General features: G+C 59.7%; 53 protein-coding genes and 5 pseudogenes. 28 read left to right on the plus strand and 30 right to left on the minus strand.

What is annotated here, in order from left to right; genetic code table 11:
- Window positions 1-145 precede the first annotated feature (145 nt).
- Window positions 146-1,297 carry an MFS transporter gene (locus ASC74_RS06095; protein ID WP_056740119.1) on the minus strand — a complete coding sequence of 384 codons (1,152 nt, stop codon included), beginning with the start codon at window positions 1,295-1,297 and terminating at the stop codon, window positions 146-148.
- Window positions 1,298-1,464: 167 nt separating this feature from the next.
- On the opposite strand from ASC74_RS06095, the gene ASC74_RS06100 reads away from it, so the two are divergent.
- Complete coding sequence (locus tag ASC74_RS06100; protein ID WP_056740122.1) at window positions 1,465-2,457, plus strand: diaminopimelate epimerase; 993 nt, start codon at window positions 1,465-1,467, stop codon at window positions 2,455-2,457.
- A gap of 112 nt (window positions 2,458-2,569) precedes the next feature.
- On the opposite strand, the gene codA is transcribed toward ASC74_RS06100, so the two are convergent.
- The 5 genes from codA to ASC74_RS06125 all read right to left on the minus strand — a co-directional run bounded on the left by codA (window position 2,570) and on the right by ASC74_RS06125 (window position 7,935).
- Window positions 2,570-3,817, minus strand: coding sequence for a cytosine deaminase (gene codA, locus ASC74_RS06105; protein ID WP_056740124.1), 1,248 nt, complete (start codon window positions 3,815-3,817; stop codon window positions 2,570-2,572).
- Window positions 3,818-3,830: 13 nt separating this feature from the next.
- Window positions 3,831-5,102, minus strand: a complete 1,272-nt coding sequence (codB, locus tag ASC74_RS06110; protein ID WP_056740126.1) for a cytosine permease — start codon at window positions 5,100-5,102, stop codon at window positions 3,831-3,833.
- Window positions 5,103-5,354: 252 nt separating this feature from the next.
- Window positions 5,355-6,185 (minus strand): alpha/beta fold hydrolase, encoded by an 831-nt coding sequence (locus ASC74_RS06115; protein ID WP_056740128.1) that lies wholly within the window; start codon window positions 6,183-6,185, stop codon window positions 5,355-5,357.
- Window positions 6,186-6,404: 219 nt separating this feature from the next.
- Window positions 6,405-6,761, minus strand: a complete 357-nt coding sequence (gene queD / locus ASC74_RS06120; RefSeq protein ID WP_008152165.1) for a 6-carboxytetrahydropterin synthase QueD — start codon at window positions 6,759-6,761, stop codon at window positions 6,405-6,407.
- Between the two features lie 94 nt (window positions 6,762-6,855).
- Complete coding sequence (locus tag ASC74_RS06125) at window positions 6,856-7,935, minus strand: hypothetical protein (RefSeq protein ID WP_056740130.1); 1,080 nt, start codon at window positions 7,933-7,935, stop codon at window positions 6,856-6,858.
- A 246-nt stretch (window positions 7,936-8,181) separates the two neighbouring features.
- On the opposite strand from ASC74_RS06125, the gene ASC74_RS06130 reads away from it, so the two are divergent.
- The 4 genes from ASC74_RS06130 to ASC74_RS06145 are packed head-to-tail and all read left to right on the plus strand — an operon-like array spanning window position 8,182 to window position 10,795.
- Window positions 8,182-8,490: a PepSY domain-containing protein gene (locus ASC74_RS06130; RefSeq protein WP_056740132.1), complete on the plus strand. Its 309-nt coding sequence runs from the start codon at window positions 8,182-8,184 to the stop codon at window positions 8,488-8,490.
- A complete protein-coding gene (locus tag ASC74_RS06135) occupies window positions 8,490-8,813 on the plus strand; it encodes a PepSY domain-containing protein (protein WP_056740134.1) in 324 nt (107 codons plus the stop codon). Before ASC74_RS06130 ends, ASC74_RS06135 begins: the two co-directional genes overlap by 1 nt.
- A 3-nt stretch (window positions 8,814-8,816) precedes the next feature.
- Window positions 8,817-9,485, plus strand: a complete 669-nt coding sequence (locus tag ASC74_RS06140; RefSeq protein ID WP_056740136.1) for a response regulator transcription factor — start codon at window positions 8,817-8,819, stop codon at window positions 9,483-9,485.
- Window positions 9,482-10,795, plus strand: a complete 1,314-nt coding sequence (locus ASC74_RS06145; RefSeq protein ID WP_056740138.1) for a sensor histidine kinase — start codon at window positions 9,482-9,484, stop codon at window positions 10,793-10,795. Before ASC74_RS06140 ends, ASC74_RS06145 begins: the two co-directional genes overlap by 4 nt.
- Before the next feature lie 125 nt (window positions 10,796-10,920).
- Here ASC74_RS06145 and ASC74_RS32555 read toward each other — a convergent pair whose 3' ends face one another.
- A complete protein-coding gene (locus tag ASC74_RS32555; protein ID WP_442965768.1) occupies window positions 10,921-11,676 on the minus strand; it encodes a methyl-accepting chemotaxis protein in 756 nt (251 codons plus the stop codon).
- Window positions 11,677-11,778: 102 nt separating this feature from the next.
- A pseudogene (locus tag ASC74_RS32560) lies at window positions 11,779-13,068 on the minus strand (HAMP domain-containing protein); the annotation flags it as partial.
- A 325-nt stretch (window positions 13,069-13,393) separates the two neighbouring features.
- On the opposite strand from ASC74_RS32560, the gene ASC74_RS06155 reads away from it, so the two are divergent.
- The 4 genes and pseudogenes from ASC74_RS06155 to ASC74_RS06165 all read left to right on the plus strand — a co-directional run bounded on the left by ASC74_RS06155 (window position 13,394) and on the right by ASC74_RS06165 (window position 16,904).
- Entirely contained in the window at window positions 13,394-14,710 is a 1,317-nt protein-coding gene (locus ASC74_RS06155) for a Na+/H+ antiporter family protein (protein ID WP_162247432.1), read from the plus strand.
- Window positions 14,711-14,926: 216 nt separating this feature from the next.
- Window positions 14,927-15,697: pseudogene (locus tag ASC74_RS32565) on the plus strand (cache domain-containing protein); the annotation flags it as partial.
- A 318-nt stretch (window positions 15,698-16,015) separates the two neighbouring features.
- Window positions 16,016-16,603: pseudogene (locus ASC74_RS32570) on the plus strand (methyl-accepting chemotaxis protein); the annotation flags it as partial.
- 136 nt (window positions 16,604-16,739) lie between these two features.
- Window positions 16,740-16,904 carry a metallothionein gene (locus tag ASC74_RS06165; RefSeq protein ID WP_056740143.1) on the plus strand — a complete coding sequence of 55 codons (165 nt, stop codon included), beginning with the start codon at window positions 16,740-16,742 and terminating at the stop codon, window positions 16,902-16,904.
- 47 nt (window positions 16,905-16,951) lie between these two features.
- Here the strand turns inward: ASC74_RS06165 and ASC74_RS06170 are convergent, their stop codons facing one another.
- Window positions 16,952-17,179, minus strand: a complete 228-nt coding sequence (locus tag ASC74_RS06170) for a DUF6555 family protein (protein WP_008152143.1) — start codon at window positions 17,177-17,179, stop codon at window positions 16,952-16,954.
- Between the two features lie 145 nt (window positions 17,180-17,324).
- On the opposite strand from ASC74_RS06170, the gene ASC74_RS06175 reads away from it, so the two are divergent.
- The 3 genes from ASC74_RS06175 (at window position 17,325) to ASC74_RS06180 (ending at window position 19,524) form a co-directional block, all read left to right on the plus strand.
- Window positions 17,325-18,110, plus strand: a complete 786-nt coding sequence (locus ASC74_RS06175) for an AraC family transcriptional regulator (protein ID WP_056740145.1) — start codon at window positions 17,325-17,327, stop codon at window positions 18,108-18,110.
- 255 nt (window positions 18,111-18,365) lie between these two features.
- A complete protein-coding gene (locus ASC74_RS30830) occupies window positions 18,366-18,539 on the plus strand; it encodes a DUF1427 family protein (protein ID WP_082555777.1) in 174 nt (57 codons plus the stop codon).
- Window positions 18,540-18,567: 28 nt separating this feature from the next.
- Complete coding sequence (locus tag ASC74_RS06180; protein ID WP_056740147.1) at window positions 18,568-19,524, plus strand: quinone oxidoreductase family protein; 957 nt, start codon at window positions 18,568-18,570, stop codon at window positions 19,522-19,524.
- Between the two features lie 96 nt (window positions 19,525-19,620).
- On the opposite strand, the gene ASC74_RS06185 is transcribed toward ASC74_RS06180, so the two are convergent.
- Complete coding sequence (locus tag ASC74_RS06185; RefSeq protein WP_056740150.1) at window positions 19,621-20,643, minus strand: purine-nucleoside phosphorylase; 1,023 nt, start codon at window positions 20,641-20,643, stop codon at window positions 19,621-19,623.
- A gap of 24 nt (window positions 20,644-20,667) precedes the next feature.
- Window positions 20,668-21,624: a nucleoside-specific channel-forming protein Tsx gene (locus ASC74_RS06190; RefSeq protein ID WP_056740152.1), complete on the minus strand. Its 957-nt coding sequence runs from the start codon at window positions 21,622-21,624 to the stop codon at window positions 20,668-20,670.
- 243 nt (window positions 21,625-21,867) lie between these two features.
- Between ASC74_RS06190 and selD the strand changes: the two genes are divergently transcribed.
- Complete coding sequence (gene selD / locus ASC74_RS06195) at window positions 21,868-22,902, plus strand: selenide, water dikinase SelD (RefSeq protein WP_056740154.1); 1,035 nt, start codon at window positions 21,868-21,870, stop codon at window positions 22,900-22,902.
- Window positions 22,902-23,999, plus strand: coding sequence for a tRNA 2-selenouridine(34) synthase MnmH (mnmH, locus tag ASC74_RS06200; protein WP_056740156.1), 1,098 nt, complete (start codon window positions 22,902-22,904; stop codon window positions 23,997-23,999). The genes selD and mnmH overlap by 1 nt, the downstream gene beginning before the upstream one ends.
- Window positions 24,000-24,160: 161 nt before the next feature.
- On the opposite strand, the gene ASC74_RS06205 is transcribed toward mnmH, so the two are convergent.
- On the minus strand, window positions 24,161-24,835 hold the full coding sequence (locus ASC74_RS06205; RefSeq protein ID WP_056740157.1) for a hypothetical protein: 675 nt from the start codon (window positions 24,833-24,835) through the stop codon (window positions 24,161-24,163).
- A 370-nt stretch (window positions 24,836-25,205) separates the two neighbouring features.
- On the opposite strand from ASC74_RS06205, the gene ASC74_RS06210 reads away from it, so the two are divergent.
- Window positions 25,206-25,904, plus strand: coding sequence for a glutathione binding-like protein (locus ASC74_RS06210; RefSeq protein ID WP_056740159.1), 699 nt, complete (start codon window positions 25,206-25,208; stop codon window positions 25,902-25,904).
- Window positions 25,905-25,964: 60 nt separating this feature from the next.
- Here the strand turns inward: ASC74_RS06210 and ASC74_RS06215 are convergent, their stop codons facing one another.
- Window positions 25,965-26,585 (minus strand): LysE family translocator, encoded by a 621-nt coding sequence (locus ASC74_RS06215; RefSeq protein ID WP_056740161.1) that lies wholly within the window; start codon window positions 26,583-26,585, stop codon window positions 25,965-25,967.
- Between the two features lie 189 nt (window positions 26,586-26,774).
- On the opposite strand from ASC74_RS06215, the gene hemB reads away from it, so the two are divergent.
- Window positions 26,775-27,749 carry a porphobilinogen synthase gene (gene hemB / locus ASC74_RS06220; protein ID WP_056740163.1) on the plus strand — a complete coding sequence of 325 codons (975 nt, stop codon included), beginning with the start codon at window positions 26,775-26,777 and terminating at the stop codon, window positions 27,747-27,749.
- A gap of 124 nt (window positions 27,750-27,873) precedes the next feature.
- Here hemB and ASC74_RS06225 read toward each other — a convergent pair whose 3' ends face one another.
- Entirely contained in the window at window positions 27,874-29,409 is a 1,536-nt protein-coding gene (locus ASC74_RS06225) for an FAD-dependent oxidoreductase (protein ID WP_056740166.1), read from the minus strand.
- A gap of 183 nt (window positions 29,410-29,592) precedes the next feature.
- Between ASC74_RS06225 and ASC74_RS06230 the strand changes: the two genes are divergently transcribed.
- Window positions 29,593-30,687, plus strand: coding sequence for a DUF1615 domain-containing protein (locus ASC74_RS06230; protein WP_056740168.1), 1,095 nt, complete (start codon window positions 29,593-29,595; stop codon window positions 30,685-30,687).
- 83 nt (window positions 30,688-30,770) lie between these two features.
- Here ASC74_RS06230 and ASC74_RS06235 read toward each other — a convergent pair.
- Window positions 30,771-31,052, minus strand: a pseudogene (locus ASC74_RS06235) (hypothetical protein); the annotation flags it as partial.
- Between the two features lie 153 nt (window positions 31,053-31,205).
- Window positions 31,206-32,000 carry a DUF4349 domain-containing protein gene (locus tag ASC74_RS06240; protein WP_056740172.1) on the minus strand — a complete coding sequence of 265 codons (795 nt, stop codon included), beginning with the start codon at window positions 31,998-32,000 and terminating at the stop codon, window positions 31,206-31,208.
- 150 nt (window positions 32,001-32,150) lie between these two features.
- On the opposite strand from ASC74_RS06240, the gene ASC74_RS06245 reads away from it, so the two are divergent.
- Complete coding sequence (locus ASC74_RS06245) at window positions 32,151-32,774, plus strand: glutathione S-transferase (protein ID WP_056740174.1); 624 nt, start codon at window positions 32,151-32,153, stop codon at window positions 32,772-32,774.
- Between the two features lies 1 nt (window position 32,775).
- Here the strand turns inward: ASC74_RS06245 and ASC74_RS06250 are convergent, their stop codons facing one another.
- Window positions 32,776-33,216, minus strand: coding sequence for a CBS domain-containing protein (locus ASC74_RS06250; protein ID WP_008148332.1), 441 nt, complete (start codon window positions 33,214-33,216; stop codon window positions 32,776-32,778).
- A gap of 342 nt (window positions 33,217-33,558) precedes the next feature.
- Between ASC74_RS06250 and ASC74_RS06255 the strand changes: the two genes are divergently transcribed.
- Window positions 33,559-35,919 (plus strand): DNA polymerase II, encoded by a 2,361-nt coding sequence (locus ASC74_RS06255; RefSeq protein ID WP_162247431.1) that lies wholly within the window; start codon window positions 33,559-33,561, stop codon window positions 35,917-35,919.
- On the opposite strand, the gene ASC74_RS06260 is transcribed toward ASC74_RS06255, so the two are convergent.
- The 3 genes from ASC74_RS06260 to ASC74_RS06270 form a co-directional block, all read right to left on the minus strand.
- Window positions 35,884-36,354, minus strand: coding sequence for a DUF1810 domain-containing protein (locus ASC74_RS06260; RefSeq protein WP_056740177.1), 471 nt, complete (start codon window positions 36,352-36,354; stop codon window positions 35,884-35,886). The genes ASC74_RS06255 and ASC74_RS06260 overlap by 36 nt on opposite strands.
- 29 nt (window positions 36,355-36,383) lie before the next feature.
- Window positions 36,384-37,205, minus strand: coding sequence for an aldo/keto reductase (locus ASC74_RS06265; RefSeq protein ID WP_056740179.1), 822 nt, complete (start codon window positions 37,203-37,205; stop codon window positions 36,384-36,386).
- A gap of 92 nt (window positions 37,206-37,297) precedes the next feature.
- Window positions 37,298-38,446 (minus strand): aldose epimerase family protein, encoded by a 1,149-nt coding sequence (locus ASC74_RS06270; protein WP_056740182.1) that lies wholly within the window; start codon window positions 38,444-38,446, stop codon window positions 37,298-37,300.
- A gap of 253 nt (window positions 38,447-38,699) precedes the next feature.
- On the opposite strand from ASC74_RS06270, the gene ASC74_RS06275 reads away from it, so the two are divergent.
- Together ASC74_RS06275 and ASC74_RS06280 are read left to right on the plus strand one after the other, a co-directional pair.
- Window positions 38,700-39,449, plus strand: a complete 750-nt coding sequence (locus ASC74_RS06275; protein ID WP_056740184.1) for a hypothetical protein — start codon at window positions 38,700-38,702, stop codon at window positions 39,447-39,449.
- Between the two features lie 222 nt (window positions 39,450-39,671).
- Window positions 39,672-40,457 carry a sulfite exporter TauE/SafE family protein gene (locus ASC74_RS06280; protein WP_046047606.1) on the plus strand — a complete coding sequence of 262 codons (786 nt, stop codon included), beginning with the start codon at window positions 39,672-39,674 and terminating at the stop codon, window positions 40,455-40,457.
- 41 nt (window positions 40,458-40,498) lie between these two features.
- Here ASC74_RS06280 and ASC74_RS06285 read toward each other — a convergent pair whose 3' ends face one another.
- Entirely contained in the window at window positions 40,499-40,867 is a 369-nt protein-coding gene (locus ASC74_RS06285) for a VOC family protein (protein ID WP_056740186.1), read from the minus strand.
- Window positions 40,868-41,046: 179 nt separating this feature from the next.
- Here ASC74_RS06285 and ASC74_RS06290 point away from each other — a divergent pair, with 179 nt between their 5' ends.
- On the plus strand, window positions 41,047-41,619 hold the full coding sequence (locus tag ASC74_RS06290) for a DUF4174 domain-containing protein (RefSeq protein ID WP_056740188.1): 573 nt from the start codon (window positions 41,047-41,049) through the stop codon (window positions 41,617-41,619).
- Window positions 41,620-41,696: 77 nt separating this feature from the next.
- Here the strand turns inward: ASC74_RS06290 and ASC74_RS06295 are convergent, their stop codons facing one another.
- The gene (locus ASC74_RS06295; RefSeq protein WP_056740190.1) at window positions 41,697-42,332 is read right to left on the minus strand and encodes a hypothetical protein; all 636 of its coding nucleotides are present in this window, start codon (window positions 42,330-42,332) and stop codon (window positions 41,697-41,699) included.
- A complete protein-coding gene (locus ASC74_RS06300; RefSeq protein ID WP_056740192.1) occupies window positions 42,325-43,692 on the minus strand; it encodes an AAA family ATPase in 1,368 nt (455 codons plus the stop codon). Before ASC74_RS06300 ends, ASC74_RS06295 begins: the two co-directional genes overlap by 8 nt.
- A gap of 254 nt (window positions 43,693-43,946) precedes the next feature.
- Between ASC74_RS06300 and ASC74_RS06305 the strand changes: the two are divergent.
- The 3 genes and pseudogenes from ASC74_RS06305 to ASC74_RS06315 form a co-directional block, all read left to right on the plus strand.
- A pseudogene (locus ASC74_RS06305) lies at window positions 43,947-44,090 on the plus strand (DUF6124 family protein); the annotation flags it as partial.
- A 17-nt stretch (window positions 44,091-44,107) separates the two neighbouring features.
- A complete protein-coding gene (locus tag ASC74_RS06310) occupies window positions 44,108-44,374 on the plus strand; it encodes a hypothetical protein (RefSeq protein ID WP_056740195.1) in 267 nt (88 codons plus the stop codon).
- Window positions 44,375-44,636: 262 nt separating this feature from the next.
- Entirely contained in the window at window positions 44,637-45,005 is a 369-nt protein-coding gene (locus ASC74_RS06315; RefSeq protein WP_056740197.1) for a DUF6124 family protein, read from the plus strand.
- Between the two features lie 80 nt (window positions 45,006-45,085).
- Here ASC74_RS06315 and ampC read toward each other — a convergent pair whose 3' ends face one another.
- The 3 genes from ampC to ASC74_RS06330 all read right to left on the minus strand — a co-directional run bounded on the left by ampC (window position 45,086) and on the right by ASC74_RS06330 (window position 49,087).
- Window positions 45,086-46,243, minus strand: a complete 1,158-nt coding sequence (gene ampC / locus ASC74_RS06320; RefSeq protein WP_442965767.1) for a class C beta-lactamase — start codon at window positions 46,241-46,243, stop codon at window positions 45,086-45,088.
- Between the two features lie 116 nt (window positions 46,244-46,359).
- Window positions 46,360-47,703, minus strand: a complete 1,344-nt coding sequence (gene gudD / locus ASC74_RS06325; protein ID WP_056740199.1) for a glucarate dehydratase — start codon at window positions 47,701-47,703, stop codon at window positions 46,360-46,362.
- A 37-nt stretch (window positions 47,704-47,740) separates the two neighbouring features.
- On the minus strand, window positions 47,741-49,087 hold the full coding sequence (locus ASC74_RS06330) for an MFS transporter (protein ID WP_056740201.1): 1,347 nt from the start codon (window positions 49,085-49,087) through the stop codon (window positions 47,741-47,743).
- 281 nt (window positions 49,088-49,368) lie between these two features.
- Here ASC74_RS06330 and ASC74_RS06335 point away from each other — a divergent pair, with 281 nt between their 5' ends.
- A complete protein-coding gene (locus tag ASC74_RS06335; RefSeq protein WP_046047599.1) occupies window positions 49,369-50,082 on the plus strand; it encodes a FadR/GntR family transcriptional regulator in 714 nt (237 codons plus the stop codon).
- 69 nt (window positions 50,083-50,151) lie between these two features.
- On the opposite strand, the gene ASC74_RS06340 is transcribed toward ASC74_RS06335, so the two are convergent.
- A complete protein-coding gene (locus tag ASC74_RS06340; protein WP_056740202.1) occupies window positions 50,152-51,063 on the minus strand; it encodes a DMT family transporter in 912 nt (303 codons plus the stop codon).
- A 96-nt stretch (window positions 51,064-51,159) separates the two neighbouring features.
- Between ASC74_RS06340 and ASC74_RS06345 the strand changes: the two genes are divergently transcribed.
- Entirely contained in the window at window positions 51,160-52,023 is an 864-nt protein-coding gene (locus ASC74_RS06345) for a LysR family transcriptional regulator (RefSeq protein WP_056740204.1), read from the plus strand.
- Between the two features lie 122 nt (window positions 52,024-52,145).
- On the opposite strand, the gene trhP is transcribed toward ASC74_RS06345, so the two are convergent.
- Entirely contained in the window at window positions 52,146-53,471 is a 1,326-nt protein-coding gene (trhP, locus tag ASC74_RS06350) for a prephenate-dependent tRNA uridine(34) hydroxylase TrhP (RefSeq protein ID WP_056740207.1), read from the minus strand.
- Between the two features lie 163 nt (window positions 53,472-53,634).
- Here trhP and ASC74_RS06355 point away from each other — a divergent pair, with 163 nt between their 5' ends.
- Window positions 53,635-54,696: an AI-2E family transporter gene (locus tag ASC74_RS06355; RefSeq protein ID WP_056740209.1), complete on the plus strand. Its 1,062-nt coding sequence runs from the start codon at window positions 53,635-53,637 to the stop codon at window positions 54,694-54,696.
- On the opposite strand, the gene ASC74_RS06360 is transcribed toward ASC74_RS06355, so the two are convergent.
- Together ASC74_RS06360 and ASC74_RS06365 are read right to left on the minus strand one after the other, a co-directional pair.
- The gene (locus ASC74_RS06360) at window positions 54,693-54,875 is read right to left on the minus strand and encodes a hypothetical protein (protein WP_056740211.1); all 183 of its coding nucleotides are present in this window, start codon (window positions 54,873-54,875) and stop codon (window positions 54,693-54,695) included. The two genes, ASC74_RS06355 and ASC74_RS06360, sit on opposite strands and share 4 nt — an antisense overlap.
- 100 nt (window positions 54,876-54,975) lie before the next feature.
- On the minus strand, window positions 54,976-55,170 hold the full coding sequence (locus ASC74_RS06365) for a hypothetical protein (RefSeq protein ID WP_003179723.1): 195 nt from the start codon (window positions 55,168-55,170) through the stop codon (window positions 54,976-54,978).
- Window positions 55,171-55,353: the final 183 nt, after the last annotated feature.

Consider the following 55,353-nt stretch of genomic DNA (forward strand, 5'->3'; position numbering starts at 1 on the left):
TTGTACGGAGATCGATTCATCAGGCCGACCTGGTGAAATGAAGGCCTGCCTGACGGCAGGCCATTACCGGCCCGCACACAAAAAATCTGACACTCTCGTGTTCACAGAAGATCCCCTGTGGGAGCGAGCTTGCTCGCGATGCTTTTCAGACTTTCAACACCTTCCCGCCAATGGCCACCGCCACCAGCAACACCGCCATCAACCCGAAGGCAAAACTCAAACTGCTGCCATGGGCGATAAACCCGATCAACGCAGGCCCCGCAAGAATGCCCGCGTAACCCAGCGTGGTAATGGCCGGCACGGCGACGCTTTCGGGCATCACCGTCTGTTTACCCACTGCGGTGTACAGCACCGGCACAATGTTCGAACAACCCGCCCCCAACAATGCATACCCCACCAGCGCCGCTTCCCAACTCGGGGCGAAGGTCGCCACAAACAGGCCCGCTGCGGCCGTCAACCCACCGAATACAATCACCCGCGTAGCGCCGAGACGACGCACGATCGAATCACCGGTCAAACGTCCGACGGTCATGGTCAACGCAAACGCCGCGTAACCCAGTCCCGCATAAGCGGTGTCGATCCCGCGTTCCTGTGCCAGGAATACCGCGCTCCAGTCGAGCGCCGCGCCTTCGGCGAGGAACACGATGAAACACATCCCGCCGATGAACAGCACGATGCCATGGGGAACGGCAAACGCCGGCCCCGAACTTTCGCTGCCGTAAGGCAAGAGGTGCGGCGCGGCCTTGGCCAGGGCGATCAGCAGCATCACGATCACCACCAGCGTCGCCCCCAGCGGTGAAACCCCGAAGCCGAGCAGGGCGCTGACGCCCGCCGCACCGACAATCCCGCCCAGGCTGAACAGCCCATGGAAACCCGACATCATGGTCTTGCCGCTGGCCCGTTCGACGATCACCGCTTGCAGGTTCACCGTCGAATCCACTGTGCCAAGGCCCGCGCCGAACATGAACAACGCAGCAATCAACGCCGGAATCGACGTCACCGTCGCCAACAGCGGCAGGGCTGCACAAATCAGCAACACCCCGGCGCTCACCACCCGGCGACAACCGAAACGCGTGGCCAGAAGCCCCGCCATCGGCATCGCCAGAATCGACCCCACCCCCAGGCACAACAGCAGCAAACCGAGCGTCCCTTCATCCAGCCCGGCCCGAGCCTTGGCGTAGGGCACCAGCGGCGCCCATGCTGCAATGCCGAAACCGGCAATGAAAAAAGCGATGCGCGTGGACATTTGTTCCAGGCGTCCGGGAACAAATGCGGTTTGAGTGTTGAGGTTGGTCATATCAATCCTTGGCAAAAAACGTCGCGTACAAGGGACAGTGACTCACCGGTGAGGGTTCGATCAGCGTCCGCCCAGGTTCGCGGTGAGGCAGGGTGACATCCTTGCACAGCCTGACGGTGTTTCGCGATATGTTGAGCCCGACCAATGATTTCTTAAGGGAGGGCGCCATGGCGCGGAGGTACGATGCACGAGGCAATATCTACATGGTTGTGGCGCCTGAGGACTTGCGCAGCAATGGTATTGACATACCTGATCAGGCCAGCGACGCCGCGCAAACCCGCAAGGTCTGGGCGTTGGCGGCCATCGAGGCATGCTGTGGCTGGGCCCCCGGCACACAACCACCGGGCAGCAAGGCCCATCGTAGCGATGGTTTGCTGGTGGGGCCGTTCCAGTCGTCGCATCCTTTTGATGTGTTGATCGTGAACACCGACGGCACCCTGGCCGAGCGTAGCGGCAACGGCCTGACGATTTTTTCCCAGGCGCTCAGCGACCTTGGGCTCTGGCCGAGGGACGAGGCGTGTCTGCTCAGGGTTCATCATGACAAGGCCGATATGCCTTCACCGGGAGAAACATCGGTGAAACTGGCGCAGGTCGAAGGTGTGCACGGTTTTTGGCTGGACTTGGGCAAGCCTGCCTTCGGGCCGGGGGCAGTCAGTGCCGAAGGGGTTGAAGGCGTGGCATTCAATGGTCACGAACTCAGCCATGTGCAGCCGTTGTCGGCGCTCGATCCCGCCTGGTCTCGAAGCCAGTTCGTGCGCATCGGTAATCCACATTGTGTGACGTTTTTAGAAAGCGCCGATGCCTTGCCGGGCAATGAGCAGATGCGTGAACCGCGGTTGTCCGAAGGGCTGACGCGTATCGCTTACGCCATGCCGACCGGGGCGGGGGAGCCGTGTGCTGCTGGCGTGAATCTGCAATGGGCGATGCTTGAGTCTGAAGGGCGAGTCGTCGCGCGGGTATTCGAGCGTGGAGAAGGGCCGACGGCGTCGTCGGGTACCAGCGCCAGTGCGGTGGCTTGCGCGGCGTGGCGGGTGGGTTGGGTCAGCGCCGGGGAGGTCAAAGTGGTTATGCCCGGCGGTACGGCGCCGATTCTTCTGGAGGAAGAGCTGGGTGAGTTGAGTCGGGTCAGGTTATTCGGGACGGCGCGGTTGATGGGGTGATTGTTAGATCGCCATCGCGAGCAGGCTCACTCCCACAGGGGATTTGTGAACGACACAGATCCAATGTGGGAGCGGGCTTGCTCGCGAAGGCGTCAGCCCGGTCAACCAAAATTCAGTGCTGATCGCCGAAGAACTCCACCACCGGCATCTGCCGCTTCATCAACACCTTGCCATCGCGCACCGAATACAGCGGCAAGCCCTGGCTGCGGATCACTTCGTAATCACTGTCCGCCGACAGAATCAGCAAATTCGCCGGCCGCCCGCGTTCCAGTCCATAACGATCACCCAGGTTCATGGCCTTGGCGCTGTTGTCGGTGACCAGGTCCAGTGCGCTTTGCAGGTTGCGGTAACCGAGCATGTGGCAGATGTGCAGGCCGGCTTCGAGCACCCGCAAGATATTGCCGTTGCCCAGCGGGTACCACGGGTCGACGATCGAGTCCTGACCGAAACACACGTTCATCCCGGCTTCGAGCAGTTCGTTGACACGGGTCACGCCACGGCGTTTCGGGAAGTTGTCGAAGCGCCCTTGCAGGTGAATGCTTTCGGTGGGGCAGGAGACAAAACTGATCCCCGAATGCCCGAGCAGGCGGAACAGTTTGGCGCAGTAAGCGTTGTCGTAAGAGCCCATGGCCGTGGTGTGGCTGGCGGTCACTCGCGAACCCATGTCGCGGCTGCGGGCTTCTTCGGCCAGCACCTCCAGAAAGCGTGAGTGCGGGTCGTCGGTTTCATCGCAATGCACGTCCACCAGGCAACCGGTGCGCTCGGCCAGGTCCATCAGGAACTTCACTGAGCTCACGCCTTGATCGCGGGTGTACTCGAAATGCGGAATGCCGCCGACCACATCGGCGCCCATGCGGATCGCTTCTTCCATCAGCTCGCGACCGTTGCGGTACGACTCGATGCCTTCCTGCGGGAACGCAACGATCTGCATGTCAATCAGGTGACGGCTTTCCTCGCGCACTTCGAGCATCGCCTTGAGCGCGGTGAGCTGCGGGTCGGTGACGTCGACGTGGGTGCGCACGTGCTGGATGCCGTGGGCGGCGAGGGTCTGGATGGTTTTTTTGGCGCGGGTCTTGGTGTCCTCTTCGGTGATGGTCGCCTTGCGCTCACCCCAGCATTCGATGCCTTCGAACAGGGTGCCGCTCATGTTCCAGCGCGGTTCGCCGGCGGTGAGCGTGGCGTCGAGGTGAATGTGTGGCTCGACGAAGGGTGGCACCACCAGATTGCCGCCGGCGTCCAGATCATCGGGGCCCAGGGTTGGCGCTTCGGTCTGTCGGGCGATGTTGCTGATCAGGCCGTTTTCAAGGTGCAACTCATGCAGGCCATCTTGGTTGCGCAGGCGGGCGTTGATGATGTGCATCAGGCGAATCCTTTTATAGATCTTGTAATGGTGCGTTGGCAGTACGGGCACCCAGCACGCCGGTCAGTAACACATACGTTAGCGCGGCAGCGGCAATCCCTACCAGCGGCGCGACCCACGGTGAGCTGAATGCAGTAACGGTGCCGACTGCGTAGGCGGCCAAACCGGCCCAGTTGAACGCTGGCAACCGGGCATCGGCCAGACGTGGGTATTGACCACGATAACGGTAGAAGAAGTCCGCCATGATCACGCCGCCAATCGGCGGAATCACGGTGCCCAGCAGAATCAGGTAGGGCACCAGCATGTCGTACATGCCCAGCAGTGCCAGCAACGTGCCGATCACCGCGCCCGCCAGGGTCACGGTCTTGCGCCGGCCGGTGCGCAGCAAGTTGCAACCGGCGACGGCGAAGTTGTAGATGGTGTTGTCCTGGGTACTCCAGATATTGAGCAGCAGCATCGCCATTGCCGCCATGGCGAAGCCTTGCAACAGCAACACTTCGACCACGTCCGGTTGCTGGTAAACGATGGCACCGTAGGCACCGATCAACACCATCAGGCCGTTGCCGATGAAGAAACCGATCAGGCTCGCCAGCACCGCGACGCGTGCTGAGCGGGAGAAACGCGTCCAGTTGGTCGCCTGGGTTGCGCCACTGACAAAGGTGCCGAACACCAGGGTAATGGCGGTCGACCAATCCAGTGTCCCCGTCGGGACTACCGCGAGCAAACCGTCGAGCCCGCCGACCTTCACCGTGGCCACCCACATCGACAGCATCAGCAGCAACATCATCGCCGGTACGGCGATGTACGACAGAATCTCCAAACCGCGATAACCGACATACGCGGTCGCGCAAAACACCAGGCCGAACAGCACCATCAGCCCGAGAACGGTGCCCTCGCTCAATTCGAAATACTTGCCCAGCACCACGGCGGCAGTGGCCGTGCCCCAGGCGTACCAGCCGATCTGGGTAAAACCGAGGATCAGGTCGCTGAGCTTGCTGCCCACCTCACCGAAGCAAAAGCGTCCCATCAGCACCGAGTTCAGGCCGCTCTTGAAGGCGATGTAACCCAGGCCTGCGGCGTAGATCCCCAGCAGCAGATTGCCGACGATAATCACCGCCATCATTTCGCCGAAGCTGAACGCCACACCGAGCTTGCCGCCGGCAAACATGGTCGCGGTAAAAAAGGTGAAACCCAGCAGCACCATGGCCGTTGAGGCCAGGCCTTTGCGGGCATGCATCGGGACTTCACTGAGGGGGTAGTCGTTGCCGGGATCGTTCTGCGTCATGGGGCGTTCCTTGCTGAATGAGTGACGCGGGGGCGTGTTGCAGTGGTCGTGCCAAGCGTGGGGTGGTGTAGTTATTTATAGCCGAGCGAGGGAGTTTGGCTTGGAGAAGGGCGCGAAAGAGGTGCACCTGAAGGAATAGATGTCCCCTGTGGGAGCGGGCTTGCTCGCGAAGGCGGTGTGTCAGTCACAACAGATGTCGACTGATACACCGCCTTCGCGAGCAAGCCCGCTCCCACAGTGGATTTGGTTTCTTCAGGGGGATTTGTGTTGCGGCAGAAACCGCAGCAACGCCGCGACGATCGCTTCCGGCGCATCTTCCTGAACCAGATGCCCGGCATTCGGAATCGCCTGAAACCGCGACCCCGGAATCATCTGATGCAACGCCTGCCCGCGTTCAATGGGAATCCACTGGTCATCTTCCCCCCACAGAATCTGCACCGGACAACGAACCGTCGGGTACAGCCCTTCGGCCTCACGGGTATAACGCTCATCCATCTGTGCGATCTGCCGATAGAACGCCGCTTGCCCCGGATCGCCGAGCCACGGCTGCACGTAAGGCGCGAGTTCGTCGTCCGGGATATCGCGCTTGATCGCACCGCGAATATAAGTCGGCACGATCGCTTGCTGAATGTAATCGGGCAGGCCACTGAAGGCCGCCTCATGCTGACGCACATGCTGCACAAACGGCGAACCCCAGGGCGTCAGCGCCACCGGGTCAATCAGCGTCAGGCTGCGGTAATCCTTGCCGTTCAGCAGGTGAGCACGCAGAGCGGTGGCGCCGCCGAAGTCGTGAGCAACCACGTCTGGCCGTTCCAGGCCCCAGTGATCCAGCAAGTGAGCCAACAGGTCGTTCTGCACACCCAGTGACACATCACCCTCGAATTTCTCCGATAGCCCATAACCCAACAGATCAAAGTAATGCACCCGATGGGTGGTGATGAAGTGCGGCGCAATCCGGTGCCACACGTAAGAAGAGAAGGGCGTGCCATGCACGAACACCAACGGCGGACCGTCGCCCCGTACGGCGTAGCGAACGGAGCGCCCGTTGAAGCGATAGGTCTGAGGCAGCGGCCAGTCAGTCATTGGGGGTGTCCTCTTGGCGTGGGGAAGCCAAAAAGCATAGGCATAAAAAAACAGCCATTGAAGGCTGTTTTTATATTCACTGACGAAACGCATTACCCCCTGTGGGAGCGGGCTTGCTCGCGAAGGCGGTGTGTCAGCAGGCATATGCATTGGCTGGCACACCGCCTTCGCGAGCAAGCCCGCTCCCACAGGGGGATTTTCATCGGCCTTTAGATCGGCTTACTCGCCGTGATAGATGCAACCGCTGGTGCACGTCTCGTGGATACGAATCGCGCTGAGTTCCGGCAGCAGAGGCTTCAATTCTTTCCAGATGAATTTGGCCAGGACTTCACTGGTCGGGTTTTCCAGACCGGGAATGTCGTTCAGGTAGTTATGGTCCAGGCGCTCATAGAGCGGCTTGAAGATCGCCTTGATTTCCGAGAAATCGCGGATCCAGCCGGTGTGCGGATCGAGGTCGCCGCTCAGGTGGATCGCCACTTTGAACGAGTGACCGTGCAGGCGGCCGCACTTGTGGCCTTCCGGCACGTGGGGCAAGCGGTGGGCGGATTCGAAGGTAAATTCTTTGAAGATTTCCACAGTGATTTCAGCTCTGTCAGGTGGCGATCGCCGCGGCGATGTGGGCAGGCGGCGAGTTTAACAGTTTGCGTTTGGCGTTGCGGGAAAACACTGACTAAAGGGTCAGCAAGCGCTCCCCGAGGCGACCGCTGGCAGCCAGTTCGAGGAACTCATCGCCCATACGACGGCTTTCATCCATCGTCGTGCGCCAGTATTTCTGCCGGCTCGGGGCATCGCTCATGAAGCGTTTGAAGTCGTTGCGGTCCGGAAGTTTGCCGTAGGGCAGGCGCGCCAGGTATTCCTTCGAAGGCGCCAACAACAGGACATCCTGCAAACGCGCAGGACACGCGCGGCGCCACGGCAGGGTCTTGTCGAACCAGCCGGGAATCACCCGGTCGGTGAAATGTGGGTAGAGCACGATGTCGTTGCCGCTGTAGGGCAGGTCGAGGTGATAGTCCAGCAGACCGCCATCGCGGAACGTCCCGGCACCGGCACCCGGCAGGTCACGCACGCCTTCCATCACCATCGGGATCGAGCCTGACGCGAGCAAGGCCTGGCGCAGGTTGCCGGCATTCAGCGCAACGAAGCGCGAGGGGAAATCGTTCAATGCATTGACCGGCGGTGCCAGACGCGGATCGTGAATGATCAGCCGCTCGAAATGCCGCGACAGCCGCGCCCGGCCGCGCAGGTTGTCGGCGATCACCGATGACAGGCCCAGCCCCAGTCGGCCGCGATGATCGTCCGCCAGCAGGCCGTGGCTTTTGACCACCATGATGTTCAGTCGGTAATGAACGTTGTCCAGAATCGAGGCATCGCGGCCGTCGAGCAGGTCATCGAGCATGCGCCGAGAGCTCAGACTGATCTGCGCCATGGTCACGCCTTTGGCGAAGTTCTGCTCGGTGTAGAGGTGACCGAGGCGGCGGATACCTTCGGCGGCATCCGGCAGACACGCGCTGGCGAAGCGCCAGGAACCCACCGACGCACCGATCAACGAACGCTCGCGCGGTGCCGCTGGCAGCCATTCGCCGAACAACGCCAGGTCCAGACCTTGAATCCCCAACGCCTTGGGACCACCGGCGGCACCCGGTAGCGTGCCGACATCGGCGGCGCTCAAACCGTTTTCACGGATGCGCGCCAAGGCGCGAGGGCCGGCCTTGAGCGTCAGCGAGGGGAACTTGATGTGGATAGCGGTCATACCGGTCTCGAATGCAGGCAAGCGGGGGATTATAGACATGCACGGTCATTGTGGGAGCGAGCCTGCTCGCGAAGAGGCCGTTACAGCCAGCATTGATGTTGCCTGACCCAGCGCTTTCGCGAGCAGGCTCGCTCCCACAGGTGATGTCGTGTTGCCATCCCCAATGATGGCAATTCAGTTTCAATTAAGTTCGCCCCGTTAAGGTGCACTCCGTAGGCAACACATAAAAAAATACGGAGACACCCCATGAAAACCTTCACTGCCCTGTTCACCGCGTCCATCATCGGCATGACCGCCAGCATCGTCCACGCTCGCGACCTCGGTCCCGACGAAGCCCTGAGACTGCGCGACGCTGGTACCATTGTGTCTTTCGAGAAGCTCAACGCCACCGCTCTGGCCAAACATCCCGGCGCCAAGATCACCGAAACCGAACTGGAAGAAGAGTACGGCAAGTACGTCTATCAGGTGGAGTTGCGCGACCCTCAGGGCATTGAGTGGGACTTGGAATTGGACGCTGTCAGCGGACAGATTCTCAAGGATCATCAGGATACGTAATGAAGGTGTTTTCTTTTTCACAGCGGTGCACGAGCGGTCGAATGGCGCTGGCGCTTCTGGCTTTTTGCTCGGTGGTCATGGCCCGCGACCTGGATCAGGACGAAGCCCTGCGCCTGCGTCAACGGGGCGTGATCCTGCCGCTGGAGCAGCTGTTGCAGCAAGCGCTGGACCGCTACCCCGGGGCCAAATTGCTGGAAGCCGAGCTTGAAGAGAAACACGACGTCTATGTTTATGAAGTCGAGTTGCTGACCGCCGACGGTGTGGTCCGCGAACTGGACCTCGACGCCAGCACCGGCCAGTTACTGAAAGACAGGGAAGATTGATCGATGCGTTTGCTTCTGGTGGAAGACCATGTGCCGCTGGCCGACGAACTGATGGCCGGCCTCAACCGTCAGGGTTACGCCGTGGACTGGCTGGCCGACGGTCGTGACGCGGTGTATCAGGGCAGCAGCGAGCCTTATGACCTGATCATCCTCGACCTTGGCCTGCCGGGTTTGCCAGGGCTCGAGGTGCTGACGCAATGGCGGACCGCTGGCCTGTCGACGCCAGTGCTGATCCTCACCGCCCGTGATTCCTGGGCCGAACGGATCGAAGGCCTCAAGGCCGGCGCCGACGATTACCTGACCAAACCCTTCCACCCCGAAGAGCTGCACTTGCGCGTCCAGGCGCTATTGCGCCGTTCCCATGGCCATGCCAACCAGCCGACGCTCAAGTCTGCCGGACTGCACCTGGACGAAGGCCGACAATGCGTGACCCGCGACGGTGCTGACATCCAGCTCACCGCCGCTGAATTCCGCCTGCTGCGTTATTTCATGCTGCACCCCGAGCAGATTCTTTCCAAAAGCCACCTCGCCGAACACCTCTATGACGGTGAAACCGAGCGCGACTCCAACGTGCTCGAAGTCCACGTCAACCACCTGCGGCGCAAACTCGGGCGCAGTGTCATCGAAACCCGTCGCGGCCAGGGTTACCTGTTCGGCGGGCAAGCCCAGTGAGGTCGATCCAGCGCCGCTTGAGTCTGGGGCTGATCAGCGTGATGGTGATCGTCGGCCTGGTGCTGGCGCAGACCAGCCTGTGGCTGTTCGAAATGGGTTTGCAGCGCTACCTCGAAGCCGGGCTGCGCGACGACAGCGAAAACCTGCTGGTGGCGCTGGTGCGTGGGCCGCAGGGTTTGCAGCTGGATGAGCGACACCTGTCGCCGGCTTATCAGCGACCGTTTTCCGGGCATTACTTTCGCATCGATTTTGCCGACAGCCATTGGCGCTCCCGTTCGCTATGGGATCAGGAACTGCCGCGCCTCGACCATGCCGGCCTGCACAGCAACCTGCAATTGGGGCCGGAAGGCCAGCAATTGCTGGTGCTGCGTTCGGACTATCGGCGCTTGGGCCAATCGATTTCCATCAGCGTGGCCCAGGATTACACGCCGGTGCGCGAGAGTTTCCAGCGCATGCGTCAAGTCGGTTTGGGCCTTGGGCTGGCGGGACTGCTGCTGATTCTGCTGCTGCAACGCATCACCGTGCGCCGCGCCTTGCGCCCGCTGGAAAAGGCGCGTGAGCAGATCGCCCAGTTGCAGCAGGGCCAGCGCTCGCAACTCGATGATCAGGTGCCGGTAGAGCTTGAGCCGCTGGTGGCGCAGATCAACCATTTGCTGGCGCACACCGAAGACAGCCTCAAGCGTTCGCGCAATGCGCTGGGTAACCTCGGCCACGCCTTGAAAACTCCGCTGGCGGTGTTGTTGAGCCTGGCCTCAAGCGAGAAGCTCGATGCGCAGCCGGAACTGCGCAAGGTCATCAAGGCGCAGCTGGAACAGGTCCAGCAGCGACTCAATCGCGAACTCAATCGCGCACGGTTATCCGGCGATGCGTTGCCGGGGGCGTTGTTTGATTGCGATGCTGAATTGCCTGGGTTGCTGGCGACGTTGAACATGATTCATGGTGAGCATCTGGACCTCAGCTATGTGGCACCGAAGGGGTTGCAACTGCCATGGGATCGCGAGGACTTGCTCGAACTGCTCGGTAACCTGCTGGACAACGCCTGCAAATGGGCGGACGCCGAGGTTCGGTTGAGCGTGATCGAGACGGTAGAAGGGTTTGAGTTCAGCGTGGAAGACGATGGGCCTGGGATTCCCGAAGACCAGCGCGATCAGGTGTTCAGCCGGGGGACCAGGCTTGATGAACAGACGGATGGGCATGGGTTGGGATTGGGGATTGTGCGGGACATCGTCGATACGTGGGGCGGGGTGTTGCGGCTGGAGGAGAGCGAGTGGGGCGGGTTGAAAGTGCTAATCAAACTGCCCAAACGCTGAATAACCTGTGGGAGCGAGCTTGCTCGCGATAGCGCCAGTACATTTAACATCTATGTCGACTGTCAGACTGCTATCGCGAGCAAGCTCGCTCCCACATTGGATCTTCAGTGGGCAATAAGTCCGGGTTAAACGCGAAACTGATCCATCAAACTCTGCTGCTGATTCGCCAGGCTATTGAGCGACTGACTCACCCGCGCCGACTCATTCGCCTGCCCTGACAACGACTCCGTCACATCCCGAATCGTCGCCACGTTGTTGTTGATCTCCTCGGCCACCGCACTTTGCTCTTCCGCGGCACTGGCGATCTGCAGGTTCATGTCGCTGATCACCGTCACCGCTTCACCAATCTCGCGCAGCGCCGTCACCGCCTGACCCACCTGTTCGACACTGCCCTGAGCCTGACGATGGCTGTTGTTCATCGAACCAACCACGTCCTGAGTGCCACTCTGCAATTGCTCGATCACCAGACGGGTTTCTTCGACAGACTCCTGGGTCCGGCGTGCCAGGTTGCGCACTTCATCGGCCACCACGGCAAAACCGCGTCCGGCTTCACCGGCACGAGCGGCCTCGATGGCGGCGTTAAGCGCCAGCAGGTTGGTCTGCTCAGCGATGGCCCGAATCACTTCCAGCACCGAACCGATCTTCTCGCTGTTGGCCGCCAGGCCTTCGACTTGAACCATTGCCGCGCTCATGTCGGCCGCGAGGTTGTCGATGCTGGCGGTGGTGCGGTCGATCACGGTCAAACCGCGACGGGTGGCCTGATCCGCATCCCGCGCCGCCTGTGCCGCTTGCGCTGCGCTGCGGGCAACGTCCTGGGCGGTGGCGCTCATTTCGTGGGAAGCGGTAGCGACCTGATCCACCTGACGGTATTGCTGCTCCATGCCGGCGCTGGTCTGGGTGGCGATGGCGGATGACTGATCCGCCGTGCTGCGCGCGTCCTGCACCGAGCGTTTGACCTCGGCGATGATCGGTTGCAGCTTGTCGAGGAAGCGGTTGAACCAGCCGGCCAATTGGCCGAGTTCGTCCTTTTTGTCATAGGCCAGGCGGCGGGTCAGATCGCCTTCGCCGCTGGCAATGTCTTCGAGCATGTGCGCCACACCGAGGATCGGCCGGGTCACGCTGCGGGCCATCAGCCACACCAGCAACAGGCCAATCAACGCGGCCAGCACACCCAGGCCGAGTTCGACCAGGGTGCCGGCGGTGTTGCTTTCATCGAGTTGTTTTTTCAGTGCTTCGGCGGGGCCGACCAGGACTTTCTCCGGCACATCGAGCAACACGCCCCAGGACTTGCCACCGGGAATCGGCTGGAACGGCGACAGCACTTTGAGCTGTTGATTGTTGTGCAGGCTTGCGGTCTTGCTGCTGGCGGCGAGCATGCGGATCAGCTCGGCGCCGTTGGTCTTGTCCACGGTGTCCAGGCGCTGGCTGAGCTTGCTGGCGTCCGGGCTGTAACCGGCCAGCAAACCGACCGGGCTGATGATGCTGACGTTGGTCTGGCCATCATAGAGCTTCTTGCTCGCACCCTGGCTGACGGCTTGCAGGCTGTTGAGGTTGATGTCCACCGACAGCGAAGCGATGACCTTGCCGTTGACCATCAGCGGGAAAACGATGCTGGTCATCAGCACGTTCTGGCCGTCGATCACATAGAAGTAGGGTTCGATCACGCAGGGCTTGAGGGTCGTGCGCGGGCAGGTGAACCAGGCGTTGGCCGGTTCACCGCTGGGGCCGGTGCTGGTGTCGGCCATGTCGCTTTCCGGTAGCGCCATCGACGTCACCTTGCCCGGAGTCGGTTGCGACCAGTACAGGGCAAAACGACCCTTGTCGTTGCTGCCCAACTCGGCCTGGCCGGCGAACAGATCGTCCTTGCCGTCCAGCGCATTGGCTTCGAACACCAGCGAGAGGCCGAGCAATTCCGGATTGGCTTGCAGGGCCGACTTGACCTGGCGTGTCAGGTCTTCACGCAAGTCAAAGGCATCGAGAAAGCGTTTCTCGGCCTGGTCGCGCAGGAACAGCACCTGACGCGAAAAGCCGTGGCCATATTGATAGGCGTCCATGAACTGCTGGCGAATCCCCAGCGCCTGGTTTTCACCCTGGGATTCGATCCGGGCCTGGGCCGCTTCGGTGAGCATCTCCATGCTGGATGCTTTCACCATCTCGGAGCTGTGCTCCATGCGATACAGCGAAAGACCCACCAGCAGGGTCACGATGCCGGCCAGGCACAGCCCGGCCAGCAGGGTGATTTTCCATTGAATGGAAAGTTGTCTGAGCGACATGGAGACGTCCTTTATTCGATAAATATCTGAGACTTTGCACTGTAACGGCCGCGATTCGGCTTTCTTTAAGCATCTCCAAACCCCTGTAGGAGCTGTCGAGTGAAACGAGGCTGCGATCTTTTGACTTTGATTTTTTAAAAACAAGATCAAAAGATCGCAGCCTCGTTTCACTCGACAGCTCCTACAGAGGACTGTGTGGGCTTTGACAAGGAGTGGATGCTGCGGCACAGTGCGCGCCCTCTAATAAAACCCTCTCATTTAATCCGCTGGCGGCTCTTTGCAGACTGCCGGCCGGACTCTTTCCGTTTGCCTTGAGGTACCGATGATTAATGCTGTAATTGCCGCGGTCGGCATCATGCTGATCCTCAGCCTGTCCCGCGTGCACGTAGTAATCGCGCTGATCGTGGGCGCCCTGGTGGGTGGTTTGACCGGTGGCCTGGGCATCGACGCAACACTCAAAGCCTTCAACAGCGGCCTCGGCGGTGGCGCGACAGTCGCGTTGTCCTACGCATTGCTCGGCGCTTTCGCCGTGGCCATTGCCAAGTCCGGCCTGGCGCATGCCCTGGCAGACAAAGCCTTGCTGATGGTCGACCGCCAGCACGCCAGCGGTGGCCGTCAGGTCAAATGGCTGTTGATCGGTTTACTGTGGGTGGTAGCCATCGCGTCCCAGAACATCTTGCCGATACATATCGCCTTCATTCCGCTGCTGGTGCCGCCGCTTTTATATGTGCTGACCAAGTTGCAGCTGGACCGCCGACTGATTGCCTGCGTCATGACCTTCGGCCTGATTACGCCGTACATGTTCCTGCCCGTGGGCTTCGGCAACATCTTCCTTAATGAAATCCTGCTGGCCAACGTCGCCCGTAGCGGTGTGGACATCAGCGGCATCAACGTCACCCATGCCATGGGGATTCCGGCATTGGGCATGGTCGTCGGGCTCGCGGCAGCGTTTGTCAGCTATCGCAAGAAGCGCGTCTACGATCTGGAAAAGATCGAGCAAGTCGAACAGGTCGCGGTGCAGTACAACCCGCTGAGCCTGATGGTCGCCGGTCTGGCCATCGCGGTGGCGTTCATCATTCAGCTGTTGCTGGATTCGATGATCATCGGTGCGCTGGCAGGCTTTCTGATTTTTTCGGTGTCGGGGATCGTGAAGTGGCGTGAAACCGACGATCTGTTCACCGAAGGCATGAAGATGATGGCGATGATCGGTTTCATCATGATCGCCGCGTCCGGGTTTGCCGAAGTGATGAAAGCCACCGGTGAGGTGCAGACACTGGTCGAAGCCTCGGCCTCGTGGATCGGCCACAGCAAAGGCATTGGCGCGTTGCTGATGTTGCTGGTCGGACTGTTGGTGACCATGGGCATCGGTTCGTCGTTTTCCACAGTGCCGATCCTGGCAGCGATTTTTGTGCCGTTGTGCGTGCAGTTGGGGTTCAGCCCGATCGCGATCGTTTGCATCGTCGGGACTGCCGGTGCGCTGGGCGATGCCGGCTCACCGGCGTCGGACTCGACCCTCGGCCCGACCTCGGGCCTGAACATCGACGGCCAGCATCACCACATCTGGGACACCGTGGTCCCGACCTTCCTGCACTACAACCTCCCGCTGCTGGCGTTCGGCTGGGTGGCGGCGATGGTCCTGTAACCCGTCTCTCACTGATCAACCTGGATCTAAAGTGTGGGAGCGAGCTTGCTCGCGATAGCGGTCTGTCAGCCACATTGATGCTGAATGTGCCACCGCCATCGCGAGCAAGCTCGCTCCCACAGGAGATCAGTGTGACCTTCACTCAACTTTTGTCCTGGCGTGCCGTTAAAGCCTTTAACCACGCCAATAAAATCAAAAGAGTGAACCGTCATGCGCATGAGCCTGAAGGCTAAAGTCCTGTCCCTTGCCGTCCTCCCGGTGTTGCTCTTTGCGCTGGTCATCAGCCTGACCACGTTGTTCATTCTGCAGGAGCAGGCCCGCAAGGAAGTCGAGGAAACTCGCCAGCGCCTGCTCAGCGATGCCAAGGCAACGCTGCAAAGCTACGTCGCCGTGGCCATGACCACGATCAAACCGCTCTACGACGCAGCCGCCCCGGGTGATGACGCGGCGCGGGCCCAGGTGGTCAAGTTGCTGTCGAGCATCACCTACGGCAAGGACGGCTACTTCTTCGGCTACGACTCCAACACCGTGCGCCTGTTCAAGGCCAACAGTCCCGAAGGCGTGGGCCAGAGCTTCAAGGACAACCGCGATCCGAACGGCGTCTACGTCAACCGCGACCTGGTGAAAGTCGCCAAGGACGGGACCCACTACCTGCAATACAGCTCGCCGCTGCCCGGTAACACCCAAGTGCTGGTGCCCAAGCTCGGCTATACCGAATACCTGCCGAAGTGGGACATGGCGGTCGGCACCTCGGTGAACCTCGACGGCATCGAAGCCCAAGTGGCACTGGTCGAAATCAAGGTCCAGGAGCGCATGCAAGGCGTGGTGCTGAGCATCGTCGGGATTGCCGCCGTGGTGCTGTTGGTGATCGCTGCCGCCGGGATGCTGCTGGCCAACACTATCTTGCGTCCGCTGAACCTGATGAAAGCCAACCTCGATGACATCGCGGCGGGCGAGGGCGACCTGACGCGTCGCCTGACCATCACCAGCCAGGACGAACTCGGCGAACTGGCCGGCTCGTTCAACCGCTTCGTCGACAAGATCCACGGCCTGGTGCGCCAGATCACCGAAATGACCTCGCAACTGACCGGGTTGGTGAATCAGGTCTCCGATCAGGCCCAGCGCTCGGATCAGGCCATGGAGCGTCAGCGTCACGAGACCGATCAGGTCGCCACGGCGATCAACCAAATGTCCGCCGCTGCTCAAGAAGTGGCGAAGAGTGCGCAAAACGCCGCAGTGGCTGCCCAGCAGACTGACGAAGAAGGCCAGGCTGCCAAGCGAGTGGTGGCCGGTAGCATCGTGAAGATTCATGCGTTGGTGGACGACATTCGCAGCAGCGGCGTGTCTCTCGACAGCCTGCAAAAAGACGTGTCCTCGATTGTCAGCGTGCTTGGGGTGATCCGTTCGATTGCCGAGCAAACCAACCTGCTGGCGCTCAATGCCGCCATCGAAGCCGCCCGTGCCGGTGAGGCCGGTCGTGGGTTTGCCGTGGTGGCCGACGAGGTTCGAGCGCTGGCCAGTCGCACGCAAATCAGCACCCAGGAAATCCAGGGCATGATCGATCGCTTGCAGGCCGGTACCCAATCGGCCGTGGAAGCGATGCGCCGTTCCAGCGAGGCCGGCGACGGCACGTCGGCTCAGGCCAACGAAGCGGGCGCATCGCTGGACACCATGGCCCAACTGATCGGCACCATCAATTCGATGAACGCGCAGATCGCCAGCGCCGCCGAAGAGCAGACCGCCGTGGCCGAAGAGATCAACCGCAGCGTGCATCAAATCGCCGTGGCCGTGGACAGCGTTGCCGACGAAACCCAACTCGGCGCCCAGACCTCCCGCAGCCTGGCCGACCTCGGTCATCGTCTGGGCAAACTGGTGGGCCAGTTCCGCATCTGACGTTACTCACCGAGTATTGGAGGCAAACACTGAACCTGTGGGATCAGTACCCGGCAGGGCTGACGCAAGCTCCTACACTGGTGGTACGGGTCGCATTTGCCAGGCCCGGACGACCACAACCTATGGAGTCAGGCTCATGATCGACAGTGAAAGTAAATGCGACTGCCCCAAATGCTCCTGCAAACTGGGCGAACATCCGATCGCGCGCCACGGCAAGCACTATTGCTGTGAAGCCTGCGCCAAGCACCACGAACATGGCGAAGAATGTGCCAGCAAGGGCTGCAAGTGCGCCCAACGCTGACCACTCATCCAAAAAAAGGTGGAGCCTGATCGGGCTCCACTTTCATTTCAATTTGCCGGCCGCCACTTGACGTTTTCCACGCCGAACTTCTCCGCCATCGGCTTGCTGGTTTTTTGCACCTTCTCTCGGCCGAAGCGGGGGATTCGTCCGACCCCCGCGTCGCAACTTGCCCAATGCCAAGCCTCCGCGTTATCCATCTTGTCCAGGCGGATGATGAAAGACTTGGGCGCGCCATGAAGGGTGTATTCAATGACGAAAAGTTTTGCGTTGTTCATAAAGCCCATATTCCTCCCTGTGGTAATACAAGGATCGTCGGGGTTACGGAAAATTCAGTCGGATTGTCAGGCGGATGCCACCAGTGGCGACAAGGCCGGTGGCTCGTTACCATGCAATCTCTGAAACCCCCAATGATTGCTGCCCATGGCCCTTGCCGCCCCGCCAGACCTGAGTGACACCGATGTGCCCGTGCAACCGCTGGCGCGCACCTATCCGCGCGGCTTGTACATCGAGCCGCATGAGCATGTCTGGGGGCAGTTGCTGTATGCGATGAGCGGGGTGATGTGGGTCGAGACGCCCCATGAAGCGCTGGTGGTGCCGCCGCAACGAGCGGTATGGCTGCCGCCGGGTGTGCCCCACGGGATTCGCGTGGTTTCGGATTTGCAGATGCGCAACATCTACCTGCGGCCGTCATTGGCGGCGACGCTGGACGACACGGTTCAGGTGATCGAAGTCGGCGGACTGCTGCGTGAGCTGATCGTCGGGCTGGTGGAGCAGGGCGACGATGGCGCGCCCGAGTATTACGAAGCGCTGGTCGGCCTGGCGCTGCTGGAGCTCAGGCGAGCCCGGCGCTCGCTGCTGAAAATCCCCTTGCCGGATGATTCCGACCGGCGCCTGATGAACCTGTGTCAGGCGGTCATGGCCGCGCCATCGCTGGACATTGCCTTCGAACAACACGCCGAAAATGCCGGTGCCAGCGTGCGTACCCTGGCGCGGTTGTTCAAGGACGGTCTGGGCATGGGCTTCGCCGAGTGGCGGCGCCAGGTGCAGTTGGCGACGGCGGTGGCGGAGTTGATCCAGGGCGTGCCGGTCAGTGCGATTGCCCGGGAGCTGGGCTATTCACCGAGCAGCTTCAGCGACATGTTCCGACGGGAACTGGGCGTCGCGCCTTCGCAATTTTCCGCGAGCCAGCGTCAGGCCGAGGCATAACAAAACGTGTAGCAGCTGCCGAAGGCTGCGTTCGGCTGCGCAGCAGTCGTGAATTCAGGCAACGCAGTGCTTCAGTAATACCGTGCATGCAGGTTTTACGACTGCTGCGCAGCCGAACGCAGCCTTCGGCAGCTGCTACAAGTTGCTTTGTGGCCGGCTTTTGCGCTTTGGCCGATATTCAGAAGCACTTGGCCGGTGCTCGTCGCGACCGATCTTTAGACTCTGGACCTATCTTAATTAGCCACGGAGTCCGCCATGAGCTTCCTCATCTCATTGGTCATCGGTCTGGGCGTCGGTCTGCTCTACGGCGCTCTGGATTTTCGTTCCCCCGCACCGCCGGCCATCGCGCTGGTAGGGCTGCTCGGCATGCTGGCCGGTGAGAAGTTGTGGCCAATGGGCCGGCAACTGGTCACTGGCTGGATCTCCTGAACCGTTTATTCATTCGAGGGAAACGCTCATGAAAGCACTGCAATTCGACAAGACCGGTGACCTCGCGGCCCTGCGCTACGTTGAGGTGCCCACCCCCGTCCCCGGCACCGATGAAGTGCTGGTCCAGATCAAGGCCGCCGGCCTCAACCCCAGCGATGTGAAGAACGTGCTGGGGCGCTTTCCCTACACCACGCTGCCGCGGATTCCCGGTCGTGATTTCGCCGGTGTGGTTGTTGAAGGCCCGCAGGCACTGATCGGTCAGGAAGTCTGGGGCACCGGCCGTGAACTGGGCTTTTTTGCCGATGGCTCGCACGCACAATTCGTCAAACTGCCGGCCAATGGCATTGCGCAAAAGCCGACCCATCTGAGTTTTGCCCAGGCGGCCAGCCTCGGTGTGCCGTACACCACGGCGTGGGATGCGTTGGAGCGCAGTCTGGTGACGGCCGAAACCCGGTTGCTGGTGATCGGTGGCGGGGCGGTTGGCACTGCGGCGCTGGCGCTGGCCAAGGTGCGTGGCGCTCAAGTACTGGCAGCGGCGCGGCGGCCGGAGCAGGTCAAGGATTTGCAGGCCCAGGGGTATCAGACGCTGCAACTGGATAAACCCGAGGACCTCGGTGCGCAGGTGAACGCGGTGTATGCCGGTGGCGCTGATGTGATCTTCGACACTACCGGTTTCTGGCTGCCGGCCTCGGTCCCGGCGCTGGCCGCGTTCGGTCGCATCGCGATCATCGCCGCGCCGGTGGACGGCCTGGTGCAATTGCCGGCCCTGGCGCTGTATCGCAAGGGCGGTTCGGTGGTGGGGATCAACTCGTTGCTGTACGGCGTCCAGGCGTGTGCGGCGATGCTTGAGCAGTTCGGCACGTTTTTCGATCAGGGCCTGTTGCCGTTGCCCGAGGGTTTGTTTGAATCGCCGTTGGCCGAAGGGTTGGAGCGGTATGCCGAGGTGAGTCAAGGCAGTGGTGACAAGGTGATTTTGTTGCCGTGATTTGAAGGGCAAAAGATCGCAGCCTGCGGCAGCTCCTACATTGCATCGGCGTACACCTGTAGGAGCTGCCGCAGGCTGCGATCTTTTGATTTTGCTTTATGCCTCGGGAACACCGTTCTCCCACGCCGACCAATTCTTCAAAATCTCCTGCACCAACGGATTTCCCGTCCGGTACAGGTTCTCCAGCGCCGGCACAAATCCACCTTGATCCGCATACTTGAGCAGGTTATCCACCTCACTCTGGCCCGGGGCTGGCCGGTCAAAATCGGAACCCGCACGCACCACCGCCAGCCGCTGGACATCGACTAATCCCTCGCGACTCGCCCGCAGCAGCGCCTCATAGGTGGAGTTGTCTTCCTGCTGCGTCGTGCAGTACTCACCTTTGTTATCGGTCAGCAGTTGGGTCCAGACTTCGGCGCGCTCACTCAACCGCGTCCCGGAAAACCAGGTATTGCCCGCCAGCGTGTCGCACTGCGTCACCACCGGCGGCTGATTGGCCGGGGCCGACGGATACTTCATGCGCCACACGGCCGATTCCTTGCTCTCGCTCAGCTCGACTTTTTGGGTCAGCGCAAAGGCCTTGGCCTGCAACTTCGGGTTGAGTTCGAAGACTTCGGTCTTGTAATCCAGCGGTGGTTTCTCGTTCGGGCCTTTGGTGTTGATGCCGATATAACCGGTCGGCCATTCTTTCGGCGCGTCCCGGGAATCGATCTCCCACTGGGTGCCGAACTCCACCAGATAATGCGCCCACGCGGTGGTGCCAATGGTCCCGTGTTTCGGGTTGATCCCGGCAATCCCGGCGATCAGGAAGTAACTTTTACGCAGGTCGAATTTCGACGACAGCGCCAGGGCGAGCGTTGACGCCGCGGCGTTGGTCTGGCCCATGCCGGTGACCATCAGGCATACCTGCTGACTGTTGCAGCGAACGGTCGGGTACTCGGCGGACAGGCCTGGCACTCGCACTTCCTGCTTGAGCTCCAGCCGATCAATCCAGTTTTGTGCCTCGGGGGCGAACATGGTGATCAGCATCACTTTCGGCTGGATCGGCGCTTCAGTCGCCCAGGCCGTTGAAGAGAGCAGGGCGGCACAGGCCAGGGAAAGACGCGTCATTGCATGCATAAAACCTCCTGATTCAAACAAGACTTAAAACTGATAACCGACGCCGGCGTAGTAACCCCAGCCGTCGGAACGGGCGCGGAAGTTACCGTCGCCGAAATTCAATTCGCTGCCATCCTCCCAGTTGCCGCCGTTGTGGAAATAACGACCGACCAAGGTGAAGCGCAAGTGGGTGAACGAGTACAGCAACACGTTGGTGGCGACGGTGGCGTTGGCCGTGCGAGCCGGGTTGTCCTTGTGCAAATCCGAGCCGAAGTCGACGTTGGTGAACCCGATGTAGGTCAGTGACGCGCCGTTGCTGAAACTGCTGATCGGCACGATGTATTTGAGTTGGGCGCGATAGCCGTCCCACGAATATTCGTTGCTGGCGCCGTAGTTTTCCCACTGGTAGCGACCATAGAAGTTGGCCGACAGGTTGACCCGCGAATGGGTGTCGATGTCGGTGCCCAAACCGCTGTACAGCGTATTGGCACGGTTGGCGCTGTTGCTGCCGTGGTCATAGATCCAGTCGAAGGCGACGTACCATTCCTTGAACGGCCCGATGGCCAGGCTGCGGCCGGCGAGGTAGTCGATGGAGATCCGCGGTTCGTGCTCCATGAACACCGGCGAGCCGTGGTCCCACACGCCTTTGTCATGGCTGTTGCCGATGTCGAAGATCTTCGGGATGTCGATGTAGCCGTACAACTCGAACGGCCCCTTGCGCCCGAAGTACTCGTATTCCAGGTAGATATCGTCGGCCGGTTGCGGGCCGAAACTGATGTCTTTGCTGCCGATGACCGTCAGGTCCTGGTTGAACCAGTCCGAGAGGTACACGCCTTTTTTCGGTGGGCTCGCTTCGGGGCTGAGGCTTTCGCCCTGGGCTGATTCTTCGGCGGGAGCGGGTTGCGCCAAAACGGTGCTGCTGAGTAGTCCTGTAACGCTGGCCAGGAGCAAGGAAACAGCAAAGGTGCGCGAGCAAGTCACGCGGCTGGACGTGCGGTGCATTAAAAGTCCCTTTTCGTGCGGATCGAAGGCCCGCTTCTGCGGGCTTGCGCGGTTATGTAGCGAAAACGCTTGTATCAGCGACTCGCAAACGTTTGCACAAGGCATACCAGTTTTGCTCAAGGTACGGAAAAGGCTAGGGAATTGGTGGTTTAACTGTCCTTTCGGTCAATGATTCGCGGGACCTCAGGGGAGACGACGTTGATGTAGACTCTTCGGCACTGACTTCACGAGGTGTGTCCCCCCATGAGCGAGCCGATTCGTCTGACCCAATACAGCCACGGCGCAGGATGCGGCTGCAAAATCTCCCCGCAGGTGCTGGAGGTGATTCTGGCCGGCAGCGGGGCGCAGAACCTTGACCCGAAACTCTGGGTCGGCAACGCCTCGCGCGATGATGCGGCGGTGTACGCCATTGATGAAGAGCGCGGCGTGGTGTCGACTACCGACTTCTTCATGCCGATCGTCGACGACCCGTTCGATTTCGGTCGCATCGCCGCCACCAATGCCATCAGCGACATCTACGCCATGGGCGGCGATCCGCTGATGGCGATTGCGATCCTCGGCTGGCCGGTCAACGTACTGGCGCCGGAGATTGCCCGGGAAGTGATTCGCGGCGGGCGTTCGGTCTGCGATGAAGCCGGAATTCCGTTGGCCGGTGGGCATTCCATCGACGCGCCGGAACCGATTTTCGGCCTCGCCGTGACCGGTCTTGTGGAAAAGCGCCACATGAAGCGCAACGACACCGCCACCGCCGGTTGCCTGCTCTACCTCACCAAACCGCTGGGCATCGGCATCCTTACCACCGCCGAGAAGAAGGGCAAGTTGCGCCACGCCGACATCGGCCTGGCCCGCGACTGGATGTGCACCCTGAACAAACCCGGCAGCCGCTTCGGCAAACTCGAGTGCGTCACCGCGATGACCGACGTCACCGGTTTTGGCCTGCTGGGGCATTTGGTGGAAATGGCCGACGGCAGCAACGTGACCGCTCGCATCGAGTACGACCGTGTGCCGCGTCTGCCGGGTGTCGAGTATTATCTCGACCAAGGCTGCGTGCCGGGCGGGACGCTGCGCAACTTCGACAGCTACGCCAGCAAGCTTGGGCGTCTTCAGGAAATGCACAAACGCGTGCTCTGCGATCCGCAGACCAGCGGTGGCCTGCTGGTTGCGGTCACCCCCGAAGGCAACGAACACTTCCTCAAAGTAGCCGCCGAGCTGGGCCTGGCCCTTGAGCCGATCGGTGAACTGATCGAGCGACAGACGAACGCGGTTGAGGTGTTTTGATGTCCATCGAATTCACCGATTACCGCGACATTTTCCTCAACGACCGACCGATGATGGATGCCCGTGCGCCGGTCGAATTTCTTAAAGGCTCATTCCCCGGCGTGATCAACCTGCCGCTGATGAATGACCATGAGCGGCAACGGATCGGCACTTGTTACAAGCAACACGGCCAGCAAGCGGCCATTACGCTGGGGCACCAGTTGGTGTCTGGCGAGATAAAATCCGAGCGCATCCAGGCCTGGGCCGATTTTGCCCGGGCTCATCCTGATGGGTATTTGTATTGTTTTCGCGGCGGTTTGCGCTCGCAGATCGTCCAGCAATGGCTCAAGGACGAGGCGGGCATCGACTATCCGCGAGTGGGTGGCGGTTACAAGGCGATGCGCAGCTTCTTGCTCGACACGCTCGATCAGGCGGTTGCCCAGTGTGATTTCGTCTTGCTGGGCGGCATGACCGGCACCGGTAAAACCGAAGTGCTCACGCAGTTGCGCAACGGCCTGGACCTTGAAGGTCACGCCCATCACCGCGGCTCCAGTTTCGGTAAACGCGCCACCGGCCAACCCTCCAACATCGATTTTGAAAACCGTCTGGCAGTGGACGTGCTGAAGAAGCGAGCCCACGGTATCGAGCAGTTTGTGCTGGAAGACGAGAGCCGCGCGATCGGCAGTTGTGCGCTGCCGTTGCCGCTGTTTCAGGGCATGCAACAGTTTCCGATGGTCTGGCTTGAAGACAGCCTGGAAGGGCGGGTCGAACGGATCCTGCGCGATTACGTGGTGGATTTGTGTGCCGAGTTCATCGGCGTGCATGGCGATGAAGGCTTCGCGCTGTTTTCCGAGCGCTTGCTGGAGAGCCTGAACAATGTGCAGAAACGTCTGGGCGGTGAACGCCATCGGCGGATGTTGATGTTGATGGAAGACGCGCTGGCGGAGCAGGCGAGCAGCGGGGCAGTGGACTTGCACCGGGGCTGGATCGAAGGGTTGCTCCGCGAGTATTACGACCCGATGTATGCGTTTCAGCGGGAGAAGAAAGGGGCTCGCATTGAATTCGCCGGGGAGCGGGCTGCGGTGCTCGAATACCTGCGAGAGCGTGTTATCCAGTGAGGATGATGTCGTATTTGCCGGCCTCTTCGCGAGCAAGCCCGCTCCCACATTTGATCTTTGTCGTACACAAATATTGTGTTCACTGAAGATCAACTGTGGGAGCGGGCTTGCTCGCGAAGGGGCCCTTGCAGACGCTATAAAAATTAAAGCACCGCCGTCCCTTACGTCGGACAGGTCTGCGGACCGTTATTCAGGCCTTGCTTGTAGCTGTGGCTCACCACACTGGCCTTGCCGTTGTGCCAGGTCAGGGTGAGCACGAACAGCGAGTCGTAATCGCTGGATTCCCAGTCATCGGCGATGGTCTGTTTCTTGCCGACGGCTTCTCCAGCGACCTTGTTGATCAGCTCGGGCAGATAGCCGTGAGACCAGGCGGTGTAGATGACCGAGTTGTGATACTTGTCCTGAAGCAACTCATCCGCGAGGTCGCTGGTGTCGTTGGCCGAGAAGTTGATGTTCACCGGCAAACCGAGCTTGATCGCGCTGGGGCTGATGGTTATCAGGGGACGGATGTAACTGTAGGAATTGTCCTGTTCGCCTTCCTCGACATTGCGCGTCGGGTTGGCGGCAAACACGTAGTTGGCCTTGCCGAATTTTTCCGGCAGCAAGGTGGCCAGGTCGATGGCGCGGTTCAGGCCCTGGCAGTTGAGCTGGCCGAGGCCCCCCTCTGGTTTTTCCGCGTGACGCAGGAACACCAGCGTTTGAGTGCCGTTTGCCGGTTGGGCGCGGCTTTCGCGGGAGTCCAGCGCCAGAAACAACGCGCCGGCCGCCAGCAGGGCGGGCAGTAACAGATAAGCGCGATGTTTGAAGCGGTTGGCGAATTTCAGAGGGTTCGTCATGGAATTAGGGGTTCTTCAGCGCATTCGATTAAGGCTGACAAACCTTTACACCGCGAAATTCCTGCGTCGGGTGTTTTCCATGTCATTGAGCCGGTCCGTTTCAAAGGGGCAGTGCTCAGAGTCCTCTGATACCCATTTGGTTCGATTCCGGCACGTGCGCAGCAATGTACCGGGAATCTTGAACGGGTTGGAGCTTAGGTTATCAACAGGATGTTGCGAATTTGTGGACACGTTACACGTGTAGGAGCTGCCGAAGGCTGCGATCTTTTGATCTTGCTCATCAGTAATATTGATAAAGGCAAAAGATCGCAGCCTTCGGCAGCTCCTACATTATGATCGTCACTCTCAATTTTCTCGTGGATCCTTTCCCATGACCGATCTGTCCGCGTTCCCGATTAACCAAAAATGGCCGGCCCAATACCCCGAGTGGATCCAGCTTTACTCTTTGCCGACGCCTAACGGCGTCAAGGTGTCGATCATGCTCGAAGAGATCGGACTGCCCTACGAACCGCATCGTGTGGGCTTCGACGCCAACGATCAGATGTCCCCCGAATTTCTTTCGCTGAACCCCAACAACAAGATCCCGGCAATCCTCGACCCCCACGGTCCGGGGGACCAACCCCTGGCGCTGTTCGAGTCCGGGGCGATTCTGATTTACCTGGCCGACAAGAGCGGGCAACTGCTGGCCCAGGAATCGGCGGCGCGATACGAGACCCTTCAATGGCTGATGTTTCAGATGGGCGGCATCGGGCCGATGTTCGGCCAGGTCGGTTTTTTCAACCGATTTGCCGGCAAGGACTACGAGGACAAACGTCCCCGCGACCGCTACGTCGATGAAAGCAAACGCCTGCTTAATGTGCTCAATAACCGCCTGGAAGGGCGCGACTGGATCATGGGCGAGCGCTACACCATCGCGGACATCGCAACCTTCCCCTGGGTGCGCAACCTCATCGGCTTCTATGAGGCTGGCGAGCTGGTGGGCATCGAGAACTTCCCGAACGTCACGCGGGTGCTGGAGCGCTTTCTGGCGCGGCCGGCGGTGATGCGCGGGCTGGAAATCCCCAAGTAAACGCTTCGATTTGGACCCGCATCAGCGCCACCCTGAATCTGTAGCGCTGAGCGTCGCGGCCTAACGGTTACTCGCCGCCAGTTTGATCCCGAACCCGACCAGCGCCATACCGGCGACGCGGGAAGCGATTTTTCGCGCCATGGGGATGGCTTTCAAACGACGGGTCGCGGCATTGCCCAGCAGAACCAGCAAACCCTGATACAGCGCGCTGATCAACGAAACATGCAGCATCATCGCGACCAGGGTCAGGCTGGAGGCATCGGGGCGAATGAACAGCGGAAAAAACGTCACAAAAAACAGGATGACCTTGGGGTTGGTCAGGCTCACCGCCAGGGCAGTGCGAAAGTAGACCCGGGCCGACCGTTTCGGCTCCAGCCCCGCCGAGTCCCGGGCCGCTGGTGCGCGCAGCAATTGCACGCCGATCCAGCACAAGTACGCCGCGCCGAACCACTGCAGCATCTGGAACAACAGAGGGTTGGCTTGCATCACGGCGGCCAGACCGATGGCCGCCGCAATCATGTACGTCGCATCCCCCAGCAGCGTGCCGCCCACGGCGCCGAACCCGGCCCCCAGGCCATTGCGGGCGGTGGCGTTGAGAATGGCGAAGGTGCCCGGCCCTGGCATTAACTGGAAGATCAGAATCGCGGCAATGAAGCTGCCGTAATTTTGGATATCAAACATGCTGCGTCACTCCCTGTGTTGGTTTTGCTCAATCCTGAACGTTGTCTTTAGCTGGCGCAATGAGGTCGGATTATTGCCGGGCCCGTAACAAAGTCTTCCACAATCGGTGTTTGTGCCCCTGACCGTTGAGGGAATAAGCTTTGGCCCCCTACGACTTTCGTCTCGTCCTCCGTTTTTCAGGAAACCCTCATGTCCAGTCAGTTCCCCGAAGCACGTTCACGCCGTCTGCGCCGCAATGCGAGCCTGCGCAGCCTGTTCCAGGAAACCGAGTTCAGCTTGAACGATCTGGTGCTGCCGATTTTCGTCGAGGAAGAGATCGACGACTTCGTACCGATCAAAAGCATGCCCGGCGTGATGCGTATTCCAGAGTCGAAACTGGCGGGTGAGATCGAGCGTTATGCCCGGGCGGGGATCAAGTCGGTGATGACGTTCGGCGTGTCGCACCATTTGGACGGTAACGGCAGCGACACCTGGAGCGACAACGGTCTGGTGTCGCGCATGTCGCGCATCGCCAAGGACGCGGTGCCGGACATGATTGTGATGTCCGACACCTGCTTCTGTGAGTACACCGACCACGGCCATTGTGGCGTGCTGCACAACCATGAGGTCGACAACGACCAGACCCTGATCAATCTCGGCAAACAGGCGGTGGCCGCGGCCCGTGCCGGCGCCGATGTGATCGCCCCGTCGGCTGCCATGGACGGGCAGGTTCAGGCCATTCGCCGGGCGCTCGATGAAGCGGGTTTCAACCAGACCGCGATCATGGCCTATTCGACCAAGTTTGCCTCGGCGCTCTACGGTCCGTTCCGTGAAGCCGGCGGCAGCGCACTCAAGGGCGACCGCAAAAGCTACCAGATGAACCCGATGAACCGCCGCGAAGCCGTGCGCGAATCACTGATGGACGAGCAGGAAGGCGCCGACGCGCTGATGGTCAAACCGGCCGGCGCGTACCTGGACATCATCCGCGACATCCGTGAAGCCTCGCGTTTGCCGCTGTCGGCGTATCAGGTGAGCGGCGAGTACGCGATGATCAAATTCGCCGCCCAGGCCGGGGCGATAGATGAAGATCGCGTGGTGCGGGAAACCCTAGGGTCGATCAAACGGGCCGGCGCGGATCTGATCTTCACTTACTTTGCGATGGACCTGGCGCTGGCCGGGATCTAAGTATCACTGCAGATTAAATGTGGGAGCGGGCTTGCTCGCGAAAGCGGTGTGTCAGTCGACACTTGAATTAACTGACACACCGCCTTCGCGAGCAAGCCCGCTCCCACATTTGGACTGTGTTGAGTCAGTTCGCGCCGAAAAACGGTCTGATCCCGTGATCCCGGAAGTACCGCTCGATCACTTTGGGATCGGCAGAGTTGTCGGCAATCGCCACATACGTATCCGGCCGCAACAGGTAAAACCCGTTACGCCCCAGACCAGCCGCTTCAAACGCCGGCCGCCAGTCAAACACATGCAACGGCAAATGATGTTCGTGGCACCAGGCGATCATTTCGTCGCTGGTGTCGCCATACACATGCACCTGCCAGGTCGCGCATTTCAGCGATTCGAAATTGTCCCCCTCACCATCGTGAGCCCAAGGCAGGCGGTCGCCACCGTGAACATGACCGGCAACGCCCGTGCTCAACGGCATCCCGCGATAGTTCAAGGTGATCTGCGACACCGTGCGAAACAGGAATTCACGGGACGCCTCAAACGATGCCATTTTCGGAATCACGAACGGCGCCAGGCGCGTGCGCAACAAATCGGCCATACGCCCTTCGGCCGTGACGAAACTGAACACCCGATCGGTGGTGGCGACCAGTTTGCGGGCAAACGCGATACGTTCGGTTTCGTAGCTGTCGAGGAGATTGGCTTCAGCGCCGCCGCTCAACACCGCCGCGAGTTTCCAGGCGAGGTTGATGGCATCGCCAATGCCGGTGTTCATGCCCTGGCCACCGGCGGGGCTGTGGACGTGGGCGGCGTCACCCAATAGAAACGCGCGCCCGGTGCTGAAATGATCCGCCACCCGATGATGCACGCGGTAGGTCGAGAACCAGTTCAGTTGCTCGATCTTTACTTTCATATGTTCGATGGCCCGGCTGCTGACGTCTTCAAATTGCAAGGTTTCGGCTTGCGCGGCGCGCTCGTCGCGTACGGTGCCGATCAGACGTGCCCGGCCTGTACCGGCCAAGGGAAACACCGCGAGAAAATCCGCTTCATCGAGATCCACGTGCAGTTCGCCGTTGAACGTCGGGCCGCTGGCTTGCACGTCGGCGACGTAGAAAATCTGCTGGTAGGTGCCGCCGGGAAATCCGGTGTCCAGGGTCTTGCGCACGATCGACCGGGCACCGTCACAACCTGCCAGATAGCAAGCCTGGCAGGTTTCCTCCTGACCATCGGCCAAGCGCAAATAGGCGGTGATGCCGTCACCGGTTTCCACGAAACTCTCCAGCGCCGTGTTGCGCTCCACCTTGATGCCAAAGGTTTCGAGGCGGTCTATCAGCAGCCGTTCGTGTTCGTCCTGAGGAAAGATTTCGAGGAACGCATAAGGTGTCAGGCCTTCGCCGATGCGGCTCAACGGCAAGCGCGCCACGGGTTCGCCCTTGACCCAGAAGTTCGCCGCGGCCACTCGATGACCGTTCTGCACCACCGCATCGCTGAGGTCGAGCTGGCGATACAGCTCCAGCGTCCGTGCCTGCACGGCCAGCGCCCGCGACGTGGTTCCGGGTGTCGACGTCTTATCGATGATGCGTACTTGCACGCCAAGCTTGCTCAGCCACAGCGCCAACACCAGCCCGGTCGGGCCGGCGCCGATGATCAGAACGTCGCTACGGTTCATGAGACTGTCCTCCTCGGTGTGTGGCTCAAGTATGGTTCAGCCGCGACAGACGGGCAGGATGTCTGCCAAACGGAAAAAGGCCCTGCGCTGCTACGGGGAACAGTGGGGGGCGGCGAGAGTCATAGCCTGCGCCATGCCATTGATCGTATGGTTACCCCGGCTCAACGGATTTGATGGAGCAACATGCAAGCCAATCGATTGATGATGAGCGTCGCCGTGCTGCTGGTGCTGGCGGGTTGCGGCACTCAGCGCACGCAAGAGCTCCCTGCGCGCAAGCCTGCCGAGGTCAAGGCCGAGATCGTGCGCCTGCTGCCGGCCCAAACCACCGATCGCCAAGGCTGGGCCACGGACATTTACGCAGCATTGGCTGCCCAGAAAATTTATCCATCCACGCAAAACCTGTGCTCGGTACTGGCCGTCACCGAGCAGGAATCGACCTTTCAGGTGGACCCGCCGGTACCGGGCCTGGGCAAAATCGCCCGCGAGGAGATCGACCGCCGTGCCGACAAAGCCCACATTCCCGGCCTGCTGGTCAGCGGTGCGCTGCAGGTGAGTTCATCCAACGGCAAAAGTTACAGCGATCGACTCAATGCGGCGCGCAGCGAAAAAGAGCTCAGCTCGATCTTCGATGACTTCATCGGCATGGTGCCCATGGGCCGGACGCTGTTCGGTGGGTTCAACCCGGTGCACACCGGCGGGCCGATGCAGGTCAGCATCGACTTCGCCGAGCAGCAGGCGAAGGCGTATCCGTACCCGGTGGACGGCTCGATCCGTCATGAAGTGTTCAGTCGTCGCGGCGGCATGTACTTCGGTATCGCCCACTTGCTCGGTTATCCGGTGAGCTACAAACAACCGCTGTATCGCTTTGCCGATTTCAATGCCGGTTGGTACGCCAGTCGCAATGCCGCGTTTCAGAACGCGGTGAGTCGTGCGTCGGGCATACCGCTGGAGCTGGATGGTGACCTGGTCCGCTACGATTCGATCATGCCGGGCACCACGGAATTGGCGGTGCGCACCCTCGGCAAGCAACTGGGTATGCGCAATCCGACCCTTCGGGACCAATTGGAGGAGGGCAAAAACTTCGCGTTCGAGGACACCCAGCTCTATGCACGGGTTTTCGCCCTGGCCGAAAAGGCGGAAGGTCGGCCATTACCGCGTGCGGTGTTGCCGGGGATTGTTCTGCAAAGCCCGAAAATCACCCGCAAACTCACCACGGCGTGGTTTGCCAAGCGGGTCGATGAGCGTTATCAGCGTTGCATGGCGCGGGCCGGCAAGTGACCGAGCGCAAAAAAAAGGCGTAAAAAAACCCGGCTGATGAGGCCGGGTTTTTCATTGAGTACTGCGGTAAAACCATTCATTTACGCAGCGCGGTTTTCGATCAGGCGATCCGAGCCACCTTCTGCAACGCGGTTCTCGATTAGGCGATCCGAACCACCTTCAGCAACGCGTTTCTCGATCAGACGATCCGAGCCACCTTCGGCAACACGATTTTCGATCAAACGATCCGAACCACCTTCGGCCACACGACTTTCAATCAGACGATCCGAGCCGCCTTCAGCGACAACCGGGTGAGCAGAGGTAGCGGCGAAAGCGTTAACTGCAAAAACCGAGAAAACGATGCTGAGGATAGTTTGGCGTTTCATGAGGGTGTGCTCCGGGGTGTAGTTGTTGGGTCTGGAGCTGATGTTACGCCGCGGATTTTTTATGAGAACTTCATTGCCGTGATGGTGAACATCGACGGCAATGATAGGAAGGACGAGGCACCCCACGCGAGCGTGATGTTTCAGTTCAACGACTCAGGTGCGACGGCGAACAAACTTGCGCCACAACCAGACCCACAGCATGAACAGCGGGAAGGCCAGAATCAGGAAGGGCAGCGCGTAGCTGACTTTTTCCAGCGCATCGGCGGCGCCATCGGCCAGGTTGTCCAGCAAATTGCTGAACGCTTGGCTCAGGTGCGACGAGCGACTGCTGGCGCCGGTCGGCAGGAACGACAGCGTGACCCGATTGGTGTCCAGTCGGCGCTGGTGCCCGGCGGCGATCTGGGCCAGGGCTTGCAGGTCGTTTTCGATCCCTGCCTGTTCCTTGCTCAAGGTAATCAGGTCCGTGACGCTGATGTCTTTGCGGGCCGCCAATTCATCCAGACGTTGCTGCTGAGCCTTGAGCCGTTCTTGACGCCGACGAGTGTCGTCCACAGCATCGGCCAGGTCTTCGGCGCTGGTGATCCGCTGACCCAGTTCCCCACCCTCGGCCGCCATCGTGACCAGCGGTTCGACGCCAGCGGGGGCAATGCGCAAAGTGATCTCGGCGCGGCCGGCGCCTTGCTCGATACGCAGAACGTTACAGGCCCCGAAGCGTGCGGTTTCGCAGGCCTCGCGTGTGGCCTGCAAGCGCGGCCCGATTTGCGCCTGGGGCAGCAACAGTTGCAGTTCGTGCTCATAGGCGAGCATGGCGCCACCGCGCCCTTGTTCACCGGCTAGACTGGCCGAAGACGAGTGTTCGCTCGGCGAGCAGCCACTCAAGGCCAAACCAGCCAGAAGCAACCCATAGAGACGAAGAAACGAGGCGAGACCGCCATCCTGTTGGCGCATGTACTTTCCTTGAAGTGTGCAGTAGGGCTTGAACCATGAGTGCGGCCCGGGAGGCGTATCTTACCTGTATCGCCCGGCCCAATGGCAGGGAACGTGCCTCGTGCCCAATCGTCTGCTGAGTCTATTTTCGTTTCGCCAGGAGCGCGCGATATGTACCAGCTATACGGACACCAGAACTCCGGCGCTGCCGCGATAGAAGCGGCACTGGAGCTTTGCGAAATTCCTTACCGCTTCATCGACGTTGAATCCTCTCCCGAGGCGACCCACGCGCTGGAGAAGCTCAATCCGCTCAAGCAGATTCCGACACTGCAATTGCCCGATGGCAGCGTTCTCACCGAGAGCGCTGCGATTCTGATTCACCTGGGGCTCACGTTCCCCAAAGCAAATCTGCTGCCGAAAAACACCGCCGCGCGGGATCAGGCCATTCGCGGCCTGGTGTACATCGTCAGCAATTGCTATTCGGCCATTGGCATCATCGACTACCCCGAGCGCTGGTTGGCCGAGGCGGATGAATCGTCCAGGCAAAACCTCATGGCCGGCGCCCGCGCGCGACTGCACAGGAGTTGGGAGGTGTTTGCCGATCAGTTTTCGGGCGATTTGTATCTGGGTGACGAGACGCCGGGAGCCCTGGATGTGCTGGCGGCGGTGGTGTCCAGATGGGCGGGTAGCCGGGAACATTTACGCAGTGCAAGGCCTGGGTTTTTCGCGTGGCTTACGCGCATCGACCGGCACCCGACATTGGCACCGGTCTTCGCGCGGCATTGGCCGGATTGATCTATTCGCCGCGGATGTACTGCTCCAACTGGCGAATCAACTCAGCCTGTTCGGCGATGGCCTCCTTGACCAGGTCGCCGATCGATAGCAAACCAATTAGCTGGCCGTTTTCCACCACCGGCAAGTGGCGCAGGCGTTTGTCGGACATGATGCCCATGCAGGTTTCGACGGTTTGATGGGTGTCCACGGTGATCACCGGCGACACCATGATGTCTTCGACCGGTGTACCGACGGAGGAGCGGCCCTTGAGCACAAGTTTGCGCGCATAGTCACGCTCGCTGATGATGCCGACGACCTCGCCATTCCTCAAGACCGGCAAAGCACCGACGTTTTTGGCGGCCATGACCATCAGCGCTTCCAGCACCATTTGATGCGGCGCAATGGTGTGGACCTCATGATTCTGTTCAGCCTTTAACTTCAGCAGTTGGGCGACGGTTTTCATGGCAGTTTCTCAGGTGTTGTCGTTGTCCTTGAAGAATCGTAGACACGGGCGCTGAGGGCAAGGCAGAAAGCGGCAGATAACGCGCAAAAAACGCCATTCAGCAGTTTTTCTTCGGTAAACCTGAAATTTTTCACAGTTATTCATTGATCCATGGGCTGACTCAATCCTGTGGGAGCGAGCCTGCTCGCGAAGGCGGTGTATCAGTCGACACTTGTATTGACTGACCCACCGCCTTCGCGAGCAGGCTCGCTCCCACACGGATTGCATCCACATCGCAGAGAGGGCTATCGCCTTCGATGACGCGTAGAATTGCGACCTGAATCAAATGTTGAGGTTGCAGTGGTGGATTTACAGCGGGGCTTCGTCCTGACTCGGCATTGGCGCGATACCCCGGCCGGTACGGAAGTCGAGTTCTGGCTGGCGACCGACACCGGTCCCCAGCGGATCCGCCTGCCTCATCAACCGTCGGTGGCGTTCATCCCCGCCGCCCAGCGCGAGCAGGCCGAAGCGCTGCTGCGCGGCGAAAAGAACGTCGAGCTGCGGGCGTTGGCGCTGCTGGATTTCGAGCACCGCCCGGTGCTCGGCCTGTATTGCCAGCAGCACGGTCAGTTAATGCGCCTGGAAACCGCACTGCGCAAGGCCGGTGTCGACATGTTCGAAGCCGACGTGCGCCCACCGGAACGCTACATGATGGAGCGTTTCATCACCGCACCGGTCCGGTTCAGTGGCACGCCGAACGCCGAAGGCCTGCTGCTCGATGCGCAGATGAAACCGGACCCCGACTATCGCCCGAACCTCAGGCTGGTCTCGCTGGACATCGAAACCACCGCTCAGGGCGAGCTGTATTCCATCGCCCTGGAAGGCTGCGGCGAGCGCCAGGTCTACATGCTCGGCCCGCCCAATGGCGACGACAGCGAAGTGGATTTCCAGCTCGAATACTGCGATTCCCGAACCCTGCTGCTGAAAAGACTCAACGAATGGTTCGCCCGCCATGACCCCGACGCGATCATCGGCTGGAACGTCGTGCAATTCGACCTGCGCGTGCTTCACGAACACGCTCGGCGCCTGGCGGTACCGCTGAAACTGGGGCGTGGCGGCGAAGAGATGCAGTGGCGCGAACACGGTAGCCGCAACCATTACTTCGCCTCGGCCGCCGGCCGGCTGATCATCGACGGCATCGAATCCCTGCGTTCGGCGACCTGGAGTTTCCCCTCGTTCAGCCTGGAAAACGTCTCGCAAACCCTGCTTGGTGAGGGCAAGTCGATCGACAATCCGTACCAGCGCATGGACGAAATCAACCGCATGTTCGCCGAGGACAAACCGGCCCTGGCCAAGTACAACCTCAAGGACTGCGAGCTGGTGACGCGGATTTTCGCCAAGACCGAGCTGCTGACCTTCCTGCTGGAACGGGCCAGCGTCACCGGTTTACCGGCGGATCGCAGCGGCGGCTCGGTGGCGGCGTTCACGCACCTTTACATGCCGCTGATGCACCGCCAGGGTTTCGTTGCGCCGAACCTTGGGAACAAGCCTGCGCAGGCCAGCCCCGGCGGTTTTGTCATGGACTCGCAACCGGGCCTGTACGAGTCGGTGCTGGTGCTCGATTACAAAAGCCTCTATCCATCGATCATCCGAACCTTCCTCATCGACCCGGTGGGCTTGATCGAGGGGCTTAAACATCCCGATGACAGCGAGTCGGTGCCAGGCTTTCGCGGTGCGCGTTTTTCCAGAACCCGGCATTGCCTGCCCGCCATCGTCGCCCGGGTCGCCGAAGGTCGCGAAACCGCCAAGCGCGAACACAACGCGCCGTTGTCCCAGGCCCTGAAAATCATCATGAACGCTTTTTACGGCGTGCTCGGATCCAGCGGTTGCCGTTTCTTCGACACACGCCTGGCGTCGTCCATCACGCTGCGCGGTCACGAGATCATGCTGCGTACGCGACAGCTGATCGAAGCCCAGGGCCACACGGTAATTTACGGCGACACCGATTCGACCTTCGTCTGGCTGCGCCGTGCCCATGGTCAACAAGAAGCCGCACAGATCGGCCGCGCGCTGGTGGATCACGTCAACCAGTGGTGGCGCGAGCATGTGCAGCAGCAATACGGTCTGGAAAGTGCCTTGGAGTTGCAGTTCGAAACCCACTACAAGCGCTTTCTGATGCCGACCATTCGCGGCGCCGAGGAGGGCAGCAAGAAGCGCTATGCGGGGCTTGTGACCCGCGTCGATGGCACCGACGAAATGGTCTACAAAGGCCTGGAAACCGTGCGCACCGACTGGTCGCCACTGGCCCGGCAATTCCAGCAGGAGTTGTACCTGCGCATCTTCAATCGCAAACCCTATCAGGATTATGTGCGCGACTATGTGCGCAAGACCTTGGCGGGGGAGTTCGACGATCGCCTGATCTACCGCAAGCGCCTGCGCCGCACCCTTGATGACTATCAGCGCAATGTGCCGCCTCACGTGCGTGCCGCGCGAATGGCCGATGATTACAACGACCAGCAGGGCCGCCCGCGGCAATACCAGAACGGTGGCTGGATCAGTTACGTGATCACCGTCGCCGGGCCCGAGCCGCTGGAAATCCGCAGCGCGCCCATCGACTACGACCACTACGTCACCCGGCAACTGCAACCGGTGGCGGACGCCATTCTGCCCTTCGTGGACGACGACTTTTCAACCTTGATTGGTGGGCAGCTGGGCCTGTTTTGAGTCGAGCAGCAACAACGTCCAGTCATCCAGGATGCCGTGGAAATACTGGTCAAGTGCTCGATGAAAGTCGCTGTTAGCGCCAGCAACCTGGGCGAACAGCGTCATGGAAGAGTGAAACTTGAGATTGTCGGGGTGACCGAAGATGGCCGTAATTGAGCTGTTTTCGATGTTCAGCACCAATTGCGTGCAGGTGCGCAACCGTGAACCCAGCAGTGGATGATTGAGGTACGCCGCAGCTTCCTCTTTGGAACGAATGGCAAAGTGGCGGGACATCTCGCTGCCGCCCAATCCTGAGAATTGCGGAAAGATGAACCACATCCAGTGACTGCGCTTGTGACCGGCGTTCAGCTCGGCCTGGACCCGTTTGAACACCGGGTCCTGTGCCTGGATAAAGCGTTGCAGATTAAACGAATCGTCCTGATCAGTGCTTCTCATGCCGAAGCCCTCTGACAGACTGCGATGGCTCAGACCATGGCCAACCGCTGTTTGCGTTGTGGCGCGCGAAACGCCTGGTCCAGCGCCTCCAGATCCCCAGCCTCCAGTTGCAATTGCGCGGCTTGCGCGTTGAGTTGCACGTGCTCGGGTCGGACCGCTTTGGGGATGGCGATCACGCCTTCCTTACGCAGCATCCATGCCAGTGCTACCTGGGCCGGCGTCACACGGTGACGGGCGGCTATTTGTTTGAGTGTTGCATGGTTCAGCATAGGCCCACCCTGACCGATCGGACAGTAGGCCATGACCGGCATTTGATGCTGGCGGCTCCAGGGCAGCAGATCAAACTCGATGCCGCGTTCTTCCAGGTTGTAGAGCACCTGATTGGTGGCACAGGCCGGTGAGGCCAGTTCCTCCAGGTCGTCGACATCAAAATTGGAGACGCCCCAGCGACCGATCTTGCCTTCTTCGCGCAGGCGTTCGAAGGCTTCGACCGTTTCTTCGAGGGGATACTGGCCGCGCCAGTGCAGCAGGTAGAGATCGATGTAATCGGTATCGAGCCGCCGCAGACTGCGTTCGCACGCCTGGGGGATGCCTTTGCGGCTGGCGTTGTGCGGGTACACCTTGCTGACCAGAAACACTTCATCACGTCTGCCGGCGATGGCTTCACCGACCACTTCCTCCGCGCCGCCCTCGCCGTACATTTCAGCGGTGTCGATGAGGGTCATGCCCAATTCGATGCCGAGGCGCAAAGCCGCCACTTCCTGGGTGTGCCGGGAACGATCTTCGCCCATGCGCCAGGTGCCTTGACCGATGACCGGTACGTTGACGCCGGCCAGTTCGAGGGTCCGCATTCAAACCTCCTTTCTGAATTTCGATCGATACTTCAGTGGGCAGCAGAATAGCCCGGTGGTTCCGTCGAGCACCAGAAAGGAGGTGTCCTGGGTTATTGGGCAGAAAACTTCATCACAGTGCTCTGGGCATAGGTCTTGCCCGGGTCCAGTCGCGTGGACGGAAAGCTCGGCTGATTCGGCGAATCCGGATAGTGCTGGGTCTCCAGCGTGAACGCGCCCCAGTGCGGATAGACCTTGCCGGCCTTGCCCTTGACCGAACCGTCGAGGAAGTTGCTGGTGTAGAACTGCACACCGGGCTCGCTGGTGTAGAGCTGCAAGCGACGACCGGATTGCGGATCGCTGACCTCGGCGGCGAGTTGGCCCACATCACCCATGGCGTTCAGCACCCAGTTGAAATCGAAGCCGCCCTGTTTCGGTTCGGCAAATTTCAACTGTGGGTGATCGGCTTTGATGTTCTTGCCAATGGCCGTCGGTTGGGTGAAGTCCATCGGGGTACCGGCCACCGGGGCCAGTTCGCCGGTCGGGATCAATTTGCCGGTAACCGGCGTGTAATGGCTGGCATGCAGGGTGGCGAGCTGTTTCAGCACATCACCGTTACCGGCGCCGGCCAGGTTGAAATAGCTGTGATTGGTCAGGTTCAACACCGTGGCTTTATCGGTGGAAGCCTTGTAGTCGATGCGCAGCTCGTTGTGCTCGTTGAGGCTGTAGGTGACTTCGGTTTTCAGGTTGCCGGGGAAGCCCATTTCACCGTCCGCCGACAGGTACGTCAGGGTCACGCCGACCGAATCCTTGCCATTGCTCGGTTGGGCTTTCCAGACGTCTTTGTCAAAACCCTTGGGGCCGCCGTGCAGCGAATTGGAGCCGTCGTTGAGCGGTACCTGATAGCGCTTGCCGTCCAGTTCGAAAGCACCGTTGGCCAGTCGATTGCCGAAGCGCCCGATGGTCGCACCGAAGTACGCCGTGCCGCTCTGATAGCCCTGCACGTTATCGAAACCGAGCACCACATCGTCGAACTTGCCGTTTTTGTCCGGCACTTTCAGCGACTGCAAAATGCCGCCGTAGGTAATGACCGTGGCGGTCAGGCCATGGCTGTTGCGCAAGATGTATTGCTCGACGGGCGTGCCGTCATTGGTTTTGCCGAAGGACTTGTGTTCGCTGGACAGGCCGGCGGCCTGGGCGGAGAGGGTGGCGATCATCAGGGACAGTCCAAGGCTGCAGAGTGGGTGTCGGGATTGAAGCATGGTTGACCTTCCTTTTTGTTGTTTTTTGACGAAGTAGTCATACTAATGATCGCGTTTCAATGCGATCAAGGAAGGATTTATAGCTTATGTATGAGCTGTTGCAATTATAAAGTATGACTAATGTGGTGGTCCTCTTAACGGATGCCAACGCTTACGGACCGTCGGCACTGCACTTTTCAAGGATTCACGGCTCTATCCTTGGCCAGCCTGCGGCGAATCCCCACCGCCGGCCCATGCCCAAGTTCAATAACCCATGGCTCGAGTTTTACCCCGCACCACCCCGCGAATCCGCCGCCGTTGCCTGCTGTTGGCCTGCTTGTCGATGCTCGCAACCTCCGGGTGCAGTCAGCAACAGGGCAGCGACATCGTCAGTCAGTTCCGCGAAGGCAAACCCCAGGAATTCCTCCAGACCAGCGTCGACCGCATAGCGACCCTGGCGATGCGCGACAACCTCGACAGCCTCTACCTGCTGATGAGCAAGCTCTACCTGCGCAACCCGGACGAGCTGAAAAAATCCGGCTTCCTCGACGCCCGCACCGCTGGCAAACAAGTGCGCATGGCCATCGAACAGCAACAGCCGCTGCCGACTCTGGGGGGCAAAAAAGACCTCGCAGCGCTGAGTTATGCCATGAGCCCGGAGTTTCTCGGCGACCGGGTCGGTGCCTTCATCTACGCCATCGGCAGCATGCTCGTCACCGCCCACGGCAATCGGCTCGAGTTCTACATGACGGATGTGATCAACCCGACGTTCGTCAGCAACGCCGCCCGCAACATCGAGAAAGCCACCTGGATACTCAGCCAGCGGCAAAGCAAGAACGGCGAGCCGTTGCTGTTTTCCAACGAAATTTCGGAGGAGGGCAGCAACCTGAGTTTTGCCGTGGAGTTCGGCAAGATCGTCGCGCGGCTGGACCTGCTGACGCAGATGCTGGACGAACGCTACCGCCGGATCGGTTTGAATTACGCGCAGAGTTTGCTGTTCCTCAATTTTCTCCCAGTACAGTGAACCCCTTGTGGGAGCGAGCCTGCTCGCGAAGAGGCAGGACCGACACTTTTGCAGTGTCTGCCAAACCGCCTTCGCGAGCAGGCTCGCTCCCACAAGGAACTGCGTGCACAGGAAATACTGCGTACTTGTGGCATAAAGATAGATCGCATCGATATAAGTGGTTATAAGAAAAATCGCTATGCTGCGGACCAGATTTTTCATGCGTTTTTTGTGGGCGTGTTAATGGAATTCGGTAATTTCGGTTTAGTCGTGGCAGGTCTGGTAGTCGGCTTCATTGTCGGCATGACTGGGGTCGGTGGCGGTTCGTTGATGACCCCCATTCTGTTGTGGTTTGGCGTCAATCCGGCCACCGCAGTGGGGACGGATTTGCTGTACGCGGCGATTACCAAGTCCAGTGGCGTGCTGGTTCATCGAAAGAACAAGAACATCGACTGGGCCATTACCGGTTGGCTGACCCTCGGCAGTGTGCCGGCGGTGGCGCTGACGTTGTGGTTCCTGAGCACCTTGCAAACGTCGCCCGAGGCGATGAACGCGGTCATCAAGCAGGCCTTGGGCTTTGTCCTGTTTGCCACGGCGCTGGCGATTTTCTTCAAGAAACGCCTGCTCGATTTCGCTCACAAACGCGCGGGCGGTCATTACAACCCCAGCGGCAACCGCTTGAATGCGCTGACCGTGATCACCGGCCTGGTCCTCGGCACCATGGTTGCCCTGACCTCCATCGGCGCTGGCGCCCTGGGCACTGTCGCGTTGTTCATTCTCTATCCGCTGCTGCCGACCCGCCGCCTGGTGGGCACGGAAATCGCGCACGCCGTACCGCTGACCCTGGTGGCCGGTCTCGGCCATGCGAGCATGGGCAACATGGATTGGCACGTGCTGGGTTACTTGCTGATCGGTTCGCTGCCGGGGATTTACCTGGGCAGCCACCTGACTGGCCGTATCTCCGATGAAGTGCTGCGGCCTTGCCTGGCCACGATGCTGGTGCTGATCGGGTACAAACTGGCCTTTTAATCGGTAGAGATTCCAGAAACAAACCCGCTTGGCAGGCGCCCTTAGGCCCGGGTCAGAATCTCCAGCAGATGCCCGTCCGGGTCATCGAAATAAACCCGCCGGCCACCGCCGTAATCGTTGATCTCATTTGGTCGTTGTTTGCCGGGGTCGGCCCACCAGGGTTGCTGTCGGGCTTGCAGGCGGGCGAAGGCCGCATCGAAATCCTCGTCACCGATCAAAAACGCATAGTGCTGGGAGGCAATCGGCGGGTCATTGTCGTAGAAGTCCAGCGACACACCGTTGTCGAACTTGACGATCAGCATCGGGCCAAAGGGTTCGGGGTCGGGCAGACCGAGGATGTCTGCCAGATAGTTGGCTGATGTCTGCTTGTCACGACACCAGACGATGGTGTGGTTCAACTGAGCGCTCATGCACAGGTCCTCACGGCGGATCAGGGCTTGGTTGTTGAGCTATGAGATTAGCTCAGCCTGTTGCGCAATGACCGCCCTGACCTAAGCTTGGGGCAAGGCGAGACATAATTGCGAGCGTCACCCGGAACGAACGCCGCGATGCGCAATCATTAGAGCGTGGATATCAAAAGGAGATGCGCATGCTCATCAGGTCATTGACCCTGACTACCCTGCTGGCTTTCGCCGGCGCCTTGTTCGCTGCCGATGACGGCTCACCGCTGGACATGGACAAGGGCAGGTCCCGGCCGTTGATTGTCATCGCTCCAAGTACGGTCGATCCCACGTGGGTCAGCCTGAAAAAGTCGCTGGATGATCCGACAAACCGCAAGGGGTTCACCGAGCGAAACATGGTCCTGTATACCGTGCTCAATTTGATGGGCCAGCGCGAGGGCAAAGACCTGGGGCCACAAGACACGGCGGCATTGATCCGCTCGCTCAAGTTGGGTGCCGGCGCGAAGAGCAAAGTCATCCTGGTGGGCAAGGACGGCGAAAAGAAACTTGAGAGTTCGGGAGATGAATCAAAATCGGTCGATTTGAAGAAAATTTTCGACACGATCGACGCCTTGCCAGCGACTGAGAAAGAAGCCGCAGCGATGACGGTCGCGACGCCTGTTGAAGCGGCTGAACCGGTCAATGGTGCAAAGGGTGCCAAGGGCGCAAAACCAGGCAAGTCGGCGAAACCTGCCAAGCCGCCTGAAATGCCGGATGATTGAACCCGGACCTTTGTAGCAGCTGGCGAAGCCTGCTGCTACAAGAGACAAAGGCGGCCGACTGGCGCGTTGGCTCTATTTCAAGGTTGAGCCAGAAAGTGGCGGATTACATTGATCAGCACGGGTGAAAAAGGCTGAAGACATTGCGCTGCATCCGGTATTTTCAGATCTTCCAGAAGTAAATCCAGGAACTCTTCATCTTCATACTGCAAATCTTCGGGAGGCACGCTCTGGCTATAGATCAGCGCATCGACCATCTGTTTGCGTGCGCCGACTAGGCCTCGATTACTTTCCTCTGTATGACCCAGATTCAAGGCCTCAATAGCGACCCTGGCCCGCTCGGTTTGTCCCGTTACCAGGCCGGACAAGTAGAACTTCAGTTCGGTTTCGCATTCGGCCATCAACGGCGTGAGTGGCAACGGTCGTGTACCTCGACCATGACCGCATTGATGGGGGCGCTGGCAACTGGCGACAATGTTGAAAAAATCTAAAGTTCGATTCGGTGCACGATCCTGAGCTTCAAGATGTTCGTTATGGGCGTCATCAATCGTGATCGACTGACAGCAATAGGCACATAACCCGTACTGTTCCGAGATACACGATAAACGGATGGACCGGCTCTCTTCTCGTGGTAAGTCCTTGTAACGTAACGCGTTGTTCGAGCGCTTCCAGCGAGTCAGCGCTTGTGGCTCAACTTCCTTGTTAATCTTACGCACGGCGCAACTCCAGCTTTCGGATCAACAATGCGGCCTTCGCCAGCTCTAGATGACCTTCTGGCAATTCAAGTGAAAGCTCGGAAAAAAGGTTCTTTGCGTCGTCCAGATCACCGTCCTGCAAACGCTCCAACAGTCGATTCAAGCGCTGCTGCACTTCGCTGTTGCGAATATCGGTGTCCATGACTTCCAGTAGAACCTGATTGGCATCCAGTCCATAAAGGCCATTGCGTTCCTGTAGCTCTCCGTCATCCAGCACGTAGCACAACACATCTTTTGCGTCACTTATGACCAGTGGCGAATGGGTTGTCAGTACAAACTGGCAATTTGGAAAGGTCTCGCTCAACTGCCGAATCAAACTGCGCTGCCATTTGGGGTGCAGGTGCAGATCGACTTCGTCGATCAGTATGATGCCGTCACCTTCTAACGGATTGTCCAATGACTGATTCATCATCGCCAATCGGCGAGCGATGTCGCCGACTAGCGCCATCATCGACTTTTCACCCTGCGAGAGCTGGGAGACGTTGAGCGTCACACCGTCTTTGTCTATCGCCATGTGCAGGCGCGGCTTGCGCTGCACTCTCAGGTTGCTGAAGCCTGGCATGAACGCTGCAATGGCAGACCGAACTGCCGTCAACTGACGATCTCGGGATGAGGCCTTCAACTGGGAAAGGGTTTTCCAAATGTCACTGTCGTTACCGAACTTTTTGGAAATCTCGGCCAACGCAATGTCGGACACGCCGGTTTCATTTTCGCTGTCTTCGCGTTCGCGAAACCATTCAAAAAAGCGTCGGAAATCCACGCCACGATTTAGTGAGTTGTCGTAGCCGTCTAGTTGGTCAAAGGAATGTTTGGTTCGGATCTTTAGCGGGATTTCCAGAACTGACCGTTCAACCGGATAGTAGGCAATCAGCGGAAGCGAAGCTTTATCATCTGCGGTTAGTTCGTTGCGATAGTGATCCGCAAGGAGACTGACACCGCCTAAGGAGCTATGAATTTGAGCCTTTCGCCCTTGCCTGCCGCGGGCAATGCCCCACGTGAACAGAGCATCTTGAGGATTAGCATCGGGACGACTTGAGCGTGCATGTGACTCGTCTACTACGCCAATTAAAATTAATGCAGACGAAGCGCCGTTTCGAATGTCCTCTTCCGCAAGGTAATTGCCATTGCCTTTCTCGGTGCGAATTCTGGCAACCAACCAGCTCAACGAGATGGCCAGTGACTTTAAAAGGGTGGTTTTCCCGGCGCCGTTATTCCCCACCAGAACCGTCACGTTTGAGGGGTGTTTGTCCGTGGGGGCCAACTGAATGTCCAGTTCGGTGAACCGACCGACATCCGTGACCTTGAATCTGTTGATTTCCATTACATCGCCCTTTGGGGGTCAGTCGGTTTGAAGGCTTGAGCGCACATTATGTCATTCATTCCCAGCCACGGATTGATCCGATGCCGTTCGGGGGCTTGGGAGGCTCATTAGATACAACGGTTTCGGTCGCATCACAACGGTAATCAGCAAAAAGGTAATTGCAGCGTGTTCCCAAAAAAATGAGCCGGGGCAAAGGCCTTCAATTGCGTCGGAGATTTCCTGCAAAACGTGGCGCACTTCATGAACTGGTGCCCTGCAAACTCGAAAGCTCGAACCGAAACGTAGCGCTGTCGATTCAGCAGTTGGCGGTGGCCGCCGAATTGCTGGTGAACCGCGCACTGGACGCCATCGACCCGCCCGAAGGCGCGCCTGCTGTTCAGCCAACGACTCAATATTGAACAGGGGAGGTTCAGCCATGGCTCGATACATGCCGATGACGGGCATCGACTGCACAATCCCGTCCTTGCTGATTGATACAGAAGTGCTGGTGGATGTGTTGCATGACACGGCGGCGTACCGCATCCGCAGCGTGACTCAACTGCTGGAAACTCTTTCCATTGGTGAGGGCATCAGCCGCGATGCATTGCTGTTGCAGGATTTCGCGCGGGTGTTGGCGATTCCGATGCGCGACGGTTGTGGTTTGATGGATGTGATCGGGCGACGATTGCAGGCACAACAATAAAAAATGGGCGACCTCAACAGGTCGCCCATTTTTTTGCCTGCAAGAGATCTACAAAAAAAAGGTGTTTCGGTGTGAGATGTACTGGCTTCTATTGGTCTCGGAAGTTTCCTGCAAGTCCTGTCGGTCTTGATGAACTGGTTTCTGTCAGAGCGCACCGCTAGCCTTCGTCAGCCACCGCAAAATCGCGGTCGGACGTGGGAATCCGCGACACTGAGGGATCCAGGGACGAAAAACACCAATGGCACAAAAAGGAGCCTCGTCTGTGAAAAAGTTCAGCAAGCATCAACCGCAAACCCCAACCGACGCCGATCATCTCGATCCCGCGAAGCTGTGTGACACCGCAAAAGGCGCAGTCACCCGAAGCCCCAGGCGTACCGCCACGCCCCAGCAGATTTTCACTGTTGCTCCTGGTGTCGACACACTGACCCTGCTAAATCAGGCCTGCGAAAACCTTGCCTCCCTGACTGTCCTGATTGCGAATTTTGCCGGGAAACTGGAAGGCTCGAACCGCAAGGTGCTGCTGTCGATTCAGCAATTGGCGGCGGTCACCGAGTTGTTGGTGAATCAGGCACGGGAAAATCTTGATCCGAGAAGCGCCGCACCTGACGCTCAGCCGCCGACTCGGCATTGAGCTGACGCAGTAACGACAATGGGCGACCTCAAAGGGGTCGCCCATTTTGTTTGCCTGCTACGAGAAATCGCGTTTCTTGGCTACTTCGCCAGTGCGCTCAATATCGTATGAGCAATCTTGACCCGCTCAGGGTTCGGGTAGTTTTTGTTGGCCAGGATCACAATGCCGATGTCTTTCGACGGCACGTACGCCACGTAAGCACCGAAGCCGCTTGTTGAGCCGGTTTTGTTGATTAGCACGTTTTTGGGTTGAGGTTGCGGCGGGGTCAGCCACTGGACTTCGTGAGCCTCCATCGTCATCTGCGTCGAGTTACCCGCCAGCAATGTATCGAGGGTGACCGGGTAGTGGTAGAACTCCCAACCCAGTCCCTGAGTCATCTCGCCCACCTTGTAGTAACCGGTATGCGTCGTGGTAATTGCCCGTTGCATCGGGTCTTCGAGGCTGGCCAGCTTCATGTTCGCTTCAACATACCGAATCATGTCCGCCGCGCTGGTTTTCACCCCATAAGCCTCCGAATCCAGTGCCCCCGGCCCGACTCGCACCGGTTTGTCTTCCTTGTTGTAACCCTGAGCGTAAAGACCCATCTGAGCCTGCGGTACTGTGAGGTAGGTGTGTTTCAGCCCGAGTTTCGGCAGCAGGGTTTTTTCCATCACGTCATCAAACGGCGCGCCCATGCTTTGGGCTGCCAGATAACCGAACAAACCCAGGCTCGGGTTCGAATACAGCCGATGGGTGCCAGCGGCATAAGTCGGTTTCCACTGCTTGAAATAGCCGAGCATCTTGTCCGGTGCGTCGGCATCGTCGGGGAATTGCAGCGGCAGGCCGCCGGCGCTGTAGGTGCCCAGTTGCAGCACGCTGATGTTATCGAACGCGCTGCCACGCAGATCCGGCAGCACGCTGCTGGCCTTGTCCGACAGGGACAGCTTGCCGGTGGCCTGAGCGTAGGCGGCGAGGGTGGCGGTGAAGGTTTTGCTCACCGAGCCGATTTCGAACAAGGTGTTTTCAGTAACGGGTTGTGCGCTCTCTTTCGAAGCTACCCCGTAGTTGAAGTAATGCGGCTTTCCGTTGACGGTCACGGCCACGGCGATTCCGGGAACGGCCTGGGCTTGCATGACCGGTCGTACGGCGGCATTCACCACCGTCTCGATTTGATCCTGTGCGACGCATTGGCCGGTGGCGAGCACCGCCACGCAAACGGCGAGAGTTTTCAGCCTATCCATGTTGGTTTGGTCCGTCATTGATTCGATTGCGCGCCATTTTAGTGTGTTAAACGCAACCCTCCGAGCGTTTTTTCAACCCGGCCGTCCATAGGTGGGCCGGGCTGATTGTTTACAGGCCAGGTGCGACCGCTGAATCAGCGCACCAGACACGGCCGCTTGTTATCGAATTTCCATCCCGGAATCAGAAACTGCATCGCCACGCTGTCATCCCGCGCGCCCAATCCCATGCCTTTGTACAGCTCATGGGCCTTGGCCAGCTGATCCATGTCCAGTTCGACGCCCAGCCCTGGTTTCTTCGGCACCTGCACGCAGCCGCCGACGATTTGCAGCGGCGCTTTGGTCAGGCGCTGACCGTCCTGCCAGATCCAATGCGTGTCGATGGCGGTGATTTCACCCGGCGCAGCGGCCGCGACGTGGGTGAACATCGCCAGGGAAATATCGAAGTGGTTGTTGGAATGCGAACCCCAGGTCAGGCCCCACTCATGGCACATCTGCGCCACGCGGACCGAGCCCTGCATCGTCCAGAAGTGTGGGTCGGCCAGGGGAATGTCTACTGATTGCAGCTGGATCGCGTGGCCCATTTCCCGCCAGTCGGTGGCGATCATGTTGGTGGCGGTTTTCAAACCCGTGGCGCGACGGAATTCAGCCATCACTTCACGTCCGGAATAACCGTTTTCCGCGCCGCACGGGTCTTCGGCGTAAGCCAGGACGTGATGCTGATCCCGGCACAGGCGAATGGCTTCTTTCAGTGACCACGCGCCATTCGGATCGAGGGTGATGCGCGCGTCGGGGAAGCGTTCGGCCAGGGCGGTGACGGCTTCGATTTCTTCATCGCCACTGAGCGCGCCGCCCTTGAGTTTGAAGTCCTTGAAACCGTAGCGCGAGTGAGCCGCTTCGGCCAGACGCACCACGGCGTCGGCGGTCATGGCTTTTTCGTGACGTACGCGGAACCAGTCGTTGTCGGCGTCCGGCTCGCTGCGGTAGGCCAGGTCGGTTTCGTTGCGATCACCGACATAAAACAGGTAGCCGAGCATCTTCACTTCATCGCGCTGCTGACCTTCGCCGAGCAGGGCGGCGACCGGCACGTCCAGATGCTGACCGAGCAGATCGAGCAGGGCGGCTTCCAGGCCCGTGACGGCGTGGATGGTGATGCGCAAATCGAACGTCTGTAACCCGCGACCGCCGGCATCGCGATCGGCGAAGGTCTGGCGCACTTGATTGAGGATCTTCTGATAAGTGCCGATCGGGCTGCCGACCACCAGGCTGCGCGCATCTTCGAGGGTCTGGCGAATGCGCTCACCGCCCGGTACTTCTCCGACGCCGGTGTGACCGGCGTTGTCCTTGAGGATCACGATGTTGCGGGTGAAAAACGGCCCGTGAGCGCCGCTCAGGTTGAGCAACATGCCGTCGTGACCGGCCACTGGAACCACCTGCATGCTGGTAATGATCGGGGCTTTGGCGGTTTCTTGTGTGTTCATTGTTATGTCCTTCAAAACAGTGCTCTTACATGAGTGTTCAGGCGTGGTTGGACGCTGGTTTGGCCAGTGCGACGGCAGGTGCGGATTTCGGTTTGTTGCGTGCGGCGAAGACGATGATCGCGGCGATGATCGAGGTCGCGGCCAGGCCGTACAACCCGCCCTGAATCGAACCGGTGCGTTCTTCCAGTAGACCGAACGTGGTCGGCGCGACGAAGCCGCCGAGGTTGCCCACAGAGTTGATCAGCGCGATCACACCCGCCGCGATCCGCGCATCCAGATAGGCCTGAGGAATGGGCCAGAACAGCGACGACGCCGATTTGAAACCCAGCGCGGCAAAGCAGATCGCAACGAAGGCGAAGATCGGCCCACCGGTGGTGGACATGAACATCCCGGCCGCCGCGATCAGCAGGGCAGCGGCGACCCACGCTTGTTGATGCTTCCATTTGGCCGACAGCGAAGCGAAGGCGTACATGCCAACGATCGACAGCAACCACGGAATCGAGTTGAACAACCCGACCTGAATATCGCTCAGGTCGCCCATCTTTTTGATGATGCTCGGCAGCCAGAAGGTCGCGGCATAGATGGTCAATTGGATAAAGAAGTAGATCAGGCAGAACAGGATGATCTGGCGATCCTTGAGCAGCGTGCCCAACGACGGTTTGATCGGCGTCGCGGCTTCGCGGGCCAGTTGTTCGTCGTCGATGGCCTTGACCAGCGCGTCTTGTTCGGCGCGGCTCAGCCATTTGGCGTCGTGGGGTTTGGAGTCCAGCCAGAACCAGACGAACACGCACAACCCCACCGAGAACATTCCTTCGATGAAGTACATCCACTGCCAGCCGTGCATGCCGAAACCGCTGATTTGCAGCAGCAACCCGGACAGCGGGCCGGAGATCAGCGAAGCAATCGCCGAACCGCTGAGGAAGATCGCAATCGCCTTGCCGCGTTCAACGCCAGGTAACCAGCGGGTGAAGTAGTAAATCACTCCGGGGAAGAAACCTGCTTCGGCCACGCCCAGCAGGAATCGCAGGATGTAGAAGTGGGTTTCGTTCTGGATGAACGCCATGCAAGCGGCGACCACGCCCCAGGTCAGCATGATGCGGGTCAGCCAGATTCGTGCGCCGACTTTTTGCAGGAGGATGTTGGAGGGGACTTCAAACAGCGCGTAACCGATGAAGAACAACCCGGCGCCGAGGCCGTAGGCGGCAGCGCCGATGCCCAGGTCATGTTCCATGTGGGCGCGGACGAAGCCGATGTTCACGCGGTCGATGTAGTTGACGATGAACATGATCACGAACAGCGGCAGTACATGGCGTTTCACTTTCGAGATGGCGGATTTCAGGACCGAATCGGCGCCATCGTTCATCCCGGATATGGATGTATTCACTGCGTTATCTCCCACTGATTATTTTTATGCGGGGTGTGACTGGGTGTTGCGATGTTGATAGACATCATACAACTACGTTTTTTCATCCCGCAAGAGTGGTTGTCCAACAAAATGGCGCTTTATAGAGTGTTTATTATTCTTTTGCGCTGATGCGTGACCTTTCTGATGGTCTCGAATACCCTGTTTGTTGAGTGTTGTCATACAAGTTGGTCGGCGTTTTCCTGAGATTCCCGTCGAGCGCAGTGCTACGATTCCGTTAGCCCTGCTTTAGGATGATCGCCATGCAAGAAGACCTCGACGCGCCTGCCCGCAAGCGCACCCACAACCTGGCCCATGACCTGGTGGCCAAACTGACCCAGAGCATCTTGCTCGGCCAGATGCTGCCCGGGGACAAGCTGCCGTCCGAGAACACGATTGTTCAGGAGCACGGGGTCAGTCGCACGGTGGTGCGCGAGGCGATCTCGAAGTTGCAGGCGTCGGGGCTGGTGGAAACCCGCCACGGCATCGGCACCTTTGTTATCGAGCGAGCACCGGAGCAGGGGCTTCGGTTGAATGTCGATACCGCGCTGGGGGTGCGCAGCATTCTGGAGTTGCGCATGGGCCTGGAAACCCAGGCCGCCGCACTGGCGGCAACCCGTCGCACGGATCATCAGTTGGCACAGATGCGCGAAGCGCTGGACGACTATCAAAGCCTGCTGGCCAACAACGACAGCTGCGTCGAAGCCGACAAGCGCTTCCACCTGCTGATCGCCGAAGCCACCGGCAACGTGTGCTTCACCGAAATCATGCAGCACCTGGGCAGCGCCATGATCCCGCGCACCCGCGTCAATGCCGCCGAGCGCGGCGCAGTGGACTTGAGCAAGCTCGGGCAACTGGCCAACCTTGAGCACGAGGCGATTCTCAACGCGATCAAACGCCAGGATCCGGACGCGGCGCGGGCGGCCATGTGGCTGCACCTGACCAACAGTCGAGACCGGTTTTCGGCCGATCGCTGAGCACCGCCGAGATCCGTGTGGGAGCGAGCTTGCTCGCGAAGGCGTCAGTCGCATTGGCGCCAATCCGGATCAGGCCCCGGTGACTTGAGCAACCACCGGCCTGCGCTCCAGATTCAAGGCCAACACGCTGACCAGCACCACCAGTGCTCCCCCAACGATCATCAACGTCGGCCGCTCGCCCAGCGCAAAAGAGGCAATCGCCATGGCGGTGGGTGGAATCAGATACAGCGTCATCGTCGCGCGGCTCAAATCCACATGAGTGAGCACATAGGCCCAGGCGAGATACGCAAGGGCACTTGGGAAAATGCCCAGCCCGATGACCGCCAGCTGCACTTCAACCGGAGCGGTGATGACCTGGCTCACCAGCCCCGGGAGATAAACCAACAGCAGCAGCGTCCCGAACCAAACCGTGTAACACACCAGCGTCAGCCCGTCGTAGCGCCGCGAGTGATGCTTCTGCAAGGCAAAGTAAACACTCCACGAAACCGCCGCCAACACAATCAGCCATCCATGGGCGTCGATGCCCCCCAGTCCGTGATCACCGGCCACCACAATCACCACGCCAATCAATCCCAGGAAAACGCAGCCCCAGCGCCACGCGCTCACCCGGTCCTTGAACACGAAGCGCGCCAGCAACGTGCTGAACAACGGCGTTGATTGCGCCAACACACTGGAGGCGCCGGCGCTGACACTTTGCTGGCCGAAGTTCAGCGCGACATGGTGCAGGCTCACGGCAAAAAAACCGAGCGCGAACAGCAGCGGCAGGTCACGCCTGTTCGGCAGGCTGATGCCTCGGAACACCGCGACCACCGCCATGAATGCCGACGCCAGCAGAAACCGCAGCAAGGCCAGATGACCAGGTTCATAGGCCTGCAAACCGATGTGAATGCCGGTCGGTGAATAACCCCAGCAGCCGACCACAAATGCCATGGCCAGGATGATGTTGACGGGAGAACCGGGGGAGGGCGTGAGAGGCTTCATGATCGGGCACCTGTAGGCGGATGCACCCAGTATCAGAAGCCTGACTGTTCGCCACAACTGACTTATAGTGCGTCAACTCTTCACTTTGGGTGATGTATGGAGCTGGCACAGATACGCATGTTCAAGACCGTTGCCGAGGTCGGCAGCATCGCCCGGGCGGCCGAGTTGTTGCATTGCGTGCCGTCGAACATCACGGCACGGATCAAGTCCCTGGAAGCGGAACTGGGTGTCGCGCTGTTTCTGCGCGAGGGCCGAGGGCTGCGAATCAGCCCGGCCGGGCAGACCTTTCTGGTTTATGCCTCGAAAATTCTCGCCCTGACGGCTGAAGCCAAGCGCGCGGTGGACCCTTCGGCCGAGCCGTCAGGGCCGTTGCGCATTGGCGCCATCGAGTCGTCGGCGACCGGTCGATTGCCGCGTTTGCTGGCGAAATTCCACAAACGTTTCCCCGGCGTTGCGCTGGAACTGACCACCGGCACCTGGAGCCAATTGCTCGACGACACGCTCAATCACCGGCTCGACGGCGCGATCGTCGCGGTGGATGTCGAGCGCTCACACCTCAAGCGCACGCCGATGTACCGCGAGGAGCTGCTGTTGATTGCCTCGACGTCCTTGGGGCCTGTGCGTGACATCGCGGATTTGCAGGACAAGACCGTGTTCATGTGGCCTCAGGGCTGTCCCTACCGGGCGGCGCTGGAGCATTGGTTGTTGCGGCAGGGGCAGGCGTTGCCGATCGTCAGCCTGGCCAGTTACGGGGCGATTGTCGGCTGTGTCAGTGCCGGGGCGGGTGTCGCGCTGGTGCCAAAAGGCGTGTTTGATCAGTACGCCAAAGGGGCAGGTTGTGCGGGGTATGAGTTCCCCGAGCTGACGGCGATCGACAACCTGTTTTACTGGCATGAAAACGCCGGGGTTCACCCGGCGCGGGAAGCGTTTGTGGGGATGTTGCGTGAAGAGTTCGCCTGACTCGTTACCTGTGGGAGCGGGCTTGCTCGCGAAGACGGACTCACATTCAACATCTGAGTTGCCTGACACACCGCATTCGCGAGCAAGCCCGCTCCCACAGGGGAGGTGTGCGTTCTTGTTGATCATGTGACGCAGACATCGCGCATCAATAACCCAAACCGCAAATCCACCGCATCCGGAATCGGCAGGTACACCGTATGCCCATCCCCCGGCGCCACCTCGATCGGCTCGCCTTTAACGTTTTGCAGCTCATGCAAGTCGAATTGGAAGTTGCCCTTGGGCGTCATCAGTTCCAGGTGGTCGCCCAAACCAAATCGATTCTTCACCTTGACCTCCGCCATCCGGTCACGCCGCTCGCCGGTCAGCTCGCCGACAAACTGCTGCCGCTCCGACACCGAACTGCCGTGCTGGTAGTTCTGGTATTCGTCATGCACATGCCGCCGCAGAAAACCTTCGGTGTAGCCGCGCTGGGCGAGGGATTCCAGATCCGTCATCAGGCCGCGGTCGAACTCGCGACCAGCCACCGCGTCGTCGATTGCCCGACGGTAAACCTGAGTGGTCCGCGCGCAATAAAAGTGGGATTTGGTCCGGCCCTCGATTTTCAGTGAGTGCACGCCCATCTGCGTCAGACGCTCGACATGCTGCACCGCGCGCAGGTCCTTGGCGTTCATGATGTAAGTGCCGTGTTCGTCTTCGAAGGCCGGCATCAGTTCGTCGGGCCGATTGGCTTCCTGCAACAGGAACACCTGGTCGGTCGGGGCGCCGATGCCCAGGGTTGGTTCGGGCTGGAAGGTCTGAACGATCTCGCCGAGCTGATTTTCTGTGGCCTCTTGCGCCGAATATTTCCAGCGACAGGCGTTGGTGCAACTGCCCTGATTGGCGTCGCGCTTGTTCATGTAACCCGACAACAGGCAGCGACCGGAGTAGGCCATGCACAAGGCGCCGTGGACGAACACCTCCAGCTCCATCGCCGGGACTTGCTCGCGGATTTCGGCGATTTCTTCCAGGGACAGTTCGCGCGACAGGATGATCCGGCTCAAGCCTTGTTGCTGCCAGAACTCGACACTGGCCCAGTTCACCGTGTTGGCCTGCACCGACAAGTGGATCGGCATCTGCGGGAAATGCCGGCGAACCAGCATGATCAGGCCTGGATCGGACATGATCAGCGCGTCCGGCGCCATGGCAATCACCGGCGCCAGGTCTTTGAGGAAGGTTTTTAGCTTGGCGTTGTGCGGGGCGATGTTCACCACCACATAGAAGCGCTTGCCTTGAGCCTGGGCCTCGTGGATGCCGAGGGCCAGATTGGCGTGATCGAATTCGTTATTGCGCACCCGCAGGCTGTAGCGCGGCTGACCGGCGTACACCGCATCGGCGCCGTAGGCGAAGGCGTATCGCATGTTTTTCAGGGTGCCGGCGGGGGCGAGCAGTTCTGGAGGCAGGAGAGTCATGGCAGAGTCGGTCACAAAAGCCGCCGAGAGTAAGCGGCTTGCCCGCGGGGTTCATTGATCTGGATCTATGCTTGATGAACAAACGGATGGCACTCGCGCGAACCGTGGCGGACTAAGCATCAGGACGCGACATTGTGTCCTTGCGGGCTGACATGGATCGGACATGAACGAAGAGACAGTACAAAACAAATCACTGGTGATTTTGCTGGGGCTGGTCACCGCCGCGTTCATCTGGATTTTGCTGCCGTTTTACGGCGCGGTGTTCTGGGCGGTGATCCTCGGCATCCTCTTCGCGCCCCTGCAGCGACGACTGCAACTGAAGTTCGGCTGGGAGCGCAACCTGACGTCGCTGCTCACCCTGAGCATCTGCCTGGTGATCGCGATTCTGCCGGTGATCGTCCTCAGTATCTTGCTGGTCCAGGAAGGGGCTGCGGTTTACAGGAGCATCGAAAGCGGCGAACTGGACATCGCCGGGTATGTGACGCATTTCAAACACAGCCTGCCGCCGTACTTCCAGCACTTGCTCGATCGGGCCGGGGTTGGCGAGCTGGAAGGGCTGCGAGAGAAGATCATCAAGAGTGCGGTGACAGGCAATGAGTTTATCGCCACGCAAGTCTTCAGTGTCGGTCAGGGTACGTTCGATTTTGTGGTGAGTTTTTTCATCATGCTCTACCTACTGTTCTTCTTTTTGCGGGACGGCGCCGAACTGGCCCGCAAAGTACGCGCTGCCGTGCCGCTGCAAGAGCACCAGAAACGTCGTTTGCAACTCAAGTTCAATCGCGTGGTTCGGGCGACAGTGAAGGGCAACCTGCTGGTGGCGATCACGCAGGGCGCATTGGGCGGTTTGATTTTCTGGTTTCTGGATATTCCGAGCGCGCTGCTCTGGGCGGTGCTGATGGCGTTTCTGTCGCTGTTGCCAGCGGTGGGAGCGGGGATCGTCTGGGCGCCAGTGGCGGCGTTTTTCCTGTTCACCGGGGCGATCTGGCAAGGCGTAGTGTTGGGGTTGTTCGGGTTTTTTGTGATCGGCCTGGTGGATAACGTGCTGCGACCGATCCTGGTGGGCAAGGATACCAAGATGCCGGACTATCTGATCCTGATCTCGACCCTTGGCGGTCTGGCGATCTTCGGCCTCAATGGCTTTGTGATCGGGCCGCTGATCGCTGCGCTGTTCATGTCGAGCTGGGCAATCTTCATTGAAACCAAGCCGCGGGTGCAGCTGCCTTAAGCGCTGAGATGGCCTTGGCCAATACGTTGCGACAGTGCCTGGGCGGCCGGCAGCGAGGTGAGCGGACCGCTGATCGGTTCGCCGTCCTGCACCAGGTACCAACAGGCGAGCAATCCTAGCTCTCTGAGCGGTGCGGGAACGGCGCTACCGATAACGGACATGATCTGAACCTGGGACATAAGTACCTCCATTAATCTATGGAGCTACCTTACGGAACGGACACTTGGACGGACAATCAACGCTTTCGATAGTCGTCATTGACGCCAATGAGTCATCGGTTCAGTCGACCACCAGGTCCAGCATATGAACCACTTCCTGCTCGTTGAGCAGGCCTTTTCGCACCAGGTTTTCTGCCAGCAGCGAAAGAAACTTGGCGCTGCGATGGCCTTCCAGGTGCTTGAGTTCGGTCAGTGCGTTGTACACCTTGCTGGAAGTGCACAAGCCGACAATGCGGTGCGGGTTTTGCGTGGGCATGAGGTCGTCCTTGTTTTTATCAACCTGTTGTTAACGGACAGGTCCAAGATTGCGGACCCGACATGACATAAATATGACCGTTTTCCCCAAAGCGGGGGAAGGATGGCGAGTCAATCTTGCCAACTTGCACCGCAAAGACTGTCCCGACAGCGACCTTGGCGAGATTTATCCAGACCTCTGCCG

It is taken from the genome of Pseudomonas sp. Root329 (assembly GCF_001424925.1).
GTDB lineage: Bacteria > Pseudomonadota > Gammaproteobacteria > Pseudomonadales > Pseudomonadaceae > Aquipseudomonas > Aquipseudomonas arabinosi.

Excerpts from the sequence above, each read along its gene's own strand:
- ASC74_RS06300 (WP_056740192.1), bottom strand. The coding sequence starts at position 43,692 with ATGGAAATCAACAGATTCAAGGTCACGGATGTCGGTCGGTTCACCGAA.
- codB (WP_056740126.1), bottom strand. The coding sequence starts at position 5,102 with ATGACGCAGAACGATCCCGGCAACGACTACCCCCTCAGTGAAGTCCCG.
- ASC74_RS06285 (WP_056740186.1), bottom strand. The coding sequence starts at position 40,867 with ATGAGCGCTCAGTTGAACCACACCATCGTCTGGTGTCGTGACAAGCAG.
- ASC74_RS06140 (WP_056740136.1), top strand. The coding sequence starts at position 8,817 with ATGCGTTTGCTTCTGGTGGAAGACCATGTGCCGCTGGCCGACGAACTG.
- ASC74_RS06190 (WP_056740152.1), bottom strand. The coding sequence starts at position 21,624 with ATGCACCGCACGTCCAGCCGCGTGACTTGCTCGCGCACCTTTGCTGTT.
- ASC74_RS06245 (WP_056740174.1), top strand. The coding sequence starts at position 32,151 with ATGTACCAGCTATACGGACACCAGAACTCCGGCGCTGCCGCGATAGAA.
- ASC74_RS06185 (WP_056740150.1), bottom strand. The coding sequence starts at position 20,643 with ATGCATGCAATGACGCGTCTTTCCCTGGCCTGTGCCGCCCTGCTCTCT.
- ASC74_RS32555 (WP_442965768.1), bottom strand. The coding sequence starts at position 11,676 with ATGGAGCAGCAATACCGTCAGGTGGATCAGGTCGCTACCGCTTCCCAC.
- mnmH (WP_056740156.1), top strand. The coding sequence starts at position 22,902 with ATGTCCATCGAATTCACCGATTACCGCGACATTTTCCTCAACGACCGA.
- codA (WP_056740124.1), bottom strand. The coding sequence starts at position 3,817 with ATGCACATCATCAACGCCCGCCTGCGCAACCAAGATGGCCTGCATGAG.
- ASC74_RS06170 (WP_008152143.1), bottom strand. The coding sequence starts at position 17,179 with ATGAACAACGCAAAACTTTTCGTCATTGAATACACCCTTCATGGCGCG.
- ASC74_RS06100 (WP_056740122.1), top strand. The coding sequence starts at position 1,465 with ATGGCGCGGAGGTACGATGCACGAGGCAATATCTACATGGTTGTGGCG.
- ASC74_RS06290 (WP_056740188.1), top strand. The coding sequence starts at position 41,047 with ATGCTCATCAGGTCATTGACCCTGACTACCCTGCTGGCTTTCGCCGGC.
- ASC74_RS06095 (WP_056740119.1), bottom strand. The coding sequence starts at position 1,297 with ATGACCAACCTCAACACTCAAACCGCATTTGTTCCCGGACGCCTGGAA.
- ASC74_RS06265 (WP_056740179.1), bottom strand. The coding sequence starts at position 37,205 with ATGCGGACCCTCGAACTGGCCGGCGTCAACGTACCGGTCATCGGTCAA.
- ASC74_RS06180 (WP_056740147.1), top strand. The coding sequence starts at position 18,568 with ATGAAAGCACTGCAATTCGACAAGACCGGTGACCTCGCGGCCCTGCGC.
- ASC74_RS06280 (WP_046047606.1), top strand. The coding sequence starts at position 39,672 with ATGGAATTCGGTAATTTCGGTTTAGTCGTGGCAGGTCTGGTAGTCGGC.
- ASC74_RS06360 (WP_056740211.1), bottom strand. The coding sequence starts at position 54,875 with ATGTCCCAGGTTCAGATCATGTCCGTTATCGGTAGCGCCGTTCCCGCA.
- ASC74_RS06230 (WP_056740168.1), top strand. The coding sequence starts at position 29,593 with ATGCAAGCCAATCGATTGATGATGAGCGTCGCCGTGCTGCTGGTGCTG.
- ASC74_RS06210 (WP_056740159.1), top strand. The coding sequence starts at position 25,206 with ATGACCGATCTGTCCGCGTTCCCGATTAACCAAAAATGGCCGGCCCAA.
- gudD (WP_056740199.1), bottom strand. The coding sequence starts at position 47,703 with ATGAACACACAAGAAACCGCCAAAGCCCCGATCATTACCAGCATGCAG.
- ASC74_RS06340 (WP_056740202.1), bottom strand. The coding sequence starts at position 51,063 with ATGAAGCCTCTCACGCCCTCCCCCGGTTCTCCCGTCAACATCATCCTG.
- trhP (WP_056740207.1), bottom strand. The coding sequence starts at position 53,471 with ATGACTCTCCTGCCTCCAGAACTGCTCGCCCCCGCCGGCACCCTGAAA.
- ASC74_RS06205 (WP_056740157.1), bottom strand. The coding sequence starts at position 24,835 with ATGACGAACCCTCTGAAATTCGCCAACCGCTTCAAACATCGCGCTTAT.
- ASC74_RS06225 (WP_056740166.1), bottom strand. The coding sequence starts at position 29,409 with ATGAACCGTAGCGACGTTCTGATCATCGGCGCCGGCCCGACCGGGCTG.
- ASC74_RS06215 (WP_056740161.1), bottom strand. The coding sequence starts at position 26,585 with ATGTTTGATATCCAAAATTACGGCAGCTTCATTGCCGCGATTCTGATC.
- ASC74_RS06165 (WP_056740143.1), top strand. The coding sequence starts at position 16,740 with ATGATCGACAGTGAAAGTAAATGCGACTGCCCCAAATGCTCCTGCAAA.
- ampC (WP_442965767.1), bottom strand. The coding sequence starts at position 46,243 with ATGACGGACCAAACCAACATGGATAGGCTGAAAACTCTCGCCGTTTGC.
- ASC74_RS06310 (WP_056740195.1), top strand. The coding sequence starts at position 44,108 with ATGGCTCGATACATGCCGATGACGGGCATCGACTGCACAATCCCGTCC.
- ASC74_RS06355 (WP_056740209.1), top strand. The coding sequence starts at position 53,635 with ATGAACGAAGAGACAGTACAAAACAAATCACTGGTGATTTTGCTGGGG.
- ASC74_RS06275 (WP_056740184.1), top strand. The coding sequence starts at position 38,700 with ATGGCTCGAGTTTTACCCCGCACCACCCCGCGAATCCGCCGCCGTTGC.
- ASC74_RS30830 (WP_082555777.1), top strand. The coding sequence starts at position 18,366 with ATGAGCTTCCTCATCTCATTGGTCATCGGTCTGGGCGTCGGTCTGCTC.
- hemB (WP_056740163.1), top strand. The coding sequence starts at position 26,775 with ATGTCCAGTCAGTTCCCCGAAGCACGTTCACGCCGTCTGCGCCGCAAT.
- ASC74_RS06175 (WP_056740145.1), top strand. The coding sequence starts at position 17,325 with ATGGCCCTTGCCGCCCCGCCAGACCTGAGTGACACCGATGTGCCCGTG.
- ASC74_RS06115 (WP_056740128.1), bottom strand. The coding sequence starts at position 6,185 with ATGACTGACTGGCCGCTGCCTCAGACCTATCGCTTCAACGGGCGCTCC.
- ASC74_RS06240 (WP_056740172.1), bottom strand. The coding sequence starts at position 32,000 with ATGCGCCAACAGGATGGCGGTCTCGCCTCGTTTCTTCGTCTCTATGGG.
- ASC74_RS06270 (WP_056740182.1), bottom strand. The coding sequence starts at position 38,446 with ATGCTTCAATCCCGACACCCACTCTGCAGCCTTGGACTGTCCCTGATG.
- ASC74_RS06135 (WP_056740134.1), top strand. The coding sequence starts at position 8,490 with ATGAAGGTGTTTTCTTTTTCACAGCGGTGCACGAGCGGTCGAATGGCG.
- ASC74_RS06260 (WP_056740177.1), bottom strand. The coding sequence starts at position 36,354 with ATGAGAAGCACTGATCAGGACGATTCGTTTAATCTGCAACGCTTTATC.
- ASC74_RS06345 (WP_056740204.1), top strand. The coding sequence starts at position 51,160 with ATGGAGCTGGCACAGATACGCATGTTCAAGACCGTTGCCGAGGTCGGC.
- ASC74_RS06130 (WP_056740132.1), top strand. The coding sequence starts at position 8,182 with ATGAAAACCTTCACTGCCCTGTTCACCGCGTCCATCATCGGCATGACC.
- selD (WP_056740154.1), top strand. The coding sequence starts at position 21,868 with ATGAGCGAGCCGATTCGTCTGACCCAATACAGCCACGGCGCAGGATGC.
- ASC74_RS06335 (WP_046047599.1), top strand. The coding sequence starts at position 49,369 with ATGCAAGAAGACCTCGACGCGCCTGCCCGCAAGCGCACCCACAACCTG.
- ASC74_RS06365 (WP_003179723.1), bottom strand. The coding sequence starts at position 55,170 with ATGCCCACGCAAAACCCGCACCGCATTGTCGGCTTGTGCACTTCCAGC.
- ASC74_RS06125 (WP_056740130.1), bottom strand. The coding sequence starts at position 7,935 with ATGACCGCTATCCACATCAAGTTCCCCTCGCTGACGCTCAAGGCCGGC.
- ASC74_RS06250 (WP_008148332.1), bottom strand. The coding sequence starts at position 33,216 with ATGAAAACCGTCGCCCAACTGCTGAAGTTAAAGGCTGAACAGAATCAT.